The 57,671-nt window shown below is 44.7% G+C and carries 50 protein-coding genes and 1 pseudogene (2 of these 51 only partly in view); 37 read left to right on the top strand and 14 right to left on the bottom strand.

All coding sequences use genetic code 11. The annotated features are described in order from the left end of the window. Both DHBDCA_RS11600 and DHBDCA_RS11595 read left to right on the top strand, forming a co-directional pair. Nucleotides 1–209, top strand: partial view of a cobalamin B12-binding domain-containing protein gene (locus DHBDCA_RS11600; protein WP_015044401.1) — the final stretch only. Its footprint begins 430 nt before the window's first position; the window shows 209 of its 639 coding nt (coding positions 431–639); the start codon falls outside the window, past its left edge; its stop codon occupies nt 207–209. Between the two features lie 3 nt (nt 210–212). After that, nucleotides 213–560: a uroporphyrinogen decarboxylase gene (locus DHBDCA_RS11595; RefSeq protein WP_242824903.1), complete on the top strand. Its 348-nt coding sequence runs from the start codon at nt 213–215 to the stop codon at nt 558–560. Nucleotides 561–569: 9 nt separating this feature from the next. On the opposite strand, the gene DHBDCA_RS11590 is transcribed toward DHBDCA_RS11595, so the two are convergent. Next, nucleotides 570–2,339: an IS1634 family transposase gene (locus tag DHBDCA_RS11590; RefSeq protein WP_015042137.1), complete on the bottom strand. Its 1,770-nt coding sequence runs from the start codon at nt 2,337–2,339 to the stop codon at nt 570–572. 182 nt (nt 2,340–2,521) lie between these two features. Between DHBDCA_RS11590 and DHBDCA_RS11585 the strand changes: the two are divergent. The 12 genes and pseudogenes from DHBDCA_RS11585 to DHBDCA_RS11535 form a co-directional block, all read left to right on the top strand. Beyond that, nucleotides 2,522–2,749, top strand: a pseudogene (locus tag DHBDCA_RS11585) (cobalamin-dependent protein); the annotation flags it as partial. 3 nt (nt 2,750–2,752) lie between these two features. Beyond that, nucleotides 2,753–3,922 (top strand): uroporphyrinogen decarboxylase family protein, encoded by a 1,170-nt coding sequence (locus DHBDCA_RS11580; protein ID WP_034378474.1) that lies wholly within the window; start codon nt 2,753–2,755, stop codon nt 3,920–3,922. An 18-nt stretch (nt 3,923–3,940) separates the two neighbouring features. Then, nucleotides 3,941–4,084 carry a hypothetical protein gene (locus tag DHBDCA_RS15485; protein ID WP_015044397.1) on the top strand — a complete coding sequence of 48 codons (144 nt, stop codon included), beginning with the start codon at nt 3,941–3,943 and terminating at the stop codon, nt 4,082–4,084. A gap of 194 nt (nt 4,085–4,278) precedes the next feature. Next, nucleotides 4,279–4,590 (top strand): hypothetical protein, encoded by a 312-nt coding sequence (locus DHBDCA_RS11575; protein WP_034378472.1) that lies wholly within the window; start codon nt 4,279–4,281, stop codon nt 4,588–4,590. A 17-nt stretch (nt 4,591–4,607) separates the two neighbouring features. Continuing rightward, the gene (locus DHBDCA_RS11570) at nt 4,608–5,975 is read left to right on the top strand and encodes a reductive dehalogenase (RefSeq protein ID WP_015044395.1); all 1,368 of its coding nucleotides are present in this window, start codon (nt 4,608–4,610) and stop codon (nt 5,973–5,975) included. Between the two features lie 423 nt (nt 5,976–6,398). Then, nucleotides 6,399–6,581, top strand: coding sequence for a twin-arginine translocase TatA/TatE family subunit (locus DHBDCA_RS11565; RefSeq protein ID WP_015044394.1), 183 nt, complete (start codon nt 6,399–6,401; stop codon nt 6,579–6,581). 25 nt (nt 6,582–6,606) lie between these two features. Next, nucleotides 6,607–7,656: an FAD:protein FMN transferase gene (locus DHBDCA_RS11560; RefSeq protein WP_242824902.1), complete on the top strand. Its 1,050-nt coding sequence runs from the start codon at nt 6,607–6,609 to the stop codon at nt 7,654–7,656. Nucleotides 7,657–7,712: 56 nt separating this feature from the next. Continuing rightward, entirely contained in the window at nt 7,713–8,486 is a 774-nt protein-coding gene (gene tatC / locus DHBDCA_RS11555) for a twin-arginine translocase subunit TatC (protein ID WP_021315525.1), read from the top strand. Continuing rightward, complete coding sequence (locus DHBDCA_RS11550; protein WP_015044391.1) at nt 8,487–8,831, top strand: Sec-independent protein translocase subunit TatA/TatB; 345 nt, start codon at nt 8,487–8,489, stop codon at nt 8,829–8,831. A gap of 193 nt (nt 8,832–9,024) precedes the next feature. Further along, the gene (gene dinB, locus DHBDCA_RS11545; RefSeq protein ID WP_015044390.1) at nt 9,025–10,188 is read left to right on the top strand and encodes a DNA polymerase IV; all 1,164 of its coding nucleotides are present in this window, start codon (nt 9,025–9,027) and stop codon (nt 10,186–10,188) included. Nucleotides 10,189–10,240: 52 nt separating this feature from the next. Continuing rightward, on the top strand, nt 10,241–11,014 hold the full coding sequence (locus DHBDCA_RS11540) for an ABC transporter ATP-binding protein (RefSeq protein ID WP_015044389.1): 774 nt from the start codon (nt 10,241–10,243) through the stop codon (nt 11,012–11,014). 3 nt (nt 11,015–11,017) lie between these two features. After that, nucleotides 11,018–12,886 carry a putative ABC transporter permease subunit gene (locus tag DHBDCA_RS11535; protein WP_015044388.1) on the top strand — a complete coding sequence of 623 codons (1,869 nt, stop codon included), beginning with the start codon at nt 11,018–11,020 and terminating at the stop codon, nt 12,884–12,886. Nucleotides 12,887–12,919: 33 nt separating this feature from the next. On the opposite strand, the gene DHBDCA_RS11530 is transcribed toward DHBDCA_RS11535, so the two are convergent. The 3 genes from DHBDCA_RS11530 to DHBDCA_RS11520 all read right to left on the bottom strand — a co-directional run bounded on the left by DHBDCA_RS11530 (nt 12,920) and on the right by DHBDCA_RS11520 (nt 15,803). Continuing rightward, entirely contained in the window at nt 12,920–13,606 is a 687-nt protein-coding gene (locus DHBDCA_RS11530) for a glycosyltransferase (RefSeq protein ID WP_015044387.1), read from the bottom strand. Between the two features lie 59 nt (nt 13,607–13,665). Continuing rightward, nucleotides 13,666–14,778 carry a glycosyltransferase gene (locus DHBDCA_RS11525; protein ID WP_242824901.1) on the bottom strand — a complete coding sequence of 371 codons (1,113 nt, stop codon included), beginning with the start codon at nt 14,776–14,778 and terminating at the stop codon, nt 13,666–13,668. A 125-nt stretch (nt 14,779–14,903) separates the two neighbouring features. Beyond that, nucleotides 14,904–15,803 (bottom strand): glycosyltransferase family A protein, encoded by a 900-nt coding sequence (locus tag DHBDCA_RS11520; protein ID WP_015044385.1) that lies wholly within the window; start codon nt 15,801–15,803, stop codon nt 14,904–14,906. 292 nt (nt 15,804–16,095) lie between these two features. Between DHBDCA_RS11520 and DHBDCA_RS11515 the strand changes: the two genes are divergently transcribed. Both DHBDCA_RS11515 and carB (DHBDCA_RS11510) read left to right on the top strand, forming a co-directional pair. Next, complete coding sequence (locus DHBDCA_RS11515; RefSeq protein WP_015044384.1) at nt 16,096–17,259, top strand: carbamoyl phosphate synthase small subunit; 1,164 nt, start codon at nt 16,096–16,098, stop codon at nt 17,257–17,259. Continuing rightward, nucleotides 17,250–21,317, top strand: coding sequence for a carbamoyl-phosphate synthase large subunit (gene carB / locus DHBDCA_RS11510; protein WP_015044383.1), 4,068 nt, complete (start codon nt 17,250–17,252; stop codon nt 21,315–21,317). Before DHBDCA_RS11515 ends, carB (DHBDCA_RS11510) begins: the two co-directional genes overlap by 10 nt. A gap of 18 nt (nt 21,318–21,335) precedes the next feature. Here the strand turns inward: carB (DHBDCA_RS11510) and DHBDCA_RS11505 are convergent, their stop codons facing one another. The 3 genes from DHBDCA_RS11505 to DHBDCA_RS11495 are packed head-to-tail and all read right to left on the bottom strand — an operon-like array spanning nt 21,336 to nt 25,197. Further along, complete coding sequence (locus tag DHBDCA_RS11505; protein ID WP_015044382.1) at nt 21,336–22,496, bottom strand: Ger(x)C family spore germination protein; 1,161 nt, start codon at nt 22,494–22,496, stop codon at nt 21,336–21,338. Beyond that, nucleotides 22,493–23,590 carry a GerAB/ArcD/ProY family transporter gene (locus DHBDCA_RS11500; RefSeq protein WP_081580535.1) on the bottom strand — a complete coding sequence of 366 codons (1,098 nt, stop codon included), beginning with the start codon at nt 23,588–23,590 and terminating at the stop codon, nt 22,493–22,495. The genes DHBDCA_RS11505 and DHBDCA_RS11500 overlap by 4 nt, the downstream gene beginning before the upstream one ends. Beyond that, entirely contained in the window at nt 23,587–25,197 is a 1,611-nt protein-coding gene (locus DHBDCA_RS11495; RefSeq protein ID WP_015044380.1) for a spore germination protein, read from the bottom strand. The genes DHBDCA_RS11500 and DHBDCA_RS11495 overlap by 4 nt, the downstream gene beginning before the upstream one ends. Before the next feature lie 140 nt (nt 25,198–25,337). Here DHBDCA_RS11495 and DHBDCA_RS11490 point away from each other — a divergent pair, with 140 nt between their 5' ends. After that, nucleotides 25,338–25,556, top strand: a complete 219-nt coding sequence (locus tag DHBDCA_RS11490) for a hypothetical protein (protein WP_015044379.1) — start codon at nt 25,338–25,340, stop codon at nt 25,554–25,556. A 493-nt stretch (nt 25,557–26,049) separates the two neighbouring features. Here the strand turns inward: DHBDCA_RS11490 and DHBDCA_RS11485 are convergent, their stop codons facing one another. Next, nucleotides 26,050–28,269: a hypothetical protein gene (locus DHBDCA_RS11485; protein WP_015044377.1), complete on the bottom strand. Its 2,220-nt coding sequence runs from the start codon at nt 28,267–28,269 to the stop codon at nt 26,050–26,052. 156 nt (nt 28,270–28,425) lie between these two features. Between DHBDCA_RS11485 and DHBDCA_RS11480 the strand changes: the two genes are divergently transcribed. After that, a complete protein-coding gene (locus tag DHBDCA_RS11480; RefSeq protein WP_015044376.1) occupies nt 28,426–28,644 on the top strand; it encodes a hypothetical protein in 219 nt (72 codons plus the stop codon). A 1-nt stretch (nt 28,645) separates the two neighbouring features. Here the strand turns inward: DHBDCA_RS11480 and DHBDCA_RS11475 are convergent, their stop codons facing one another. Genes DHBDCA_RS11475 through DHBDCA_RS11465 form a run of 3 tightly spaced genes read right to left on the bottom strand, consistent with a single transcriptional unit; the run spans nt 28,646 to nt 31,162 of the window. After that, nucleotides 28,646–29,524, bottom strand: coding sequence for an ATP-binding cassette domain-containing protein (locus DHBDCA_RS11475; RefSeq protein WP_015044375.1), 879 nt, complete (start codon nt 29,522–29,524; stop codon nt 28,646–28,648). Next, nucleotides 29,509–30,348 carry an energy-coupling factor transporter ATPase gene (locus tag DHBDCA_RS11470; RefSeq protein WP_015044374.1) on the bottom strand — a complete coding sequence of 280 codons (840 nt, stop codon included), beginning with the start codon at nt 30,346–30,348 and terminating at the stop codon, nt 29,509–29,511. The genes DHBDCA_RS11475 and DHBDCA_RS11470 overlap by 16 nt, the downstream gene beginning before the upstream one ends. A gap of 16 nt (nt 30,349–30,364) precedes the next feature. Beyond that, nucleotides 30,365–31,162 carry an energy-coupling factor transporter transmembrane component T family protein gene (locus tag DHBDCA_RS11465; RefSeq protein WP_015044373.1) on the bottom strand — a complete coding sequence of 266 codons (798 nt, stop codon included), beginning with the start codon at nt 31,160–31,162 and terminating at the stop codon, nt 30,365–30,367. A gap of 171 nt (nt 31,163–31,333) precedes the next feature. On the opposite strand from DHBDCA_RS11465, the gene DHBDCA_RS11460 reads away from it, so the two are divergent. The 11 genes from DHBDCA_RS11460 to DHBDCA_RS11405 all read left to right on the top strand — a co-directional run bounded on the left by DHBDCA_RS11460 (nt 31,334) and on the right by DHBDCA_RS11405 (nt 44,255). After that, the gene (locus DHBDCA_RS11460; RefSeq protein WP_015044372.1) at nt 31,334–31,882 is read left to right on the top strand and encodes a Gx transporter family protein; all 549 of its coding nucleotides are present in this window, start codon (nt 31,334–31,336) and stop codon (nt 31,880–31,882) included. A gap of 242 nt (nt 31,883–32,124) precedes the next feature. Beyond that, nucleotides 32,125–32,331, top strand: coding sequence for a hypothetical protein (locus DHBDCA_RS11450; protein WP_015044371.1), 207 nt, complete (start codon nt 32,125–32,127; stop codon nt 32,329–32,331). A gap of 303 nt (nt 32,332–32,634) precedes the next feature. Next, nucleotides 32,635–33,252, top strand: coding sequence for a TetR/AcrR family transcriptional regulator (locus DHBDCA_RS11445; RefSeq protein WP_015044370.1), 618 nt, complete (start codon nt 32,635–32,637; stop codon nt 33,250–33,252). Next, a complete protein-coding gene (locus DHBDCA_RS11440) occupies nt 33,245–33,610 on the top strand; it encodes a response regulator (RefSeq protein WP_015044369.1) in 366 nt (121 codons plus the stop codon). Before DHBDCA_RS11445 ends, DHBDCA_RS11440 begins: the two co-directional genes overlap by 8 nt. A 30-nt stretch (nt 33,611–33,640) precedes the next feature. Further along, nucleotides 33,641–35,788 (top strand): chemotaxis protein CheA, encoded by a 2,148-nt coding sequence (locus DHBDCA_RS11435; protein WP_015044368.1) that lies wholly within the window; start codon nt 33,641–33,643, stop codon nt 35,786–35,788. 19 nt (nt 35,789–35,807) lie between these two features. Continuing rightward, nucleotides 35,808–36,317 carry a chemotaxis protein CheW gene (locus DHBDCA_RS11430; protein WP_015044367.1) on the top strand — a complete coding sequence of 170 codons (510 nt, stop codon included), beginning with the start codon at nt 35,808–35,810 and terminating at the stop codon, nt 36,315–36,317. After that, the gene (locus DHBDCA_RS11425) at nt 36,314–37,984 is read left to right on the top strand and encodes a methyl-accepting chemotaxis protein (protein ID WP_015044366.1); all 1,671 of its coding nucleotides are present in this window, start codon (nt 36,314–36,316) and stop codon (nt 37,982–37,984) included. The genes DHBDCA_RS11430 and DHBDCA_RS11425 overlap by 4 nt, the downstream gene beginning before the upstream one ends. Before the next feature lie 103 nt (nt 37,985–38,087). Next, nucleotides 38,088–38,903: a CheR family methyltransferase gene (locus DHBDCA_RS11420; RefSeq protein ID WP_015044365.1), complete on the top strand. Its 816-nt coding sequence runs from the start codon at nt 38,088–38,090 to the stop codon at nt 38,901–38,903. Between the two features lie 22 nt (nt 38,904–38,925). Further along, nucleotides 38,926–39,945 carry a protein-glutamate methylesterase/protein-glutamine glutaminase gene (locus tag DHBDCA_RS11415; RefSeq protein ID WP_015044364.1) on the top strand — a complete coding sequence of 340 codons (1,020 nt, stop codon included), beginning with the start codon at nt 38,926–38,928 and terminating at the stop codon, nt 39,943–39,945. A 13-nt stretch (nt 39,946–39,958) separates the two neighbouring features. After that, a complete protein-coding gene (locus DHBDCA_RS11410; protein ID WP_015044363.1) occupies nt 39,959–43,780 on the top strand; it encodes a PAS domain-containing hybrid sensor histidine kinase/response regulator in 3,822 nt (1,273 codons plus the stop codon). Nucleotides 43,781–43,844: 64 nt separating this feature from the next. Further along, nucleotides 43,845–44,255 carry a response regulator gene (locus DHBDCA_RS11405; protein WP_015044362.1) on the top strand — a complete coding sequence of 137 codons (411 nt, stop codon included), beginning with the start codon at nt 43,845–43,847 and terminating at the stop codon, nt 44,253–44,255. A 186-nt stretch (nt 44,256–44,441) separates the two neighbouring features. Here DHBDCA_RS11405 and carB (DHBDCA_RS11400) read toward each other — a convergent pair whose 3' ends face one another. Next, nucleotides 44,442–47,666, bottom strand: a complete 3,225-nt coding sequence (gene carB / locus DHBDCA_RS11400; RefSeq protein ID WP_015044361.1) for a carbamoyl-phosphate synthase large subunit — start codon at nt 47,664–47,666, stop codon at nt 44,442–44,444. 356 nt (nt 47,667–48,022) lie between these two features. Between carB (DHBDCA_RS11400) and DHBDCA_RS11395 the strand changes: the two genes are divergently transcribed. Further along, nucleotides 48,023–48,898 carry a methylenetetrahydrofolate reductase gene (locus DHBDCA_RS11395; protein ID WP_015044360.1) on the top strand — a complete coding sequence of 292 codons (876 nt, stop codon included), beginning with the start codon at nt 48,023–48,025 and terminating at the stop codon, nt 48,896–48,898. 320 nt (nt 48,899–49,218) lie between these two features. After that, nucleotides 49,219–49,413: a hypothetical protein gene (locus DHBDCA_RS11390; protein WP_015044358.1), complete on the top strand. Its 195-nt coding sequence runs from the start codon at nt 49,219–49,221 to the stop codon at nt 49,411–49,413. A gap of 85 nt (nt 49,414–49,498) precedes the next feature. Here DHBDCA_RS11390 and lexA read toward each other — a convergent pair whose 3' ends face one another. Next, a complete protein-coding gene (gene lexA / locus DHBDCA_RS11385) occupies nt 49,499–50,125 on the bottom strand; it encodes a transcriptional repressor LexA (RefSeq protein WP_015044357.1) in 627 nt (208 codons plus the stop codon). A gap of 186 nt (nt 50,126–50,311) precedes the next feature. Between lexA and DHBDCA_RS11380 the strand changes: the two genes are divergently transcribed. The 6 genes from DHBDCA_RS11380 (at nt 50,312) to DHBDCA_RS15930 (ending at nt 54,445) form a co-directional block, all read left to right on the top strand. Then, nucleotides 50,312–50,851, top strand: a complete 540-nt coding sequence (locus DHBDCA_RS11380) for a hypothetical protein (protein WP_193352131.1) — start codon at nt 50,312–50,314, stop codon at nt 50,849–50,851. Between the two features lie 232 nt (nt 50,852–51,083). Beyond that, entirely contained in the window at nt 51,084–51,629 is a 546-nt protein-coding gene (locus DHBDCA_RS11375; protein ID WP_015044355.1) for a hypothetical protein, read from the top strand. Between the two features lie 116 nt (nt 51,630–51,745). Beyond that, complete coding sequence (locus DHBDCA_RS11370; RefSeq protein ID WP_015044354.1) at nt 51,746–52,453, top strand: M23 family metallopeptidase; 708 nt, start codon at nt 51,746–51,748, stop codon at nt 52,451–52,453. Between the two features lie 10 nt (nt 52,454–52,463). Further along, nucleotides 52,464–52,877, top strand: a complete 414-nt coding sequence (locus tag DHBDCA_RS11365) for a hypothetical protein (RefSeq protein WP_015044353.1) — start codon at nt 52,464–52,466, stop codon at nt 52,875–52,877. 240 nt (nt 52,878–53,117) lie between these two features. Then, nucleotides 53,118–53,486: a hypothetical protein gene (locus tag DHBDCA_RS11360; protein WP_015044352.1), complete on the top strand. Its 369-nt coding sequence runs from the start codon at nt 53,118–53,120 to the stop codon at nt 53,484–53,486. Between the two features lie 137 nt (nt 53,487–53,623). Beyond that, on the top strand, nt 53,624–54,445 hold the full coding sequence (locus tag DHBDCA_RS15930; protein ID WP_015044351.1) for a methyl-accepting chemotaxis protein: 822 nt from the start codon (nt 53,624–53,626) through the stop codon (nt 54,443–54,445). A 184-nt stretch (nt 54,446–54,629) separates the two neighbouring features. Here the strand turns inward: DHBDCA_RS15930 and DHBDCA_RS11350 are convergent, their stop codons facing one another. Beyond that, on the bottom strand, nt 54,630–57,671 hold the 3' portion of the coding sequence (locus DHBDCA_RS11350; RefSeq protein ID WP_015044350.1) for a pyruvate carboxylase. Its footprint extends 393 nt past the window's final position; 3,042 of the gene's 3,435 nt are visible here — the last part of the coding sequence; the start codon falls outside the window, past its right edge — the gene reads right to left on this strand; its stop codon occupies nt 54,630–54,632.

Below are 57,671 nucleotides of genomic sequence, written 5' to 3'. Positions count from 1 at the left end.
TTGTCGGATTAAGCGGCGTACTCACCTTGGCGCTGGACAGTATGAAAGAAACGGTTGATGCGCTTACTGAAGCAGGCCTTAGAAATTCAGTCAAGGTGATTATCGGCGGCGTACCGGTTAATGAAGTGGTTTGCAAAAGTATAGGCGCTGATGGTTTTTCAACAAACGCTGCCGAAGGCGTAAAAATTTGTCAAAGGTGGGTGGGATAAATCATGAGCAACGTAATGGCGCTGTATCAAGAACGTTTGAACCGTATTTTCAAGACAATAAATTTGGAACAAGCCGACCGCGTTCCTGTGTTAGGCACTTATGGGACATGGAGTGCCTACTATGCAGGTTACACGCCGGCCCAAGTCGATATCGATCTGGATAAATGTGCGAAGGCCAGTGTGAAAGTAGCCAATGATATTCCGGTAGATATGCTTCATATGGTGTCTACCAGGCCTGCCGCTCTGCTTCAATCGCTGGGAAGCAAAAGTTTTAACTATTTCCTGACTTTAGAAGATAAAAGACGAAAAATCGCTGAATCACTTGATGCGCAAGAGATTCAGCGATTTTAAATTGTCCTATTATTTTAGGTTTATTGTTAGATCCAATTTTGTGCATGAACGGAACTTGGTCAGTGTCATGTTTGTCTTTAGAGGAGTCAGTTTGAGTATCGATGCGAGATCGAGATAAGTCTGGGAAACTTGGGTTGGGGTAACGATATTATTTGGGTATTCTCCCTGAACTAATGCAAGGGGGTCCTGTATTGCTTCCATGATTTGCGCGGCCGAAACGCTCTTGCCCATTGATTGTTCGAGTAAGTACTGTGCATAACGGAGTATGCATAACGCGATGAAACACATGGCAAAGTGCCCCTTAATATGTTCGTCATTCCATACGAAAACCGGTCGTGCTCTAAGGTCAGTCTTAAGTATTCTAAAACTCTCTTCGATCTTCCATAGTCCTCCGTATATCTTGGAAACCTCATCTGTGCTCAAGTTCAGGTTGTTGGTAATGACCGCATAATACCCATCATAGCGGGCGGCTTGCTCAATTTTTGCTTCATCCAGCTTCCAATCTTCTGTGTCAAGCTCCATCTGCAAAAACTGATTGCAACCCCGTTTTACTGCAGCCTTAAGCTGATAGGGTTTGTCAAGGCGTTTCTTGAGCTTCTCTAGTACGCGTTCCCTGTCGGATCTGTCTTTGTTAGCCCGTTTGGCCGACCAGGTTAAGTGTATCTTTACGGGAATTTTTTCAATAGTGTACTTCCTGGGCCTTCCTCTTTTTTTCTTTTCAGCACTTTCCTCATCCTGATCTATGGGAACCTTGACCTCCAGTATTTGCTCTACGATCTTGGAACGAGAGGTTATCTCCCCTGTGGCAAGGTCCACACTATCTTGCCATCCTTCGTCGTTCCATACAAGTTCCTTAAAGGAGTCAGGAGAACGCTTTAAAGTATAGCTGATGACGAAGTCGTGCCCACCCTTGCAGAGGTACTCAAGATTGCTGCCGCTGTTGAGTCCTCTGTCGGCAACCACCGTGATCTTTTCCAGCCTGTACAGACTCTTAAGCTTCTCTACCGATCGGGTCAGAGTACACTGATCCATCGTGTTGCCTGGAAAAAGTTCATACGTTATGGGTATGCCGTTGTTGTCCAAAAGCAGCCCCATGACCACCTGAACTTCGTTATTTTTGTGATCCTTCGAGAAGCCAAACATTCGTAATTCGCCCCAGCGGGTGCTCTCAAAAGCGTACGTTGTGACGTCATAGTATGCTTCAGGACCACTGCGGCTGGTTTTCTTTTCAAAGAAGTCAGCAAGGTGGCTTATGATGGCCTCTTTCTGCTGGGAGAGTACATCAAGAACATCGTAAAGGACATCGATCCCAAGAGAAAGGATACCCGCATAGGAATTCTGTTCCAATGCACTCGCATGGATACTGCAAGGATCTGCGCAGCGATGGGCGACAAGGTAGAATAGAGCTTGTCCAACAGCTGTAGCATTGCGCTTTCCGCAATTAGCAAGAAAAAAGGCGTCTAACCCCATAGTGCTCCAAAGCTGTTTGATTAGCGCATGACCGAACCTGAAGGAAGGAACAACATCCTGAGGTGATGTGATGTCCATAACGGTAACGCTTAAAGCGAGAGGAGCGTTCGTTTCCTTCTTTGCCCTTGTCAGTTCAGCTGCTTCAGCCTTAAGCTTGGCAATAATGTCCGGATCCTCAGCGAGCATTCGTTCATAGTTACCAATCGTCTTCACGACATGCGTCTTTTTCTTCGTTGTTCCCGGAATACGGGTATCTTCTCTAAACTGTATGACCCGGGCCTTGCCCGAGCCTGTTATGGCAACGTACATACAGAAGGCTCCTCTGGATAAAAATATCTAAAACTATTATACCATAATCGCAACTAATATAAAAGGACATAATAGGACAAAATATAATATATTTTCTACATAAAAATCAGCCCTGAACTCCGCTATCTAAACGGTTTTCAGGGCTGAGTGCTAGCAGTTTTTCGTCTTATAAGTCCTAAAGTCAGGAGGTTAACCCTGATATTGTCGGATTAAGCGGCGTACTCACCTTGGCGCTGGACAGTATGAAAGAAACGGTTGATGCGCTTACTGAAGCAGGCCTTAGAAATTCAGTCAAGGTGATTATCGGCGGCGTACCGGTTAATGAAGTGGTTTGCAAAAGTATAGGCGCTGATGGTTTTTCAACAAACGCTGCCGAAGGCGTAAAAATTTGTCAAAGGTGGGTGGGATAAATCATGAGCAACGTAATGGCGCTGTATCAAGAACGTTTGAACCGTATTTTCAAGACAATAAATTTGGAACAAGCCGACCGCGTTCCTGTGTTAGGCACTTATGGGACATGGAGTGCCTACTATGCAGGTTACACGCCGGCCCAAGTCGATATCGATCTGGATAAATGTGCGAAGGCCAGTGTGAAAGTAGCCAATGATATTCCGGTAGATATGCTTCATATGGTGTCTACCAGGCCTGCCGCTCTGCTTCAATCGCTGGGAAGCAAAAGTTTTAACTATTTAAGTAAAGATAATATTCCCCAGTATAGTGACGAACAAGCCGGGATAATGAGTGGAGACGAATATCCCGAATTTAATAAAGATCCGTTAAGATTCATTGTTGAAAAGATTTTACCACGAAAATTTGCCGAATTGGCTAAGTCTTCTCCCGCGAAAGACGTCGCTTTGGCCAGAGGTGCCATGCACTTTGCCATTTATGGAGCAAAATCGGGGGGAATAACGGGTGCGCTTGCTCAACAGGGAATGCCTCTCTTAGGGGATGGCTTACTTATTCACCCGATGGATTTAATTGCGGATATGTACCGTGGTATTAAAGGAATGTTCGGGGACATGCGCCGCCGCCCGGAGGAAGTCTTAGAAGCGATTGAAGCCTTACTGCCTGTTATATTGAGGTTTGGTATGGGACAGGTTCATATGGTGCCGCCGAAAGCAACCCCCAAAGTGCTTTTTCTCCCGATGCATTTGCCAACCATGATGAAACTGGCGGATTTTGACAAGTTTTACTGGCCGGCCTTTAAAAAGATGATGGACTTTTTTGCTGCTCAAAACGTCTGTGTTCTTGGATTCTATGAAGGCGACTGGTCACGCTATTATGATCATCTTCAAGAATTGCCGGCGAAGAAATCATTTGGCTGGTTTGAACATGCAAATTTCAAAGAAATTAAGCAAAGTTTGAAAGATACCATGTGCATTGTTGGACTTTTCCCGGCGACTTTACTGCAATATGGAACTGAACAAGAATGTATTGCCAAGGCCAAGGAAATATTGGATATAATGGCCCCCGGCGGCGGATACATTTTTACCACCGATAGGGAACTGATTGCAGCACAGGATGGCAAATCAGAAAACATTATCGCTGTAAATAAATTTGTTATGGAGTATGGTATTTATTAATAGGAGGTGTGCCTTGCAATGGAAGAAAAATTATTGATCTCTTGGAGTGAAATACTTAAACAGCACCCGGAACTTGCAGACCAAGATCCCGCTATTGGAATGAGTTGGGATATGGGGCAGGAAATGGTTTTCAGCTATTTGTTTATGCTGGCAATCTTTTAAAACAAAGAAAATGCGGAAACCTAATAAACTAGTCTTAAGCAGTTATACTTTAAGGTATTGGCTAATATTTTTGATAAAAATTTTTTTCCAGATGTATCGTTTTAGTTATATAACTAAACTTCCAATAAAATCATTTAATACAATGTACCTATAGTCATAAAAATGACTGAATCATCAAAAGGGAGGTGAAAATGATGGGTACATTCTTAATTTTTTTAGCAGGTGTATTATTCTTAGCGGGTATTTTATTTATTAAACCTCGTGCTAAACGTGAACAAATGTGGAAAACAGTAGTAAATTGGGCCCTATTTGTTATTTGGTATGGGATTACCTGGATGGGGATTTCCTTTGTTTACATTAACGCATCGGTTGGGCATGTCAAAGCCACAAGCACAGCGATATTCCTGTTTCTGGGGATATCTGTGGTTCTTGCCGTTGTTCAAGCCCGCCTGCTGGGCTTCATTGGTGTGAAAAAAGCGGGGAATACAGGTGAATTACAAGCTTGATAGGATGTGAAAATACGGTGATTAATGAACAAGAGAAAAAGTATCAGCTAAGTCGCAGGAATTTTCTCAAAGCCGGCGTTGCAGCCTCTGCGATGGGAGTGATTGGAGCGATATCAGCTCCAGCCAAAGTGGCCAACGCAGCCGGAGCAAGTCTGAAGTATACTGCTGCAGCGAAGGGACAATGGTCAAAGCTTCATCCCGAACATGACTACGGCAGTGCGACAGTACGTTTTGTAGAAAGCAATGATCAGTGGTTGGGTACCACAAAAATTGTCGGAAAAGTTAAGAACTTCAGCGAAGCTGATATGGGATTCAATTTGGCTACCAGGGGGCTGCTTCCTAATAAAAAGACACAAGCGGCGTCTTTGAGTTTCTTTTTCAGGCATCCTTTTGGAGCGGCAATAGCCAATGCAGGCATGTTTGTTGCTCCGCCCGCTGCGGTAGAAGGAAAGCCGTCTCCCAAAAAACTGGAGATCCCTGATCCGGAACAAATGTCCCAGCATATTAAAGATGCCGCCTATTTTTTGCGCGCTGATGAAGTCGGTATCGGCAAGATGCCGGAATATGCTTATTATTCCCAGAAGCTTACGGATAAGGCTGGTTTGATGACCAAACCTGTAGAAGAATGTGTCATACCGGTAACAGAACGCTTGCCTTACGTCATCGTCGTGATGGTTGACCAAAATCTTCTAACTATGATGGGATCGACCGGGTATGATGGAATCAGCGGTGCAATGTCTATGAAGAGTTATCATGCAACCGGGAACATCGCAGTTATTTTAGCTACCTATATCCGGAGCCTTGGGTATAATGCCAGGGCGCAGCATGCGTTTAATTATAACGCAGTCATGCCACCCGCGGTTATTTCAGCGGGGTTGGGGGAGCTTTCCCGTACCGGTGACTGTTCAATTCATCCCCGCTTGGGGTTCCGGCACAAGGTTGCTGCGGTTACCACTGATTTGCCGCTGGCACCCGACAAACCGATTGATTTTGGACTCCAGGATTTCTGCAGAGTATGCAAAAAATGCGCTGAAAACTGTCCGAACCAATCCATTACGTATGATTCGGATCTTGTGGAGTATAACGGATACCTGCGTTGGAACAGCGACATGAAAAAATGTGCAGAATTCAGGATACTTAACGAAGACGGAGTGTCCTGCGGACGGTGCATGAAGGTCTGCCCCTGGAACTCCAAGGAGGATTCCTGGTTCCACCAGGCTGGAACTTGGATTGGAAGTAAAAATGAAGCTTCGGCAAAATTGCTGAAAACAATTGACGATATGTTTGGGTACGGCACAGAAAGCATCGATAAATATAGATGGTGGCTGGAGTGGCCGGAGATGTACAAGTATCCGGCGGTTGCTCAAGCGCCACAGACGCATTAATAATTAAAGGTCCTCTGTCAAATGTTGGGGCATCCCCCTAAACAAGAATAATTCTAAATTGATGTAATGCTGGTAATAGCCCTTACAGACTATTATCAGCATTTTTATAAATCTTGCTGCGGATGGCACTATGCCATTAGTATCTAGCCTATTAACCCATCCTATATAGAATGCGAGATCTGAATAACCATTGGTATAAGGAACTCTCTTTCTTAAATCATTTTCTGTGCTTAACATCAGGAACAGCTAGATGGTTTTTACGAGCTTTTGGTGGACGAATATTGACACTAACTCTACAAACAATTATTATTTACTTTAGGATATATTGAATAATACTTTTATATCTAGAGATAATCTATAAGCAGGGGAATTCTTAATGTTTTTGTGAGTCCATACTAATCATATAAAATGGAGGAGATAAAAATGCAATTGATTTTTGGAATGATTACCCCAACTATAGCTGTAATAGGTTTGGTCATCGCTCTAATCGTATTTGGACCAGGAAAGCTGCCCCAATTAGGAAAAGCTTTAGGCGGAGGGATTAAGGAATTCAGGAGTGCTTCTGAGGGCGAAAAAGAAGAGAGTGAGACAATAAAAGAGGCATAGCATAACGCAATAAAATATTATTTAAATGCAAATAGAGGATAAGTTCAGCATGTACCATAAAAAGAGCTTTAAGATACTTTTATTTCTGTTGATCATTATCGGTATATCGTCTTGGCAAGGTTATGAGTATTATCAACGTAATGTTAATTATCAAGAAACCAAATTGTTTTTTGACACAGAAGTATATGTTGAGGCTCATGGCTGGGGAGCAAAGAAGGCAGTAACAGAAGCTCTCGGCATTATGGAAGAAATAGATTCTAAGCTTAATAAGTTCTCGCCTGATAGTGAGGTATACGCTATCAATATTCATGCAGGAGAACAACCTGTCGCGGTATCGGAGTTAACGTTTGATGTTATTGAACAGTCCTTGAAAATTGCGGATTTGAGCAATGGCGCTTTTGATCCGACCATTAGTCCCTTAGTTAAATTGTGGGGATTCGGAGAAAACGGCATTCAGAAATCTGTACCGCCACAGGAACAGATTGCCCAAACCATTCATTTAGTTGATTACAAGAAAGTAATATTGAATAAAGAACAAAGGACCGTTTTTTTAGTTGAGAAGGGGATGAGCTTAGACCTCGGAGCGATTGCCAAGGGCTATGCCGTAAGCAAAGCGCTAGATGCATTTAAGGATCGTAATATCCCATCAGGGATGGTATCAGCAGGCGGAAATATTTATGCCATAGGCAAAAAAGACGGAGGAACGCCTTGGCACATTGGAATTAGAGATCCTTTAAACAAAGGACAGATCATTGGCTATGTTGAATTGGAGAATCTCACAATCGATACATCAGGCAACTATGAGCGGTTTTTCACTGTTGACGGAATACAATACAGTCATATTCTTGATCCTCGTACTGGGTATCCTTCAAAAGAGGTCAGCGGTTGTACTGTCGTCACGGAGAATCCGATAATGGCGGATGCTTTGGCTACAGCAGCTTTCGTATTAGGTCCTGAAAAGGGCTTGCAATTAATCGAAAAGAATAACGCATGGGGCCTGATCATTGATACTGACGGCAAGATGGTATTATCCGCAAAAATGAAAGAAATGTTTAAACCAGAGACTCCCGAGTAGACCGTATTTGGAAAAATTAATTTTAATTAGATCAGGAAAAGGAAGGGGTTTGTACTGTGCAACGTAGGAAGAAGCAAAGTGACGAAATGTCTTTCTTTAGCCACTTTAAAGAAATGCGCAAAGTGCTTTTATTTTCTGTATATGCGATCGCCATCGGAGCAATAGTGGGATGGGCGTTCAGTGATTATGCATTTCGTTTCCTGGCTATACCAATGTCCGGTCTCAGTGAGGTGCATTTCATTACGACAACACCGATGGAACCATTAATGGTTAAATTAAAAGTGTCACTCATTGCGGGTGTAGTTGTGGCTTTGCCCATCATCATATGGCAGTTATGGAGTTTTATCCTGCCGGCTTTAAAATCTAATGAACGAAAATACCTCTATTTCATCTTTCCTTCATCTCTTCTTCTCTTTTTTGCAGGCGCAGCTTTTGTTATTTTATTTGTACTGCCTATCTGCTTAAAGTTTTTACTTTTAGCAGGGATAGGGGCAATTGATACAACACCATTTGTCACCAAGTCTTCCTATATTAATTTTGTTTTCACTTTGGCACTTAGCTTTGGGTTATTTTTCCAACTACCCATTGTATTGATACTGTTAATTCGAATAGGCGTCGTATCTCCTCAGGCTCTCGCAAAATATAGGAAATGGGCCTTTTTTGTGATTGTGATATTGGCTGTTGTTCTTTCTCCAACTCCCGATCTGATGACCCAGGTTTTGATCATCGGTCCGATGTATCTTCTCTATGAAATCAGTATTTGGGTAGGCTATATTGTAGTAAGAAGAAGAACAAAAATGCTGAAGCGAGAAGAGGAAGAGGTGATTTAAATGGGTTTAACAGAAATTGCATTAATCTTATTTGTCGCCTTGATTCTTTTTGGCCCCGATGATTTGCCTGTAATTGCAAGTACAATTGGAAAATTGGTTAGACAAGGTCGCAAGATGATGAACGAATTGACAAGAGAATTTTCAAATACGATTAGTATGCAGAGTGACACGATAATGGACAGCTTAAAGGATACATCTCCCAAAGAAAAGGTTTCCCAAGAAGAGCCTAAACAAAAAGAAGACACGAATGTGTTACAGAGCAATGATGAAGAAACAGAGAAAAAAGCTGAGGATAATGGGGTCGCTGTAAAACATGATGGGACCAATGAAGTCGACCCTATGTGAAGGACAATTTACAAGGCATGATGCACTTAGAAGATGATCTCTGTCTTGCGCGGGGGTCATCTTTTTATGATTTAGCTCAACTTTTATATAGTGCTTCTGCATGCTGAATCGGCAAGACGATTCATTAGACTGAAAATAACCAATCACCACGGATACATGGAAAACGTCGAGCGCATAGTGGTATAATTGATTTATGGAAAAATGGCAAAACCATCGAAAAATACTTCATATCGATATGGATGCTTTCTATGCCGCGGTAGAACAGAGAGATAATCCAGTCTTACTCGGAAAGCCTGTTATCGTGGGCGGCAAGCCAAACAGCCGGGGTGTTGTTTCTGCTGCTTCTTATGAGGCTCGTAAATTTGGCATTCATTCTGCGATGCCCATGACCGAGGCCTTTAGACGCTGTCCGCAGGCCGTATTTCTCCCTGTCAATATGCAAAAATATCAGGAAGCCTCAGACCGGATACACGAAATATTTTTGTCCTACACGCCGCTCGTCGAGCCCTTGTCCCTTGATGAAGCTTTTTTGGACGTTACGCGATCAACAGCTCTTTTTGGATTTGCCCAAGATATCGCCGTACTGATCAAACAACGTATCCGGCAGGAACTTGGCCTGACGGCTTCAGTGGGTTTGGCCCCCAATAAATTCCTCGCTAAGATTGCTTCCGATCTGCAAAAGCCGAACGGTTTTGTCGTTGTCCCTCCGGATAAAGTACAGGAGTTTCTCGATCCTCTGGAAGTGGAAAGAGTGTGGGGGGTCGGCATCAAAACGGCAGAACAGCTGCATGAACTTCGGGTAAGAACAGTGAAAGATCTGCGTTCTTTGGATGAAAGTGCTCTCTCGAAACGATTTGGGGTCATGGGCAAACGACTTTACGAACTCGCCCGGGGTATTGACAACCGCTCCGTAGAAACCGAAAGAATGACGAAATCCGTTGGCAGGGAGACGACATTTCTATCAGATATTGCTGATGTCGATGTACTTGAAAAAGAACTGCTGGAACTTGCGGTAGATGTCGGAAGACGCATGCGCAAACATTCGCTGAAAGCGAAAACAATCACGCTGAAAGCGCGTTATCCGGATTTCAGAACCCTGTCACGTTCCAGCACACTCCCTCAGGCCACAGATCTGGATGATCGGATCTACCACGAAGCCTGTACGCTCTTGCGCGGGATCTCCATGAATCAGCCGCTTAGACTAATTGGAATTACCTTGAATAACTTAACGGATCAAACTGAGCAACTGACGTTGTTTGATGAACCTCAAAATGATATGGGAAATCTGACAAAAGTGATCGATCAAGTCAACTCAAAATATGGAAAGAACAGTATCACAAGGGCACGATTACTATAACCTTCAATTTATGAATAGGTCTTAAGCCAAAAAAGTTAGCAGGAGGTACGCAATGGAAAGGGTCTTGATCAGAACAAATCGTTTAACCAAAAGGTATGGTTCAGTGCCGGTTGTCAACGATCTAAACCTGGAGGTAAGAAGCGGAGAGATTTTCGGTTTCTTGGGACCGAACGGTGCCGGTAAAACAACAACGATTAAAATGCTTACTGGATTGCTGGATCCCAGCGAGGGAGAGATATCCATCTGTGATTACGATATTCGTAGGCAGCCCACTCAGGCCAAAGCCTTAATGGCTTATGTACCGGACCAGCCAAAATTGTATAACAAACTGTCAGCCCGTGAATTTTTGCACCTTATTTCAGCCCTGTACCGAGTCCCAAAAGGCATTGCCAAAGAGCGGGCTGAGCAGCTCTTAGGAATTTTCGGTCTCATGGAGCGTGCAGATGAGCTATTGGAGGGTTACTCTCATGGTATGAGACAAAAGGTTGTTCTGGCGGGGGCCTTAATTCATCAGCCTAAGGTGATTCTTTTGGATGAGCCGACTGTGGGCCTTGACCCGGCCAGCGCACGCCTCCTCAAAGATATTCTTCAGGAAATGGCCCGGCAGGGTGCTGCGGTATTTGTTTCGACCCATATTCTTGAGATTGCCGAGAGAATGTGCCACCGGGTCGGTATTCTGAAAGATGGCATGCTGATCGCGCAGGGCAGCCCTGAAGAACTCCGACAAAAAGTTGGGCACGGTGGGGAAAGCCTGGAAGATATCTTCCTGGAACTTACCGGAGTCCGTGAGAATGCTGAATTAATCAAAAGCCTGGAGGAGGAATAAACGGTGAAAATGATCATACCGCCGCCTCTGGATACCCCGCCTGCGGAAAAGTCGTTTGTTCAGGATTTTGTCCTGCTGCTAAAAAATCAGCTGCGGGTGACACTTAACACGCTGAAACATCAACGGAAGAGAACTTTCATCGGAATGGGTATCCTGATGATTGTGTTTTTGAGTTTTCTGATTTCCATGGGGGCCATATCCTATGGGATGTTGAAATCGATGCAGCCTGAGACCGTCCAGGGTTTTCTCTCCCTGTTCTTTCTGGTGGGACTGGCCAGCCAGATATTCTTTGGTCTTACGGCAGCTTTTGCAGCGCTGTATATGTCTGAAGATTTGGAACTCCTTTTCATGGCACCGGTTCCTCTGCGGGTCGTTTTTGCCGTGAAAACAGTCTCTGTACTTGTGAGCAATCTTTTAGTTGCGTTCTTGTTTGTTTTTTTGCCGGGGGTGTTCTGCGGTCTGCTTTTTGAGGCCAAAGCATCCTATTATCTTCTTGTTTTTCTGTCAGGCTGCGGTTTATGGCTTAGCGGGACAGCGCTGGCCGAACTGCTGAACCTTTTGGTTATGCGTATTGTTCCGCCTCACAGGAGCAAAGAAGCCGTCGGACTGATGGGAGGGCTGGCAGGTGTCTTGATCGCGTTAGTATTTCAGATTCCGGGAATGATGCTGGGAAGCCAAGGTAACTTGGATATTGGGACCATGCTGGCAGGCAAAGAGCAGCTGATCCACGTCATGAATTTTTTTCCGTGGGGATGGGGTTCACTTGCTTTAACCAGCGGAATAACCGATAGCTTTGCCGCTGGGCTGGGATGGAGCCTTCTGATCCTTATTTTCAGTGCGTTTCTTTTCTTGATTGCCTTGATTCTTTTGGAACGGGGATTCCGGCAGGGCTTCATTTCCATCAGCCAAGGAGATGGCGGAAGACGGCGCAAAAGACGTTCAGTTTCCAGCGTTGATACGACGAACCGCCAACAGGAAAAGATTTTCTTCGGGACTGTTGGCCAGGAGCAGGAAACAGTAGTCTTGCCGGCCTCGACGTGGGCAGGCATGTGGGCCGTGGCCAAAAAAGATCTGCTGACCTTGAAAAGGGATACCAGAGAATGGTTTAGCTATTTGATCCCTCTGATCATTATGGCCTTCTTTGTGGTTCAGTTTCTGTTCAATGCTTCGGCATCGAGTGTATCCAGCTTGGTAATGGTTCTTATCATGTACACGATTATGTTCAGCGGCAATTTGGCCTTGCAGGCGTTTGGCAGGGAAGGGGAGTCTGACTGGCTGCTAAATAGTGTGCCCTTGGCAGGGTGGCCTGTCGTCTGGGGAAAATTAACTGCAGCTGTGCTTCCCACGTTACTATTGATGGAGGCTCTTCTGGTTGGCACTTCATTGGCAGTCGGAGTTTCAACGAGCTTAACGCTTATCCTGGCGCTGGCGGCGATTTTCTTAAGCCTGGGTTCCAGTGCCATCGGGCTGTATTATTCCATCAAGAACTGCCGCTATAATCCGGACAAACCACAAATGCGGATATCGCCAAGTGCTTCGTTAATGATGTATCTGATCAATTTTTGTTTCATCCTTATTTTAGGTTTAAGTCTATGCTATTTATTCCCTCCTGCCGAATTGGTCTCAGCGCTTCGGATGCTTCCATCGGTCACCTTCGAATGGAATGTACAGTCAGGACTACTTAGCGGGTTGTATTTCCTCAGCCGTCCGTTATTTTGGCCCGTTCTGTTCAGGATTTTACTCGGAATTCTGTTGACCAGCGGGCTATGGTTACTCATCTTCTTCGGATTTATGACTGCGACAGTCCGGCAAAGCCGCAAAGGTTTCCGGGTGGAGCTCGTGACGACCAGCAGCAAGAACCGGCTCAGGTAATCAACAAGCATGAAAAGTAAATGGCCCTAATACCTAGTGTTTAAAGTCAGAAACCTGTGCGACAACCTGACAATATTGTTCCATTAATTGCTGATTATCTAATTTGTAGGTATGCAGGCTGAGATCATTTCGGCGAATATAAGCAAAATTGTATTTATCAATCGCATAAATTTTGATGCCGTTTTTGGTACAGTCTGCACCAAATTGTTCGTCCGCAATATTGGCATCAATAAACTGTACTTTTTCAAAAATATTTTTTTTCATAAAAAGGGTACAGCCGATAAGATAGTCAACATAGCTGTTTTCTCTGCCAGGATGCAAAAGCGCCAGGATTCTTTGCTCTTCAAAGAAGACAAAGTGCGTTTTCTTTCCGAAAACACCCGCCTCACTGGAAGGCGCTATTTTCATAAAATCATTCAAGTATTCTGGAGCATAATAATCGTCATGATCAAAATTAGCGATGTAAGGATAATGGGTCTGCCCGACAGCATAATTTAAACACGTTCCTGCCGAGCAGCTTTCAGGCAGCTGAATGATTCTTACATGAGGATGCAATTCCGCCCTCTTGTAAAAATCGGAAAGATTAATACCGGGGCCATTCAGGATGATAATAAGTTCCTTGACAGGGTAGGTTTGTCTGGCATAATTCGCGAAGATATTGTCCAGGTAAAAAGGGAAGTGCGTACAGGTAATAATGGATATTCCATCCGGCTTTGTCATTGGCGGCTCCCTAAATAAATGATTCTATTCGATATTTGTCTGATTGTTCAATTATTCGATTACACGTATTGTTCTATGACTGATACTCTGTCTCTCATTTGTTTTTCAAAGTCAAAGATCTCTCTGAATTTTGCCTGCCCGCACGCCGACATACTGTATAACTTTTCGGGGCTTTGGTAATATTCCATAATACTGTCAGCAATCTTGCCGGCATCGGCGGGGATAATAAAAAGGTCCTTTTTGTGTTCAAAATGTTCGTTCATGTTCAGTTCGTCGGTACAGAAAACAGCAACGTTGTGCAAAGCAGCATCGATGCAGCAGCCTGTAGGGAAGCCGTCAAAGTTCTTACCCGGTATCAGGACAAAAGGAAGATTCGGTGAAACGATCATGTCCATTCCGGAAAAGAATTGCGGGAAAAAGCTTTTATCTCTAAGACCATAAAATACGATCCGGCTGCCCAACTCACTGACATCAATTTCATCCCGGTCAAAATTGCCGACGACATGGAACCTGATATCCTCTGTTATTGAAGCGAGCTTTTTGCACATCTCGATAAATATGGGATACCCCTTATCCATTCCCGTTGGCATATATTTGTGAGCCACAAAGCAGATGTCGAGCGTATTTTTATCTTTTCCGTAGAATCGCTTGGGTACGGTCGAGTGGAAATACTCCGGATACGTAACCATCCCATAAATATAGGCAATCTTGTCCGGCGTAACAAAACCGCGGCTGGTAATATAGTCGTACGTCCTATTCTGAGTAACAATGACTTTTCTCAAAAGAGGGGATTGCAGGACTTTGATCAGCCTGGCATCAATTTCGTCATCATTGATCCAAAATCCCCCTCCGGGATAGAGTTCAAATATAAACGGCGTGTTAAACATTTCATAGACAAAATGAAAAGCAGCGGCGTTACTTAAAAATACCATATAATACAGCGCGTAAGACTGGCCGGTCCAGTCAAACTGGGTAAACGGCTTTACTTTATCCTTATACTGCGGATATACGGCAGCATATTCATGATGATGCATGTCATATCTGGTCGCGTACACTTCACAGTTCGGATACTTCTCCAAATAGTAATTAAATTCAGATATCCTAAAACCCGTCGTCAGATTAGGAAAATAGTCATCGAGAATTGCTATTTTTTTTTGATTGATTGTATTCATTAATTTTTGTCCTTTCATTCTTCTTAACATTATTTTTAGCAATGCTTTTTTAATTTCTATTTCTCTAGAGTAACGTTGATTTCATTAGCTCCAGACCAAGTCTCTGTAATGGATAAATTAATCTACTAGTTGGCATTACTTACATAGAAGTTGAAATTCTCCAGGGCCCAATCCATATGGTAAAGGTGATTCTTGTAGGATTCCGAATCATGAATTGATGCGCAGTATACTGTTCGTTTACCTTCACGAATTTCTTTGAAGCATTCAAGGTATTTCCACCCGTGGGTCAAGACAAAGGATTCATTCTTATGCTTGGTATTTCTAAGGTCAAAGCAAGTAAGATTTATTCTATTGCAGATGCACCATCGGCTGCCCTCACAGGTTGCACAAGGTACAGTCTGGAGCATATCGATTGGGATGTCGATTGCATATCCTGCTTTAAACGGCGTATATTTATTAATTCTGAGCGACAGTTCGGCATCCCCGTAGCCGTTTTCCTCGGACCAATAGCCGATAAGGTTAATAAGTTCCGGTCTTAGGATCTGGCATTGCCCGGGTACAAAATCAAGGACATTGCCGACCTCAGTATGCATTAACTGCAGGTAGCTGACACCGCTTCTCTCTTGAACGGAAACCTCCGGATAATAGGATGGATACGGGTGGGCCTTGGACAACCCCAGCAGCCCTACCTCCGGGAAAGTTCTAAATATTTTCATAAACCGGCTTATCCAATCCGGGACATAAAAATACACATCACTTTCGAGGACAATAAAATACTGGTCTGGTTTTCTGCGGGCCAGATTGTAATTAAGCGCGTAAATGGGACCATAATTTACGGGCAGTCTTGTTTTAGATTTGATGCGGCTGTCATTAAGACTTTGAATATAATCCCATGTTCCGTCCTGCGAATTGCTGTCAATGATATGGAGTTCAAAATCATCTGTGGTATTGAAAAGGGAGTTTAAATTTCTGGAATTTAATCCCAGTCTGTGAAATGTCGAATAGGTGATAAAAGGTGGTGTCATAAATTTATTCTACCTCCAATTTTTTCCAATAACATCATATGTTGTTCTGTGGACAAGAGGTTACAAAAATGTCCTCAATTTTATGTTGCTATAAAAAGCTTGGTATTCGATTCCGGCACCAAGAGAATACAGTATTCATGAAAGGGCGTCGTTTTATCTTCAGCGATTCCCGTGATATAATGCTATTTGGAGAACTCTATTCCATTGATTTTACTCTTCAGATCATTTTACTTAGTTACGGCAAACAGGCTGATGATCAGCCTATCGAAATAAGAATAATGGAGGGATCCGCGTGCAGCAGAATGTGTATATTATCCTGGCCAATGGCCAGGTTTTTAAAGGGAAGCCTTTCGGGGCAGCAGGAGAGGCAGTCGGTGAGATTGTCTTTACTACTGCAATGACCGGATATCTAGAAACCCTGACTGACCCGAGCTATTACGGGCAGATTGTGGTTCAGACGTTCCCTTTGATCGGAAATTATGGGATTATTCCGGACGATTTTGAAAATGATTCCCCGAAATTGAAAGCCTATGTTGTCCGGGAGTGGTGTCAAGTTCCTTCCAACTTTCGCTGTGAGGGTGAGCTTGACGCTTTTTTAAGAGCACAGAATATTGTCGGGGTTTATGGGGTTGACACCCGGGAACTCACCAAGATCATCCGCGAGGTCGGCGTAATGAACGCCAAAATCACCGCAACCCTGGACAATCTTGAAAAAGATCTGGCAGAGATTAATCAGTATAAAATTACGGATGCTGTCCAGAAAGTATCGGCCAGGAAAACTATCCCTGTAGGAGACGTAGTCGCAGGGCGGAAAACAGATAAAGCTAAGGACACAACAGTTGCCGGAGATACAACGGGTACCAAAGAAGTTTCAGGCAAATATCGGGTAGTCTTATGGGATTTTGGTGCAAAGGAGAATATCCGCCGCGAGCTCATCAAACGCGGCTGTGAAGTCATTACGGTGTCTGCGGAGGCAATAGCTGAAAGTATCCTTAATCTGAAGCCGGATGGGATCATGCTTTCCAACGGGCCGGGCGATCCGGCCGACAATCCGGTGATTATCGAAGAACTGGCGAAGCTATCGGCATCCGGCCTACCGATCTTTGGGATCTGCCTCGGCCACCAGCTGTTGGCCCTGGCGCAGGGTGCCAAAACTTCCAAACTGAAATACGGACACCGGGGTGCCAATCAGCCCGTGAAGGACCTGAAGACTGGCCGAGTCTATATTACAAGCCAAAACCATGGCTATGCAGTCGTCGCTGACAGTCTTCCAACCCATGCCTGCATGCGTTTTCAGAATGCCAATGACGGGACTTGCGAAGGAATTGAGTATCTGAATATGCCTGCTTTTTCGGCGCAGTTTCATCCGGAAGCTTCGGCAGGACCCTTGGATACCAGCTATTTATTTGATCAATTTATTGATTTGATGAGGAAGGACTGCTCAACATGCCGTTAAATAAAACAATAAAAAAAGTACTGGTCATTGGCTCAGGTCCGATCGTCATCGGGCAGGCTGCTGAATTTGATTACGCGGGGACCCAGGCGTGCAGGGCCTTGAAAGAAGAGGGGCTGGAAGTCGTTCTGATCAACTCCAATCCAGCTACGATCATGACGGATAACGCAATGGCCGATCAAATTTACATCGAGCCGTTAACGTTGGAGACCATCAAAAGAGTCATCATCAAGGAAAGACCGGACAGCATTTTATCTACGTTAGGAGGTCAGACCGGCCTGACACTTTCCATGCAGCTTGCCAAAGAAGGATTTCTAGAAAAGCAAGGTGTCAAGCTGTTAGGCGCAAATCCGGTAACTATCGATAAAGCTGAAGACCGGCAGATGTTTAAGGATACCATGGCAGCGATCAGCGAGCCTGTCATCCCTTCTCTGGTCGTGACGGATGTCCCTGCTGCCCTCGCCTTTGCGGAGGAGATCTCCTATCCGGTCATTGTCCGTCCGGCCTTTACGCTGGGAGGAACAGGCGGGGGGATTGCCTATAATGAAACCGTGCTGCAGGAAATTGCGGCCAACGGTCTGAGGCTTTCACCGATTACCCAGGTCCTAATTGAAAAATGTATTTCCGGGTGGAAAGAGATTGAGTTTGAAGTGATGCGGGACCGGGTGGGGAATGTTATTACCGTCTGCAGTATGGAGAATTTCGATCCGGTCGGGGTTCATACCGGGGATAGCATCGTTATCGCGCCGGCCGTTACGCTTTCGGACAAAGAATATCAAATGCTGCGCTCGGCTGCCTTGAATATCATTACGGCCCTGGAAGTGGAAGGCGGCTGTAACTGCCAGTTTGCGCTGCATCCGGACAGCTTTGACTATGCCGTCATTGAGGTGAATCCGAGGGTATCCCGTTCCTCGGCTCTGGCCTCCAAGGCGACCGGATATCCGATTGCTAAAGTCGCCGCGAAAATTGCGGTCGGCTATACGCTCGATGAGATTAAAAACGCCGTTACTGGGAAGACCTATGCCTGTTTTGAACCGGCACTGGATTATGTCGTGGTGAAACTGCCCAAGTGGCCGTTTGATAAATTTGTTTACGCGAAACGCACACTGGGCACGCAGATGAAAGCAACCGGCGAAGTGATGGCCATCGGTGTGAACTTTGAGCAGGCCATTATGAAAGCGGTCAGGGGAGCGGAGATTTCCCTGGACAGCTTAAACCTGCCCAAACTCAAGAAACTGACGGATGCCGAGATTGAACAGCTGATTGCGGTGTGCAACGATGAACGGCTTTTTGTGATATTTGAAGCGTTGCAGAGGGGCATTTCTTGCGAATTGATTCATGAGATCACCAAGATCGACCTCTGGTTCTTATACAAACTGGCTCACCTTACAGCTTTGGAGAAAGAGCTGGCCGTCGGACCTCTAACGCAGGAGCTGTACGAAGAGGCCAAGAAACTTGGGTATCCTGATAAAGTGATTGAACGGCTTTCGGGCTGCAGGATTGAACAGGGGATCGCGCAGGGGATCTATCAGAAACGCTGGGCTTCTTACAAAATGGTCGATACCTGCGCAGCTGAATTTGAGGCAGAGACTCCGTATTTTTACTCGACGTATGATGAAGCCAATGAGGCTGAGCAGTTTATTAAAGCCAGGAACAGCAGCAAGAAGACAATTATTGTCTTTGGATCCGGACCGATTCGAATCGGTCAGGGGATCGAGTTTGACTATGCTTCCGTACATTGTGTCTGGGCGCTGAAAAAAGCAGGCTATGAGGTCGTGATTGTCAACAATAACCCGGAGACCGTCTCGACCGATTTTGACACGGCTGACCGCCTGTATTTTGAACCGCTGACCAATGAGGACGTTCTGAATGTGATTCATACGGAGCAGCCCTATGGCGTCGTCGTGGCTTTTGGCGGACAGACGGCCATTAAGCTGACGAAGTTCTTGGAAGCCCAGGGGGTACGGATTCTGGGCACACCGGCCGACAGCATTGATGCGGCCGAAGACAGGGAACGGTTTGACGCTTTGTTGGAACGACTCTCCATTAAACGGCCTCAGGGACATACCGTGATGAACACCGATGAAGCGCTGCAGGCGGCGAATAAGCTCGGCTATCCGGTACTGATGCGGCCTTCCTATGTTCTGGGTGGCCAGAATATGATTATTGCGTTTAGTGACCAGGATATCTGTGAATACATGGACATTATCCTGACTTACAACATCGAAAATCCCGTTCTGATCGATAAATACCTGTCAGGTATTGAAATCGAGGTCGATGCGATCTGTGACGGTGAAGAGATTCTGATCCCCGGGATCATGGAGCATATTGAGCGGGCAGGTATCCATTCCGGTGATTCGATTGCAGTCTATCCCGCCTGGAACTTAAGCGGAGAACTGACGGAACGGGTCATTGACTATTCCAGAAAATTGGCCCTGGCCTTAAACACCCAGGGGCTGGTCAATATTCAGTATGTCGTTCATGCCGGAGAAATCTACGTGATTGAAGTGAACCCGCGTTCCTCAAGGACGATCCCGTATATCAGCAAAGTGACCGGCGTGCCGATGGTTGACCTCGCGACCCGGGCGATGCTTGGCGAAAAACTGACCGATATGGGCTATGGCACAGGGCTGTATAAAACCCCACCTTATGTCGCGGTCAAGGTTCCGGTATTTTCGTTTGAAAAACTGATCGACGTCGATGTGCAGCTGGGCCCGGAGATGAAGTCGACGGGCGAGGTGCTGGGTATCGGCAAATCGCTGGCCGAGGCGCTTTATAAGGGACTTGTGGCTGCCGGGTATAAGATGGTGAAGCAGGGTGGCGTTTTAATTACGGTTCGCAACGGCGATAAGCCGGAGATGGTTGATATCGCCAGGAAATACAGCGAGCTGGGCTTTAAACTCTATGCGACCGGCGGAACGGCCAAAGTGCTGGAGCAAGCGGGGCTGCAGGTAATTTCGGTCAAGAAGATTCATGAATCAGAGCATGACAATATCCAAACGCTGCTGGAAAGCGGCAAGATCCATTACATTATTTCGACTTCTGCTAAAGGCAGGCTGCCAGGCCTGGACAGTGTCAAAATCCGCCGCAAGGCAGTTGAGACAGCAATTCCGTGCCTGACCTCGCTGGATACCGCCAATGCGTTAGCCAACAGTCTGAAGAGCCGGTATTCCCAGAACAACACGGAGCTTGTGGACATCAACCATATGCGCAGCGAACGGCGGCAGCTTACCTTTACAAAAATGCAGTCCTGCGGCAACGATTATATCTATTTCAACTGCTTCGATCAACAAATCGTCAGCCCAGAATCCCTGAGTGTTTATTTATCCGATAGGCACTATGGTATCGGCGGGGATGGGATTGTGCTGATCTGTCCGTCCGACAAAGCTGATGCGAGGATGCAGATGTTCAATCTAGATGGCAGCGAGAGCAAAATGAGCGGCAATGCACTGACATGCATTGGGAAATATCTGTACGACAACGAGATCATCGTTAAGGATCGGATTTCGATTGAAACCTTGAGCGGGACTAAAAAACTGAAACTCTATATCCAAAACGGGAAAGTCGATTCGGTCTGCGTGGATATGGGGCCGGCGGAGCTGGAACCTCAGAAGATTCCGGTTAAATTGCCGGGAGAGGTTATCGTGAACCAGTCGGTTACAATTGCTGGTCGCGATTACCGCATCACCTGTGTGTCCATGGGGAATCCGCATAGTGTGATTTTTGTGGAGAACCAGGAAAGCATTCAGATGGATACTGAAGGACCGGCCTTCGAATATTCTCCGTTATTTCCGGAAAGAGTCAATGTGGAATTTGTTACGATGATCGATCAAAACACCTTGAAAATGCGGGTCTGGGAACGCGGCAACGGCGAAACACTTGCGGCCGGTACCAGCGCCTGCGCGGCTGTCGTTGCTGCAGTACTGAACGGTTTCTGCCAAAAAGACCAGCATATTCTGGTGAAGCTAAAAGGCGGCGACCTAGTCGTTAAATATACAGATGAGACAGTCTATATGACAGGAAAACCGGAAAAGGTATTCGAAGGAAGCGTAGAGATTTAATCTGCGAAATAATATAATTTATTCCCCCATCATCCCGGTTTGGACGATCTTAGCATCGACCACGATTTCTACTTCCGCTGTACGAAAAACTTTCCGCCAGTCCGGTCCTAGCGTCTGCCATGCTGAGAGGTTAGTACGATGGAGTTTTTCTGTAAAACCAAGAAAATCTGAATTGTATTCCTTGGCCTTATCAACTGCCTGCGTGGAAAGATCCCGCAGCCTGTCTTCGATAATATTTTCAAGTGCTCTAATATCTTCTGAATTCAGTCTAAGTCCTGAATTTTCAGCAATCCCACCCATAACTTTAATTTGTACGCGGTAAAATATTTTATCACCAGTTACTACCGGCAGAATTTTACTTTTTGCAGTACTAATGTAATATGAGAATAATTTATTATCTTTTATATACGTTAACGGAATATACCCATTTATATTTTGTGTTATTAATAAATATCCTGTGGTTTCGTCTTTATTCAGCCAACCTATGAGTCTACCCCCTTGGAAAACAGCTAATCCCTTCATCAGATTTTGCTGGTTCAATCCGGGCACTTCCGAAGGAATGACATTGACGAGTGTTGCTACCGGATCCCTGTCGGGACTTTTTAACCAATCCGCAAAATCAGTCAAAGTTACACCGTAGGAATAACCGGTAGCTAACGCTTTGTTCATACCCAATTCCTTCAATTCTTTTGAGAGCAGCTTATCGACTGCTGGTCCCGCTTGCAATACCTCAAGAGCTTTTCCCTCTGTTACGATTATTAATGTTCTTGGACGGTTTCCCCAATACCGTATTGCGGCCTCTGTGAATTCGCACATTTTTTCCTTGGCGGTCTTCTCACCAATGATAAAAGCACTAATATGTCCGTAAAACGGTGTACGAGATGAATGGGCAGAAAATGCTGAAATAGTCTCATCTATAGTCCTTCCGGTACCTACCAATAGTGTTTCCTGATTACCTTTTCCGCTTGATTGCTCTCCCACTTTATCCTGGCCGAGTGGATTTAAGATTGTTGCAGATATTGTCCACATGTCGCTGCCATTTTCATTCGTATAGTCCAATCCCATTAGTGTGACAACGGCAAGGCTTTCAACTTCCTTACTGCTCCAACAGCCGGTGCTTATAACAGACTGTAAGATAATCAATATGAATAGGCCTAAAATACGGTAATTTTTTTTCATTGCCTAACTCTCCTATGCTTTTTTCTGATTACGGCTACTAACAAAAGAATCAAAGGCAACACAAGTTCGAAAATAAATCCTAAATACGGCCAGTACAATTCAAGAAAATGACGGAATTCTGCTGTATTACGAAATAGAAAAGTTGCCGCGGGGATATAGACAAGCGCCATTGGATAAACAACTGGGTTATAACTTTTGAGACCAAGGGTTTTGGCTGTTGCAAAACATACCAGATAATATAGAACTGCAATTTTAATGATGATTCCAACCATCCAAAGGAGCGCAATGATGCCCTCTACACGTTGCAGGTAACTGCTAAATTCAATAGATTTGCTGAGGAACCAAAAAGGAAATAACAGCTCCCCAGAAAGGTTCGGCCCAAATATCATCAAGGTGAACATCATACCTGCCGAGAGAAAAATTGCCGCTGCTAATAAGGCAAAAGCTCCTTTGCGCTTCACTTCCTCGGGCTTGTTGACCATGGAAAGCAGAACAGCCAATATAATAACCTCACCATACACGATGATGGAGGGGACAGATCCCCAAATCACAGGTTCAATCCCACCCTCCAGAAAAGGTAGTAGTCTTCCTAATTTCACGACGGGTAATACAGATACAAATAGAATAAGTAAAGAAATCACGAATAGAGGAAAGACAAATTGAGCTGCACGGGCAATTACCTCAATTCCTCTAGATGCCGCATAAGCCCCGATGAGGACAAGAATGACATTAAAAACCATTGCCGGGGTTTGCGGCATAAAGCAGACTGTCAGGAATTTGGAAAACTCACATACGGATAGAATATTAACCAAAAGAAAAAATAATATATAGGCTCCGCCTACAACCTTGCCTAAGGCTTTGCCCAGGATGATTTCTGCATATTCAGGCAAAGTATTGTTTGGAAACCTTTTACCCAATTTCCAAACAATCCATAAGCAAAAAAAACCGGGGAGTGAGGCTAAACCGACCGCGATCCAGGCGGATTGTTTCGCCTTTTCGGCTGTCAGCCCGGGCACCAACAGGAGAGCTGAAATCATGATGATTATGTACAGCAGGACAGCAATCTGCGTACTTGAAAGCTTTTCCGTATTTATGACGTTTGCCCTCCCTTATCCGGTTTTTGCGGACCTTGATCAGGGTCCTGCCTGACCGGCTCATTGCTGACGGACATCCATGGCCGCCTGAGCATAGCCCACCAGGGCGCACGCACCATGGTGTCCTTTAAGTCACCCAGGCTTAGGGGAGCAATAGGTGACAAGTAGGGGATACCGAAAGACCGTAAGCTACAGAGATGAAATAGAATAACCATCAAACCGGAGATGATTCCCACTCCGCCGAGAAAACCTGCAAGAATAATCAAAACAAACCGCAAAATTCTCAGCGCAGTACCTGCAGCATAATTCGGAATTGTGAATGAAGCGATGGCTGTAGTCGCCACAACAATGACCGAGATTGGTGAGACCAGGCCAGCGTTTACTGCCGCCTGCCCAATGACCAAACCACCGACAGTGCTGATGGCTTGACCAATCGTCTTGGGCAGGCGTACTCCGGCTTCGCGCAAGAGTTCAAAGGCGAATTCAATCATCAAAATTTCTAAGACGATTGGCAGAGGTAAACCTTGCCGAGCACCAGCGACAGTATTTATTAACGCTGTTGGCAGCAACTCCTGGTGAAATGAGAAGGCTGCCACAGTTAAGGCCGGCAGCAATAACGCAATGTTCAAGGCAATAAATCGCAAAAGCCGGACTGAAGTGGCGAACACCGCGTTATTGTAATAATCCTCGGCAGCCTGGAGCAGAGAAATAAACGTTACAGGAACAATCAGGGGCATTGGTGAGTTATCCACTAAGATAACAACCCGTCCTTCCAATAAGGAAGCCGCTGCTTTGTCCGGACGCTCGGTATACTGCACAAGGGGGAATAAAGAGAACGCCTCATCCATAATTAATTCTTCAATCTGGTTGCCACTGAGTACACTATCAATATTAATCCGGCCAATCCGCTGCTTCACCTCTTGCACAACTTTATCATTGGCGATCCCTTTGATGTAACATACTGCCAGTTTAGTCTTTGTCAACAGCCCTGTCTCGAAGATTTCCGCTTTGAGACGGCTGGTTTTTATCCGGCGTCGGATTAAACTCATGTTTGTGTCGAGAGCTTCCACAAATCCGTCTTTCGGTCCCCTCACCCCAGGCTCGCTGTCAGGCTCGTTGATTGCCCTACTTTCTACACCCCGTACACCGGCAATAATCGCAGTAGCCGATCCGTCCAGAAGCAGGACGGTATTGCCTTCTAAAACTTTCTTGACTAGTTCAATTAAATCTGTAGTCGTGCTGGTTTCGTCCAAATTGATTAAACGTTCCTGAATGACTTGCTGTGCATTGGCCTTGGACAGATGCACGGATGATGGTAAATTAGCCGTCTCCTGCATGATACTCTTCAATAAGTGATCATTTACCATTTCATGGTTGGTTAATCCGGTTACATAAACAATAAAAGCCCGTAGAGGCATATCGGCATTAATGAAAAATTCGCGGAAGAGAATATCAAAACACTGGTCGAAAACTTGCCGTAAAGTCTGTAAATTATCATCATAGTCTGCAGAGAGGGGCCGCTTTTCTCCCGGTTGTCGGGAAGTTATCTTACCAGAGTCTCTTTTGCCGCTAAAGCCTAGAGCGCTCTTCAACAGTTTTTTAAACATACCGCTCCCAAATATCTTTCAGTCACCCCTAAGTTATAATTAATATTTTTACTAGAATTTCCTTTTCAAATATTTTTATACCGTACCACTTAGATTTTAACTGAATATTGTAGGAATGTAAGGAAGAAGCAGCGAAGAGAATGATCAAGGAGCATATTTTAGACGCTGTGATCGAGATGGAAAAAATCCGGGCGACAGAAGAAATTGCGTATCTCGAGGAACGGATAAAAAAAGACCAGGAAAGGGGAATATCGTCTGAACTTTTTACTGACATCCATGTTGTAGAGCCCCAGTATTTACGCAGGAAAGCAATGAGTTTTTCTCACCCCATATTTAAGGGAATAAACCCATGGAAATGAGGCTTAAACAGCAAGAAGTTCTTAATATCTCATCATAATTATACAATTGTATTGTTATCATGCAAACTAAGGTACAATAAAGCACTTGGCTTCCAACTGGGAGTTGACAAATATATCGTCAAGCCTTTTGACCCCCGAGAGATTGTCTTTAGGGTTTTTTGCAGCATGGGGCTGTATCACAACTTAGTCCCAAACTAAAGACGTCAATCAGAACTGTCTTTTCTTTCTTAGGTGATGCAGCCTTGCACAGATCCACCGTTCCCTCGTTCTCGCAGCTAAAAACAGAAATCTCCCGCTAACATGCCAAAACCCCGCTGTTTCTGTATGCTAACCGTTGGCATGTTTTAATGCTGCGGTTTTCTGGTTTCTTTACGCTGCCGCCACTAACGTCCGCTTGTGAATCTGTGCAAGTCTGGTTTTCTCTGAGGGTCATCACAGCCCCTGTTTAAAAATTCGGTTGTTTTAAGATTAATTACACTAGTGTAGTCAAATCTTAAAAACGAAAATTTTTAATCATATCCTCAGACACGGCCTTAATGACATCCTTCCATAGATTGACCGGTTCCTTCTTAAGCTCCGCCTGCACTGTCTCAGCTAACCGAATTTGGCTGTCGCCGCAGCGTTCTTTAACTTGCCGGACTGCTTGAGTGACCTGATCAGCATAGTGATTTTGTTCCAAGATTTCCGCTGCAAGCTTTTGGCCGAGTTTATCCTGAAGGCTATGGTCCAGGCTCTCCAGCATGGTACTTTCGGGCGGTATCACTTTGCCTTTATCGTAAAGCCTGATTTTCCCTTCCAGCCAGGCAAGAAACTGCGGCGTACTCATGGCGTTCAGTTCCACTCTGTAGTTCTGCAGCCAGCTCTCCCACTCGGGATCAATATAGCTGGCTACGCCCTTCCTGCGGCCTGTTTTTCCTGCCTTTTCGATTTCCAGCCCCATGCTGATGGCTTCTTTCGGGTCCAGCCCCAGATTGATGATCTTCACTTTTCTGCCGGGCCTGGCTTTGGTTTCATTTTGCAGGGTATCATAGATCGTCGTGCCATATGCGTCCGCGTCATGAATGCAGAAAAAAGCTATCTCTTCCTCCGAATTCTCCCCGAGCGTATCCAGCAAATCCTTGACCGCCCGGCTGGCATAACCTTTGCTGGTGAGTAAAGCCATATCATATTTCTCCGGGATTTTCTTTTCTTTGAGCACATTGAAGAAGCCTTCTTTTTCAATATACAGGATTTTATTGAACGTCCAGACGGGCTTCTGATAGTTTTCCACCGCAATCGTGCCGATAGGAATATCCTGGCCTGAGTGGGGATGATACAACGTCCCCCGCTCATCCCGGTACATCAGCGGAATGTCACCGTGCTGTGCTTCATAACTGCTGATCAATTCCGTGCAGAAATAAGCGTAATCCGGTTCTTTGCCGCTTTCCTTGATCACATACGGCCGGACGGCATAATAAAGCTGACGCAGGCTGAAACGGTATTCGCCGTTGCCGCTGGCTTTAGCAATGGCTTGTTCCAAGCATGCCGTAACGACTTCTTTCTGAGATTTCTTTCGCTCCACCACATCGCCCGGCAGGGATTTTTGGGCTCTGCTGACCGCCTTTTGAATGCTTTCTGCGATGGTGTCGCTGATGATCGAGAGATCCGGTTCTTTCCCATCTGTCACAATCGGGATATAGGGCGTTATGATATTGATCAGAATAACGGCAGGTTTGGCTTTTACACATAGGATTAAACCGCAGCCGAAAATACTGAGCAAATTTTTGTTGTAGTCGATATTGACATTGCCGGTCACAGGGGATTTATTGAGTAGTACCGTTATATGGGGCGTATCGGAGGGGATCGCGTACACTTCAAGGACAAACGCTATTTCCGCGTCGTGTTTCCCTTTGACGGTCCTGGCCTTAAAGGTGCCGGCTGATTTACAATAGCAGCTGTACCCATCCAGCTTGCCGATCCGCCCCAGCCTCTCGGGACTCACATTTTTTACCGCTGCTCGGAGCTCAGCCAAAAGCGCTTCCGTCTCGTCAAACTCCAAGGCTGCGGCGGACATCTTGGTATATTCTGCGGCTATCTTCCCGGCTTTCCCACCGGTACAACCGTCGAACTGCGTGATGAGTTCCCGAACCGATCCGCTATAGGACTGAAACAATTCAAAAAAGTTTTCACTGGTATACCAATAGGGCGAGGTCTTTCCCCGGTAGGTTTCACCTTGGGCATATTCCATTGCCAGACTGGCCCAGCTTGAATTAATAGGCATTCCGCCCAAAGTAAATCTGATCTTTGTCCCGGCGTCGTGATAATCGCTTAAGCTCTCCGGGAAGGCTGTACCGTCATTTTGAAAATGGATTTTATAATTTTGGCCTCGGGTTGAAACATAGAGTTCGCCGCCCGACGCCACTACCGCCCCGGCTACCACGCGCAGACCGTTACCCAATGCCCCTCGGGTTGGCAGTCTTAAATACTTGGAGGACCGTAGCGGCCTGTTGATGGAAAACAATTCCGGATCCAGGCCGCTGCCGTGATCCTTAACATAGAAAAAATCGCCCTCATAACCGATTTCACAATCGCCGCCCAGATCCAGCGCATTATCCGTGAGTTCCTTGCAAACCAGCATGGATAATTTACTTCTCGGCACCCCCGCTTTTTGGGGCAAGGTTTCCATATTTCTGAATAATTTCCAGTCTTCCCGTTCAAAAAACATGTTCTGCATTCATTCCTCCTGAAACAAAAAAATATTCCAAACATTTGCTGGAATATGATATGTTCAGGTTTGGAAAATGGACAAAACACAACCACCCCTAAAGGAGTATTCTATCGATTTATTTTACTTTTGCCGCCGGCGCACCTGTAAAAAGGGGCCGAGAGATTGGCCAAGAAATCGGATGAAGAGAGACCGGGTCCAAGAATGCAGAAATATGAACAGCAAGAGCTTATACTGGAAGAAAGAAATAGTTACTTCAAGACGGATCATGATGCCACCTTTATGCGTATGAAGAAAGACCATATGAAAAATGGCCAGTTAAAGAGAAACTTAATATCCAAAATTACATCTTATAACAGAGACAGGGGGCGCAACGAAACTTAAACTAAAGTTTCGTTACGCCCCCATACTTATTTTCTTGAAGAAATCTTAGGATTTCTTCGCCGGCTTCTTCTGTACTGCTAATGTCGGTTTTGATAGCAAACCCTTTCTCAGCCAGCCGATAAACAACTTGCAAGTACTCCGGCAATTCCAGTTGATATCGACTAAGAATTTCAGGTTTCATCAGCAGGTCTTTAACGTCTCCAAAAAAGATCATGGACCCGCTGTCCAGGATAGCAATCTTATCTGTGATAGTCATGATTTCTTTGAGGTTGTGAGAAATCATGACCGTTGTTTCTTTTTTTTCTTGACGTTGTTTAAATATATCAGAAAGCAGTCTCCGGCCGGCAGCATCCAAACCTGCCATGGGTTCATCGAGGATGAGTATTTCCGGCTGGATGGCCAGTATCCCGGCAATGGCAATTCTTCTTCGCATGCCGCCGCTCAGTGTGACCGGGGCCAATTGGTTGATATTCTCCTGGTTTATACCAACTTGCTGTAGGGCATCATGGACTCTTTCTGCTACTTCCGTTTCAGGCAGGCCTAAATTCCTTGGTCCATAGGCCACTTCATCAAAGACTGTAATTTGAAAAATCTGCTGTTCGGGATATTGAAAAACCAGCCCTGCTTTTTTCCAAAGATCCTTACTTCGTTTAGGATCTGAAGTTGGAATTCCGCATACAGTCATTTGACCGGACGTAGGCCGGAGCAATCCGTTGAAATGTTGGGCGAGTGTCGATTTACCGGAGCCGTTGGGTCCCAGTATGCCAAGGAATTCTCCTTTTGCCAGAGAAATACTAATGTCTTTGAGAGCTTGATGTTCATAAACTGAACCGGGTAAGTACGTATAAGAAAGATGATTCGTTTCTACAACTGCAGGCATAGATAATCCACCAACTCCCGGACTGATTTGACGTTTTCGGGAACAGGATATCCGTTTGATCCCAATTGGTTGATCAATTGGTAAACCGCGGGGGTATCCAGTCCCAGTTCTGCCAATTTGGCGTTGGCATAGACTTCCCTTGGGGTCCCCTGTAAAAAGATTGATCCGTGATCCAGAACAATTAGCCTGTCTGCCTGGACCAAATCCTCTGGATTATGGCTGATGATCAGGATGGTCATGTCTTCCTGCTTATTTAAGACCCGCAGCTGTTCAAGCAGTTCCTTCCTGCCTGCCGGATCCAGCATCGAAGTCGGCTCATCAAGAACGAGGTATTCAGGCAGCATCGCCAAGGCCGAAGCCAGAGCCACCCTTTGTTTTTGTCCGCCTGAAAGCAGATGCGGTGCATGATGCCTTTTGTCTTCGAGGCCGCACACCTGAAGTGCCCAATTGATCCGGCGATTGATCTCTGGAACTGGCAGTCCTAAATTTTCAGGGCCAAAAGCAATTTCTTCCTCAATAACAGGACTGATTAATTGATTATCGGGGTTTTGAAAAACCATACCGACGAGTCTGCGGATTTCAGGCAGTTGTTCAATGTTTGCCGTATCAAGCCCATTGATAAAGACCTTTCCATCCGTTGGTTTAAGCAGGCCATTTAATAGTTTGGCCAGGGTAGATTTTCCCGAACCATTCATCCCAAGCAAACCGACATATTCGCCCTTCCTGATCGACAAGGAGATATCTTTCAGCGCAGGTGTTTTCCCTTGAGAGTAATCTATATAATGCTTTGTGACCTTGACGAATTCGATACCTTGAGCAGTCATACTTTCGGCTCCTGACTTATAGAAGAATGCTAATCGTAATACCTGTACCTAAAACGGCGGTCATTTGGATTAAAAACAGGATATCCCGACGTTTCATTTGTAAACGGTTTAACCTTAACTGATTGGGATGGGAAGTAAAGCACCTGCTGTCCATCGCTTCACCCAAGTCAGCGGCCCGAACCAGGGACGCTTCAAATAAGGGAATCAGAATGGCAGTATAGCTCTTTATCCGGACAACAATATTTGATGAATCAAATTGGGCTCCCCTTGATTTTTGAGCATTTTTTATGATGGCCGCTTCTTCAAATAAAGTAGGAAGAAAACGAAAAGAAATGCTGAGGATGGTTGTATAATTATGAATAGGAATATGTAATTTCCTTAATGGTAGCAGCAAGTATTCGATTCCTGCGGACAATTTGAGGGATGATGTTGTCATCAGTAAAATCATAGAGCCTAAAAATAAAATAACCAGCCGCGATATATTGATCAGCCCTAAGATCAGACCTTCTCTGGTCATACTAAGCTTTCCAACCATCAAAACAGTTTCGCCCGGCGTGAGAAATCCCTGGAAGACCAGCGTAAAAAGAAGCAGATATCTTAATTTCAATAAACTGCTCAGAATTAATTGATAGCTTAATCCGGAAGAAATAATGGCAGCAGCCATTAATAGAATCAAGAAAAGCAGAAAATACAAATTATCGGTAATTATGACGGAAAAAATGACCAATAAGCAGCTCAATATTTTCGTTCGGGGATCCAATAAATGGAGCAGGGAATTCCCATAGACGTATTGGCCTAATTTCATACCGATCATTGAAAAGGCTCCTTTGACAATTTCTGTTTCGTATGAATAATAGTACTTATATGGGTTTAATGCAAATAAAATAAATCTATTTGATTAAAATAAGACTTCGATTAAAACAAGACATCAAATAAAAATTGCATGATCTGAAGGGGAATGCATAATTCGGAGGAAGATCCAGTTATGGAACATGTCAAAAATGTGATATCAACAAAGAAACTGGCTGTTATTGCCATTCTCGTGGCGCAAGCCTCCGTTCTTCATTATCTTGAGAGTATGTTCCCTAGTCCGCTGCCTATACCGGGAGTGAAGCTGGGTTTGGCCAATATTATTACCTTGGTGGCTTTGGTTGTCTTTGACTTTAAGACGGCCCTGCAGATTACCGTACTGCGGACAATTCTCGGCTCTCTGCTCAGTGGGACCTTATTCGGCATGGGTTTTTTTATGAGCTTTTTAGGCGCTGTTGCAGCTGCGATCGTCATGGCAGTGCTGTTACATCTATTTACAGGTCTGAGTATGGTTGGTATCAGTGTAGCAGGGGCTGTAGCCCATAATCTCGGGCAATTGGCCATGGCAGCCTTGGTTCTAAGGTTTTCAGGGATCTTTTTTTACTTGCCGGTTATGCTACTGTTTTCAGTGCCTACCGGAATCATAACCGGAATTATGATTAACGAACTGGTGAAATATATCAAGGCAACAAACCGGTTTAATAACCTGCTTGACGATATGTAAAATCTGCTAATTAATTAGACATACTACAACTTTTCAATTTGTTTTTCAATCATTTTGACAAGCATTTCTTATTCATGTAATATGGATAACGATTGTCAGACTAAAAAGGAGGTGCGATTATGTTTGAAGTTACTGAAATCGCGGCCAAGAGAATTATAGACATCATGGTGACTCAGAATATGGATAATTCTTACTTACGGCTCTATGTAGCCGGCATTGGCTGAAGGGGGCCGAATTACGGCATGACTCTGGATGAGTCAAAGACCCCTGACGATATATTTGATGAACAGCATGGACTAAAAATTGTTGCAGACAAGCAATTTACAGAAGTTCTTGAGGGTGTTGTGATCAATTATATTGACACCCCCGATGGGGACCAATTTGAAATTAAATCACCCTTAAAAGGTGAGTGCGGATCGGACTGCAGTTCCGGAAGCTGTGAATCATAAAGCTCAAAAAAGAGATTGAATCAATCAAATTGCATCAATCTCTTTTTTGATTCCTTTAATCCAAATTCAACGAAAAAATATTAAATAGGGAAACAGGCTTATCTGATTTAACAGGAAGCCTTTTTTTATTCCCTAAAATTGTATGTAAGCCAATCCAAATATATATTTAGCCATACGAAGAATATATCAAAATATTTAAAATATTATGTCAAAAATTGTAGACATTCGACAAATTATGCAGTATATTAGGTGTAAAAGATGGTAAGTAAACACTTACTTTCCAAGGGAGGAGTTTATTACCATATGAATTTACTAATACATCGGAAAGAAAGCATCATCTTAACGACAATTGATTTGATCGATAAATACGGAATCCACCAAATTTCGACACGCGAGATTGCCAAAAAGCAGAATATCACCGAGGGAGCCATCTATAAGCATTTTAAAAGCAAAAATGAACTGATGCTCGGCGTCCTGGATTATTTCTCGCAGTATGACAGCGACCTGTTCCTTACGGCCCAGCAGAAAGAAACCACGGAAGAAGCGATTATTTTTCTTGTCGAATCACTTTCTTCGTATTACGAAAATTATCCGTCAATCACCGCAGTACTTCTATCTTTGGAAATTATGCGCTATGACGAAGCGTTAAAATCAAAAGTCGAAGACATTTATTCAACGCGATTTGTCTTTTTAAAGAAAATTATTCAGAGAGGCCAGGAGACAGGGGAAATACCTCCGAAACTATCGAGCGAGATGCTGACTGATATCATTATCGGAACCTGCGTAGCGCTTTGCGCGAGGTGGAGACTACAGCAGTATTCTTTCTCTTTGCGGGGAAAATGCCTGGAGGCAGTTAACACGATCCTGGGTTCTTTCATTCAAGACAAGATTAATCCTCAAAGGAGGGAGTCCATTGATTAGAGTACTGATTGTAGATGATGCGGCATTTATGCGGCTGGCGATCAGAAATATGCTTCAGAACAACGGTTTTGAGGTCGTCGGTGAGGCTGCGAACGGGTTGGAAGGCCTGGAAAGCTATAAACAATTGCAACCTGATGTCGTTACCATGGATATTACGATGCCTGAAATGTCCGGTTTGGAAGCATTACCTGAAATCATGAAATTTGATCCGAAAGCCAAGGTCGTGATGGTTTCCGCGATGGGACAGGAAAGTATGGTAAGGCAGGCTGTTGCGCTTGGTGCAAAGTCCTTTATTATCAAACCGTTCAAAGAGGATGTCGTAGTCAAAACCTTAAATCAGGTGAATGCATTAAAATAGTCAGTTGATATGTTTGGGGGGCAGATAAAAATGGCTGGTAATTATTCCAATGAATCCATGTTAGACCTGTATATTTTCGAAACGTCCAATTTGCTTGAACAGCTAGAGCACTCCATTCTGGCCAGTGAAAAATCCAATCATATTTCCAAAGACGATGTCAATGAGATCTTCCGGATCATGCATACCATTAAGGGTTCATCTGCAATGATGCTTTTTGACAACATCGCCTCTCTCGCCCATTCCATTGAGGACTTGTTTTATTTCATCCGCGAAAACGATCCACGGGAGGTCGACTGCTCCGCGCTTTCGGATATTGTGCTCGAAGGTGTCGATTTTCTCAAAGTCGAACTGGAAAAAGTCAAAGCCAAAGATCCCGTTGACGGAGATGCACAGCGTCTGAAAGAGACGATTGCAGATTTCCTGAACAAACTGAAATTACAAAATTCTTCAGCAGAAAAAGTATTTACATCCAGGAAAGAAACGAAGAAAAATTCAGTAGAAGATCTGAAGGACATACCGGAAGACATAGAAGAAATACCTGAAAAAATACCTGAAGAAAAACCCAGATATTATATTGCCCCGAACATAACAGAGCCCCCGGCGGCCCTGTCTAAAAAGAACTGGTACAAGGCTGTAATCTTCTATCAGGACGGCTGTGAAATGGAAAATATCAGAGCCTACACCGTCATCCATAATTTGAAAGAAATTGCGGACAAGTACATTTTCACCCCGGAAGATATTATTGAAAATGATCTGAGTGCTCAGGTCATTAAAGAACAGGGCTTTACAGTAGTCTTAAGGACAGATAAAAGCTATGAAGAAATGCATGAATTCTTCATGCAGACGATTTTCCTCAGAGAGCTGAAGTTGGAGCAGATCGAAGATCAGGAAGACGAACCGGTGATGAATCAACATGAGAATGCTTTAACCCCACAGATTCCTGTCCTACAGACAGTTGAAAGGGGGGAAAAGGCCGAGAAGGAAGTCTCTCTTTCTTCTGCCCAGCAGAGCATCATCAGTGTCAATGTCGCCAAGCTGGACAGACTGATGGACCTGGTCGGAGAAATGGTGATTGCCGAGGCCATGGTTACCCAAAACCCTGACCTTATAGGGCTGCAGCTAGATAATTTCTATAAGGCAGCCCGGCAGCTCGGGAAAATCACTGGGGAATTGCAGGATATGGTCATGGCGATCCGGATGGTTCCGCTGTCGACGACTTTTCACAAAATGCACAGAATCGTACGCGATATGAGTAAGAAGCTGAACAAAGAAGTGCGTTTAGAGATCATCGGTGAGGAAACGGAAGTTGACAAAAATATTATTGAACATATTTCTGATCCGCTGATGCATCTGATCCGCAACGCGATTGATCATGGGATTGAGGCGGCTGGGGAACGGGTTGCGGCAGAGAAGTCCAAAGCTGGGACAATCACCCTGGAAGCAAAAAATGCTGGAAGCGATGTTCTGATCATTGTCAGGGATGATGGTAAAGGACTGAATAAAGAAAAAATCCTGAGCAGAGCCAGACAGAATGGCCTTCTGACCAAATCGGAACAGGAGATAAGCGACCGCGAAATCTTTAATCTGATCTTTCTGCCCGGATTTTCAACCAAAGAGAACATCACGGAATTTTCCGGAAGAGGCGTCGGCATGGATGTCGTCTCCAAGAATATCCAGACGGTAGGCGGATCCGTTTCGGTAGACAGTACTGAAGGTGCAGGCACTGCCATTACGATGAAGATCCCATTAACATTGGCGATTATCGGCGGAATGAATATTAAAGTCGGAAATTCAAGGTATACCATACCGACAATATCCATCAGAGAATCATTCAGGCCGAAAGAATCCGATATTATCAGAGACCCTGATGAAAATGAAATGATTATGGTAAGGGGTGAGTGTTATCCGGTTATCAGGCTCCATACGCTGTACAAAGTCAAAACTGAAATTACGGAATTAAGCCAGGGCATATTTATCATGGTTGAAAATGAAGAAACATCTTGTTGTATATTTGCTGATGAACTGCTTGGAGAACAACAGGTCGTTGTTAAAGCACTGCCGTATTACATACAAAATCTTAAAAAAGATAATGAGTTAGGAGGGTGTACGCTTTTAGGTGACGGAAGCATTAGTTTAATCCTTGACATCCAGAGTATAACCAGACTTGTGAAGAAATAACAAGAAAGGAGTGATTTTAATGGCAGAAATGATTGCAGAAGATTATTTGGAAGAAGATACTCAGAAAAACAAGTTTTTAACCTTTTCTCTAGGCAACGAAATCTACGGGATTGAAATTAAGTACGTGACAGAAATTATCGGTATCCAGCCGGTTACTGAAGTGCCGGAGCTGCCCAATTATGTTCGTGGAATTGTCAATTTGAGAGGGAAGATCATTCCGGTCATCGATGTGCGCCTGCGTTTCAAAAAGCCATTTATGGAATACAGTGACCGGACCTGTATCATCGTGATCGACATTCAGGAAATATCAATTGGTCTGATCGTGGACAGCGTATGCGAGGTGCTTGTCATCCCTGAAGACGAAATAGTGCCTCCTCCCAGTGTTAACGGAGGTGCCAGTAACAAATACATTAAAGGAATCGGCAAGGTCGATAACAGTATCAAGCTCATTCTTGATTGCGACAAATTATTAAAAGAAGAAGAACTGTCTAATCTGACATCTACACTTAGTGAGGGGGTAATATCATGAATTTCAACAAGCTTCAAACCAAGATTTTAGCTGGCTATATTGTCATTGTCGTCATCCTGGCAGTCATTTCTGTAGTCACTTATACCCAGGTTAATTCTATGGTCAAAGATGTTAATCAGATGACCGAAGTCGAATTTGTGAAATTCCAAATTAATGAAGACCTGGCCTTAAGCTTCACCGATGGAGCAAGTCTTGCCAGAGCTTACATGTTGTATGGAAAACAGTCCTATGTTGACGATTTCAATGCGATTTCCCAGAAGTGCACCAAACTGCAAGAGGAATTGTTAGCCATGGAGAATACGCCTGAGAACAAGGCCATGGTAGAGAGAAGCAACGCCTGGACCGCTGCGGTAAGTGGAGAGCTGTTTGCGGCAGTCAAAGGAGGCAATGCTGCACAAATCACGGCAGTTGGGGCAAAAATTGCACCGGAAACAAAAGCCTTAATCGAATTAAATACGCAAATGGCAGGGCAAAGAGCTCAAAACATTGATGCGGCAAAAGATCGTATTGCATCCAAAGAAACCAGAACTATAATTATACTGGCCGTCTCCACATTGACCGCAATCGTTCTGTCGATCATCCTCGGATTTTTTATGGCTCGCTCGATCACAAACCCTGTCCGCAAACTGGTAGGAGTTTCCGATAAAATTGCTGACGGCGATTTGAATGTCGATATCGATGTCCGCGGCAAAGATGAAATCGGAGCGCTTGCCAAATCGTTCTCGACCATGACGCTGACCCTGAATGAAGTGATCAGTAATATCAACAGTGCTTCCGAGCAGGTCGCTTCAGGCTCGAAGCAACTGTCCGATTCCAGTATGGCCCTTTCCCAGGGCGCAACCGAGCAGGCTAGTTCGATTGAAGAGCTGACGGCCTCTCTGGAAGAAATCAGTTCCCAGACCAAACTCAATGCCCAAAATGCCAATGAAGCAAACCAGCTGGCGGAAGAAGCCAAGAAGAATGCGGCCCAGGGCAACAGCCAGATGAAGGAAATGCTTAGCGCAATGGATGAAATTAATAATTCTTCCAATAATATCTCCAAAATTATCAAAGTCATCGACGATATTGCCTTCCAGACCAATATCTTGGCCCTGAATGCTGCTGTTGAAGCTGCAAGGGCAGGACAGCACGGCAAAGGGTTCGCCGTTGTAGCAGAAGAAGTCAGAAACCTCGCAGCTCGCTCAGCCAACGCTGCTAAGGAAACAACGGATATGATCGAGGGTTCAATCAAGAATGTTGATAATGGCACCCGGATAGCAAGCGACACGGCGAAGGAATTAAACAATATCGTCGAAGGAATTTCGAAGGTAGCCAACCTGGTGAACAACATTGCAGTGGCTTCCAATGAACAGGCCATTGGCATCAACCAAATCAACCAGGGTATTGCTCAGGTCGCGGAAGTCGTTCAGACCAACTCGGCAACTGCTGAAGAGAGTGCCGCTGCAAGTGAGGAACTGGCGAGCCAGTCCGAGCTGCTGAATGTTCAGGTTGCCAAATTCAAACTGCGGAAAAACGGCCAGTACGCTTCCTTAAAAGGAATCGAAAACATGAGCCCGGATATTCTGAAAATGCTCGAGAATATGAACAGTAGTAGTCCGACTCTTGCACCAAAGGAAAAGCCAAAAAAGAAAATTGTCCTGAGTGACGACGAATTCGGCAAGTACTAAGTGAAATGCAAGAGAAGAGAGGGCCTGATTCGAGGCTCTCTCTTCAGAATAACAGAAATTAGAAGTTTCTATAAAAAACGCCTGGAGAAGATGGTGGTCTGTTATGATAACAATAACGGAAAAAGAATTTGTGAAGTTTGCAGCGTATATCGAAGCTAATTATGGGATTCATCTAAAAAAAGAAAAGCAATCGCTGATTAACGGAAGACTGCAGGGTGTCCTTATCGAGAACGGCTTTAAAAGTTTCTCGGAATATTACGATTTCATTACTTCACATAATGGCGGGGAGGCCATGACCACCTTTATTAATAAGATTACCACCAACCATACGTTTTTTATGCGGGAAGCGGAGCATTTTACTTTCTTAAAAGAGAACGTTCTGCCTGTGCTGGCGGCCCATTGCCGGGATAAGGATCTACGGATATGGAGCGCGGCGTGCTCCAGTGGTGAAGAACCGTATACCCTCGCGATGATCATTGATGAGTTTTTTGGCAGGGAAAAAGTCTGGTGGGATACGAAGATTCTTGCAACGGACATTTCCGATAAAGCCTTAACGATTGCCAGAAATGGCGAATACGCCAATGATAAGGTTGCGGCGCTGCCAGCGCTGTGGAGAACAAATTATTTTAAAAAGCTCGACAGGGAAAATTCGATTGTTGTAGAAAAAATTAAGAATGAAGTGATCTTCCGCAACTTTAATCTGATGGAAAAGGTATTTCCTTTTAAAAAGAAGTTCCATGTGATCTTTTGCCGAAATGTGATGATTTACTTTGACGGGCCAACCAAAGAACAGCTTGTTCAGAAATTTTATGACATGACGGAGTATGGCGGCTACCTGTTCATCGGTCATTCGGAATCACTCAACAAAGATACAACCCAATATAAATATGTCATGCCAGCCGTATACAGAAAAGAATAATATTTAGAAGTAGGTTGATATCATGGCCAAAAAAAAGATTAGGGTTTTAATTGTAGATGATTCCATCGTTTTCCGGGAGATTCTGGCCAGAGGAATCGCCAGTGACCCGGAGATCGAAGTTGTGGGTATGGCCGCAGACCCGTTTGAAGCCAGGGATAAAATCCTGGAAGTTGAACCGGACGTGATGACCTGTGATGTCCAGATGCCCAAAATGAACGGGATTGAATTTATCTGCAAGCTGCTGCCGCAATATCCGATTCCGGTGATTGTGATCAGTACGGTGAGCGATGCTGTTTTTGATGCGATGAATGCCGGGGCTGTCGAATTTGTCGGCAAGCCGGATATGAAGGCTGCGCAGAGAGTGGAAACCTTTTTAAATGAGTTGAAGATTAAGATCAAGGTAGCCTCCGTCGCCCGGATTATCCCGTCGATGAAGGATACGACTGAAAAAGTTGAAAGCCAGCATGCCGAGAATTCGGAAAAAATCATTGCGATCGGCGCTTCCACCGGCGGAACGGAAGCCGTCTGCAATATCATGAAGCGACTGCCTGCGAATATGCCCGGGATCGTTATCGTCCAGCATATCCCTCCTGTTTTTTCCCGGATGTTTGCCGAGCGGCTGAATAATCAGACCAAACTGAAGGTCAAGGAAGCTCGGACCGGGGATTACCTGGAACAGGGAATGGCCTTAGTTGCGCCTGGAGACCAGCATGTCAGAATCAAAAAGATAGCCAATCGATACAGGATTGAGTGCTTCGCAGGAGAAAAGGTCAACGGTCATTGTCCTTCCGTCGATGTCTTATTTGAATCTGTGGCCAAGGAAGCAGGCAAAAATGCGCTGGGTGTCATTTTGACCGGTATGGGATATGACGGGGCCAAGGGACTCCTGCAGATGAGAAGAAAAGGGGCCAGAACGATCGGTCAGGATCAGGATTCCTGTGTGGTCTACGGCATGCCGAAAGTTGCTCATGATATCGGGGCCGTTGAAAGACAAACTTCTTTAATGAACATCCCTCAGTTGATTTGTACGATGCTGAAGTAAGGAATGAAGGCCAATGAATAAAGGCGGAAAAAGCTACAATGTCACAACAAATGAAATGGCGTTGGCTTTGGCGTGCATCGGAGATGGTGTGGTGTATACGGATCATCTGGGAACCATTTTATACATCAATGATTCCACTGCCAGGCTTTCGGGCTGGTTGCCGGAAGAGGCTCAGGGTAAAATATTTGAAGAAGTCTTTCCAGTTATCAATAAAGAGACCGAAGAAATAATGGATTCTCCGATAGGGCTGACCATTAAAAAAAAGAAAGCTCTGGGCTTAAAAAACCATTCGGCACTGATCAAAAAAGATGGCCAAATCATCTGCATTTCGGCCAGCAGTTCCCCAGTGATCGAACAAGACGGCCAAGTCAGAGGGGTCATCTTTGTCTTCAGGGACATCACCAGAATCAAAGAAATTGAAAACGACTATAAAAATGAAGCAGAAAATTTTAGGACAATCTTTTATTCGTCTCCAGTTAATATGGTTATTATCGATGAGCTGGCGCACATTAGCTGCGTAAACAACGCAGCGCTCAAACTGATGCATGTGGAAAAACGAGATGTGCTTGGTAAAACATTTGGCGAAGCTTTCAAATGTGCAGCCAGCTTTGAACATCCTAGGGGTTGCGGCTACGCAGCGAAATGTAAGCAGTGTGAGATTACACATGCCGGCTTGCGGGCGCTTAAAAACAATGAATCTATCGAGGGGTTGGAGTTCTCCCAATCATTTATCCTTAACGGCAAGACAAAACAATTATGGTTTCATGTCAGCATCTCCCCGCTGATCGTAGACGGCAAAAAAAATATCGTTATTGCGTTAAATGACATCACCGAAGAAAAGATACTTGAAGTGTCACTGATTAAGTCCCGCGATTTCCAGCTGAAGCTGCTGGATTATTTCCCGGTTTCTATCTGGCGTTCCACAGAAAAAGAAATAACTTACCTGAATAAAAATCTGCTGGATTTTTTGAGTATGAACTTTGAAGAGTGCATGAATATTCACTGGTTATCAGTCATACATCCCGAAGACAGAGCCGCTTATAAAGAAATACTAAAAAATGCAGAAGCGAACCATACATCTTTTGAATATGAGCATCGCTTAAGATATCATGACGGGGAGTATCGATGGTGTCTCAGTTCAGGCGGCCCATATTATGATCTTGAAGGAGAGTATGCCGGCCTAATCGGCATTATACTGGATATCACCGACAGAAAAAATGCTGAAGACGCTTTAAAGCGCTATCAACTGTTGTCGGAAAATGCCAGGGATATGATTATGTTCGTCTCACAGGATGGGAAAATTCTCGAAGCCAACAAAGCAGCTTTGAAAGCTTACGGCTATGATCATCATGAAATTGTGCAAAAAACAGTTTTTGATTTTGCAGATGATGTGGCGTTTGTCAGAGAACAACTGAAGATTGCCGTGGAAAAAGGATTCTTTATCGAAACAAACACGAAACGGAAAGATGAAAGTATAGTTCCTGTGGAAGTGAGTGCACAGACCACGATGATCAATGGCCAACAGGTGTTGTTGTGCGTGCTTAGAGAAATAACCGAACGTAAAAAAATTGAAAAACAGCTGCTGGACAGTGAAACCCGGTATCGAAATTTATATAACAATGTCACGGATGCAATCTACATCGTTGAAATTATCGAGAATGATGACCGGATTGGGAAAATAATTGAAGTCAATGATATTACCTGTCAAAGACTTGGCTATGCGAGAGAGGAACTCCTTCAGCTATATCTGCCGGATATCGCTAAATACGATACGCAAGATCAAATTGAACAATTGAAACAGCTGATGCAGCAGGGATCCGATACAGCGGAACATGTGCATGTCACTAAAGACGGAAAGGAAATCCCGGTTGAAGTCAGTGTGCATCTGATAAATATTAACGGCAAAACGTGCATCTATTCCCTGGCACGGGATATATCAGATCGAATAGCTTCGGAGCGGGCATTGATCGAGAGTGAAGAAAAATTCCGAAGCGTCTTTGAAAATGCCAGAGATGCCATTTTCCTGGAGCAGGTCAATGAAAAAGGTGAAATCACGATTGTCGAAGTGAATGAAGTCGCCTGCAAAGGACTCGAATATACGCGGGATGAGCTGATTGGACATTCGCCAAAGATGATCTCCAGAATAGGCAAAGCGGAACTGGATATATTGATGACTCAAGTTCGAAACTATCAAACCTATGTGTTTGAAGATATTCATGTTTCCAAAAATGGCAGAGAAATTCCCGTTGAGATCAATATACGGCAATTTAAACTTAATCATATAGATTATCTCATTCTCATTGCACGGGATATTACGGAGAGAAAAAAGAATGAGGAAATATTTATCAAGGCCAAAGAAGAAGCTGAAGCCGCGAATCGGGCCAAAAGTGAATTTCTCGCCAACATGAGTCATGAGATCCGGACGCCGGTGAACGGTATCAACGGAATGATTGATTTAACGCTGGCCACTGACTTGAATCCTGAACAACGGGATAACCTCGAAACGGCCAAAATCTGTGCCAATTCCCTGCTGGCGTTAATCAGTGATATCCTTGATTTTTCCAAGATTGAGGCCAGGAAACTCGTTGTTGAAAACATCAATTTTGACATGCATGATCTGCTTGAGAAGAATTCGAAGGTGCATACGCTGCGGGCCAGTAAAAAGGGGCTTCAATTAACGTATGATCTCGATCCCAGCATCCCGAAGTATCTGATCGGTGATCCGAACAGACTTAGGCAGGTCCTGAATAACCTGGTTGATAACGCGATAAAATTCACGGACACCGGTAAAATATCTGTCACTGTAAACAACGTTTTGAAGACAGATCAGGACATTAAACTGAAATTTGCTGTCCAGGATACCGGAATTGGTATTTCCGAAGAAGATCAGACATTCCTGTTCAAAACATTTACCCAAGTCGACAGTTCTATTACCCGAAAATATGGCGGAACAGGTCTGGGGTTGGCAATTTCCAAGCAGCTAGTCGAGCTAATGGGTGGGACCATGCAGGTCAGCAGTCAAAAAGGAAGAGGAAGCACATTTTATTTTTCGATCAAATTTAAAATAGGAATACAAAGCGAAACGGTGCCGTTCCTTAGACCTGACATCAGTCCAATCATCCGGCCTTTGCATATTCTTCTCGCTGAGGATGATAAAGTAAGTCAAGTCTTTCTTCGCCGCATGCTGAAGGAAAGGGGCCATCAGGTCGATACTGCAGACAATGGTTTGGAGGTCCTGGATCTTTTTAAGAAAAAACATTATGACCTGGTCCTTATGGATATCCAGATGCCTGTGATGGACGGGATAGAAGCAACGAAAATTATCAGAGAATCTGAAGGCGGCCGAACCCATACACCAATTATTGCAGTATCTGCCTATGCGTTGCAGGGTGACGAACAAAGATTTCAGGCAATGGGAATGGATAATTATCTGGCAAAACCGATTGACATCAACAATCTGATGAAAAAAATCAGCTTGATGGGTCAAAGCCGGCAAGAGTTTCCGAATAAGGTTGAGCTCGGGGATCATGGCGAAATTATTTTTACAAGTAAATCTGAGAATAAAGACACTGAACATTATACTTCCGTAATGCAGGAAATCGAGCATTGTATCAAAGAACTCGACGATCATTTTGAAAGCATGCAATATGAAGCGATAGAATCGATTGCCAACCAGCTGAAAAACCTGTGCAATCAGATCGAAGCAGATGAATTAAAATTCTGTGCTTTTAAAATCGAATTGGCGAGAAGAAAAAATAATATTGAGGATGAGATTGAGTATTTCAGCTTATTTAAAGAAGCGTATTATGTTTTCAAAAAGTCGCTTAGCAATTAAGCTATTAGGCAATGAAATACAAGTAACGAAGTACAAAGTAACGAAGTAATAGGAGGGGACTGGGATGTTAAAGATACTCATAGCTGAAGACGATTTAGCCAGCAGAAAATATTTGTACAAATTGTTATCAGAATATGGTGAGTGCGATCTGGTTGTTGACGGACTGGAAGCGATCGATGCCTATCTGATGTCGCTCAAGGAAGAGAGCCCTTATGAGCTGATCTGTCTCGATGTCATGATGCCGAAGGTCGATGGAGTCAGGGCGTTAAAGGCTATTCGGGATCTGGAAATACAAAAAGGGGTTCCGTGTGAAAAACAAGCCAAGATCATTATGACGACCGTTCTGGCTGAATCGGATTATGTGCAAAAGGCCTTTGAATATGGGTGTGACGCGTATGCATCCAAACCCATTGATTCCGTCAAATTTCTGGAGGTCATGGAAAAGCTCGAGCTTGTGAAGAATAAAAATTCTTAATATGAACGTTTTCGCAGCTACAAACAATAATCCTCAGCTAATATGCCAAAACCTCCGGGCTTACTGCATGTAAACCGTTGGCATATCTAACGCTGAGGATTTCTGTTTGTTGCATGCTACTGCCACTTAACGCTTGCCCGAAATCATTTAACCAGGTTAAGAACCATGTTTAATAGGACGCCTGCGTTATCCTTTAATTTCGGCATGGTATTCCTGCAGGGACTTTAAGGTTATTCCAGATGCGCCATTCGCGTCATAGGCGGCAATGCCTTTGGCGCTTGCCGCGGCAGCGGTCATCGTGGTGATATATGGAACCTTATACTTGATTGCCGCTTTGCGGATATAGGCATCCTCATGTTTGCTGCGTTTGCCGGATGGCGAATTGATCACCAGATGGATTTCCTTGTTGGTGATGCTATCCACGATGTTCGGACGGCCTTCATACAGCTTCTTGATTTTTTCGGCTTCGATTCCGTTCACCAGTAGGAATTTGTGGGTCCCTTCCGTAGCCATGATCTTAAAGCCGATCTGGGCAAAGTTCCTGGCTATCTCGAGCGCTGCAGGCTTATCGTCGTCATTGACGCTAATCAGCACGGTACCTGATTCCGGCAGCGGGGACTTGGTTGCTTCCTGTGCTTTGTAGTAAGCCAGACCAAACGAATCGGCCAGGCCGAGCACTTCACCGGTCGAACGCATTTCCGGTCCGAGCACAGGGTCAACTTCGGTAAACATATTAAACGGAAAGACTGCTTCCTTGACTCCGAAATAAGGTACTATTTTGGAAGTCAAGTTTTTGACGGATGTTTCCTTACCGTCATTGACAGCCATCAAGATTTCGGTCGCGATCCGGGCCATGGAAATATTACAGACTTTGGATACGAGCGGTACAGTCCTTGAAGCTCTCGGATTTGCTTCCAGAACATAAACCTTGTCATCGGCAATTGCATATTGCATGTTCATAAGCCCGATAACGTTCATCTCTTGGGCAATTTTTTTCGTGTATTCCACAATCGTCGCGAGGTGTTTTTCAGGGATGTTGATCGGCGGGATGACGCAGGCAGAGTCTCCGGAGTGGATACCGGCCAGTTCGATATGTTCCATGACGGTCGGCACAAAAGCATCCTTGCCGTCCGCAATCGCGTCGGCTTCCGCTTCTATCGCATTGCTCAGGAAACGGTCGATTAGAATCGGCCGGTCGGGCGTCACGCCTACCGCAGCTGCCATGTAACGGCTTAGCATCTCTGCGTCGTGAACAACTTCCATGCCGCGTCCACCCAAAACAAACGAAGGACGGACCATCAGAGGATAACCAATCCGGTCAGCGATAACAAGCGCTTCTTCCAGGTTGACGGCCATTCCGGATTCCGGCATCGGAATATCCAGCTTTTCCATCATCTTACGGAACAAATCACGGTCTTCAGCCAGCGCGATGGTCTCCGGGGTTGTACCAAGAATCTTGACACCGGCTTTTTTGAGCTCATCTGCAATGTTCAGTGGTGTCTGGCCCCCAAACTGCACGATTACGCCGAGTGGTTTTTCTTTTTCGTAGATACTCAGAACATCTTCGACGGTAAGCGGTTCAAAATAAAGTTTATCGGAGGTATCGTAGTCCGTGGAGACCGTTTCGGGATTGCAGTTCACGATGACGGTCTCATAGCCAAGATCACGCAGCGCAAAGGCGGTATGCACGCAGCAGTAGTCGAACTCTATGCCCTGACCGATCCGGTTCGGTCCGCCACCGAGGATCATTACCTTTGGCTGGTTGCTGCTTGTGGTCTTGTCGGGCGCATTATAGGTAGAGAAATAATAGTAGGCATCTTCAACGCCGCTTACCGGAACAGCTTCCCATCCTTCCACTACCCCTAGGGCAGCTCTCTGTTTGCGAATCTCCGCTTCACTTAAGTTTAAGAGCATTGCAAGGTAACGGTCTGCAAAGCCGTCCTTTTTGGCCTGAGTCAGCAGTTCATCCGGTAGCTTTTGGCCGCTGTATTTTAAGATCTCTTCTTCCAGCAGTACAAGTTCTTTCATTTGCTGCAGGAAGTAAGGCTTGATATAGGTCAAAGCGTACAGATCATTGATATCCGCGCCTTTGCGCAGCGCTTCGTAAAGAATAAACTGACGCTCGCTGGTCGGTTCAGCTAGCATGGCCATCAGTTCTTCCAGAGACCGCTGGTGGAAATCTTTCGCAAAGCCCAGGCCGTAACGGTTGGTCTCGAGAGAGCGAATGGACTTTTGCACCGCTTCTTTGTAGTTTTTCCCGATACTCATGACTTCGCCGACGGCGCGCATCTGGGTACCAAGCTTGTCCACCGAACCGGGAAATTTTTCGAAGGCCCAGCGTGCAAACTTGATAACAACGTAGTCGCCTGAAGGTGTGTATTTGTCCAAAGAGCCGTCTCTCCAGTACGGAATTTCGTCCAGGGTCAGCCCTGCCGCCAGCATGGAAGAGATCAGCGCAATCGGCAGACCTGTTGCCTTGGAGGCCAGCGCTGAGGATCGGGAAGTTCGCGGGTTGATCTCAATGATGACAACCCGGCCGGTCTTCGGATCATGCGCAAACTGCACATTGGTGCCGCCAATGACTTCAATGGCTTCGACGACAGAATAAGAATATTTTTGCAGGCGCTCCTGAAGCTCAGGACTGATCGTCAGCATTGGGGCCGAACAAAAAGAATCGCCGGTGTGGACACCGATCGCATCGATATTTTCAATAAAACATACGGTGATCATCTGGTTTTTGGCATCACGGATGACTTCGAGCTCGAGTTCTTCCCAGCCAAGTACGGATTCTTCCACCAAAATCTGACCGACCAGGCTTGCGGCAATACCGCGGCTCGCAATTACGTTCAGTTCTTCAGCATTGTAAACCAGACCGCCGCCGGTTCCGCCCATGGTGTAGGCCGGGCGGATAACCACCGGATACCCGAGTTCCTGGGCAATCGCTTCTGCCTCTTCTACGCTGTAGGCCGCTTTGCTGAGGGGCATTTCAATGCCGAGCCTGTTCATGGTTTCTTTGAAAGCAATTCGGTCTTCACCACGTTCAATCGCGTCTAGCTGAACACCGATAACCTTAACGTTATACTTCGTAAGGACGCCTGCCTGGTGCAGCTCGGAGGAAAGGTTCAAGGCCGACTGACCGCCCAAATTCGGCAGCAGGGCATCGGGACGTTCTTTGGCAATGATTTTCGTCAGACTTTCAAGGTTTAATGGTTCAATATAGGTGATATCAGCGATTCCGGGATCTGTCATGATGGTGGCAGGATTGGAATTGACCAGTACAATCTTGTAGCCCAGTTTGCGAAGCGCTTTACAAGCCTGGGTCCCCGAATAGTCGAACTCGCAGGCTTGTCCGATCACGATGGGACCTGACCCAATAATCAGGATCTTATTAATATCGGTTCTTTTTGGCATGTTGTATTTCCTTTCTTTATAAAAAATAAAGCTGAAATAGTGTATTTTTATGTAAGAGCCTCACACCATTTTATCAGAAAAAACAAGACAAGATGATGCTTTTCATAAAGAATTATGTATTCTATATACATAATAATCAAATGCCGTTAATGTCCAAAAGTACTGCTATAAAAGTATATGATAAAAGTATTCGCTATAAAAGTATATGTTATAAAAGTATACGCTTGCAGAAATCATCGTTCTGAATTAATATATCACTAGCAGCTGTCAATCACCATGATTTGGCAACCGGTTAAACCTTAACGCAATATGGTTGACGCAAGTAATAACATAAGAAAATGGATAAGGAGAGAAGTATGAAAATATCTGAATTATTCAAAACCGGCAAGCCAACCTTGTCTTTTGAATATTTTCCCGCACGGACGGAAAAAAATGCGGAAACACTCGAAAAGACGCTTGGTGTCTTAGCGAGCCTTGATCCGAGTTTTGTTTCGGTCACCTTCGGGGCAGGTGGGTCAACAAGGGAAGGATCTTATGAACTGGTCAAGAAATTGAAGCAGGAGAAAAAGCTCGAAGTTGTTGCTTATCTCGCGGCTTATGGTTTAAGGCTGGACGAAGTGGCTGCAGTGCTGGATGCTTACCGGGACCTTGGGATTGAGAACATCTTGGCACTGCGTGGAGACCTGGGCAAAGACGGAGCGAAGGAAATTCCTGCGGATACCATTCACTACGCTTATGAACTCGTAACGTTTGCCAAAAAGAATTATAACTTTTGTATAGGGGTAGCAGGATATCCCGAAGGTCATCTTGAGGCGCCAAGCTTGGAAAAGGATATTGAATACTTAAGGTATAAGGTGGATCAAGGCGCGGATTTTGTCATTGCCAACTTCTTTCATGACAATATTTACTTCTATCATTTGCTGGAGCGCTGCCAAAAGAGCGGCATTACTGTTCCTGTTATTCCTGGCCTGATGCCTGTCTACAGTGTCAAAATGATGGAAATGCTTGCAGCAAACTGCGGGGCCATCATACCGGAACAATTAAAAAAAGGAATTGCTTCATTGCCGGAAGGCGATGCGGATGCCCTAGTGGAATTTGGTATTCAATACGCTGCGGCACAGTGCGAAGAACTCCTCCGAGAAGGAGCCTGCGGCTTGCATTTCTACACTATGGACAGAAGCGAATCAACAGCCGGTATTGTTAAAATCCTGCGAGAGAAGGGCTTGCTGTAATTGTGATTTTTGAATAGATTTTTTTTATTCTATGCCGAAGATTGATCTTAGGACGAAAGTACTATCCTAAGGTCATTTTTTTATGAAAATCAAGTATTTCTACAATTTTCGCAGGAAGTAAATGGTATAATTACTTTTACTCATTAAGATTTTGAGCCAAATACGAAGGGAGAAGATAACAGATAAATTTTTAGTCAATTTCAACATGAAGATCTGTCTTAACAAAATTGATATTAATAAAAAAATTATGGCTTCACGGCAGTAAAACCATTAATATTTCCTTTCATGATCTTCTTTTACATCAGGAGGAGGAAATCATTATGAAGATAAGAGTTTGGATCATTGACTGCATGGGGGAAAAAGCCAGACTCTGCCTGTCTGAGGATGACAATACACCGGAAATATTAGTAGGACCAAAAGTCTTTGAAAATAAAAAAATGCTTGTTGAAGCAATTATCTATACAAAAAAGGAAGCAAGAAAATACTTATCTAGAAATAAGCTGATGGATCAATAGTAACAGCTTATTTCCCAAGCAAAAGACTTCGTTTCAAATTAAATGAAACGGAGTCTTTGCTTTTTTATTCTTCTTTACTTCCTTTTTAGAAGATATCTTTGATGACTTTGAACACAACGCCAACAATTTCGACATGATCAGGTTCCAACGCCCGGTAGGTAGGGTTGGCCGGTTCAAGCGTAATTCTATTATCAACATTGTAAAACCTTTTGCAGGTCACTTCTTCCCCGTTGATCCTGGCTATTACTGTCTGCCCGTTTTGGGCCATTTGCTGTTTTCTTACCAGCACAAGGTCGCCGTTACTGATATCTAAATCAATCATCGAATCACCTTTAATCTTCAAGGCAAAGACCAATTCATCTTCGCGGACAAACGAACGGGGAACCGGCAAATAATCTTCAATATCTTCGAAAGGAATGGCCGGGGTTCCGGCGGGGACTCGGCCGACGATTGGAACCATAGCAAGATCAGGAATGGTATGCCCGTTATTAAAATTCGGCAGTTCGTTCATCGCAGGGTTTTTGCCCAGCAGACTATCCAGAGAGATCCCAAAGAAATCAGAGACTTTCTGCAGAAATTTATAATCCGGTTCTCTTAAACCAAGTTCATACAAAGACAAAGCTGAACGCGATACCTCCAGGTGTAAGGCCAACTGGTTCTGCGTAATTTTCTTCGTCCGGCGCAAATATTTTAAAGTTTCACCAAAACTCACATCATCACCTCTAAGAAAATATTCTACTCTACAATGAGTAGCAATTCAATAGGACAAAATATAAATTACAACATAAAATTCCAAAAATAGAAGTTGACTGCTACGCAATGTAGCAATATAATTAATATACGCTTTGAATTAAAGCGTAAGGACATTTGGTTGCGGGCAAAAAAGGGGTGTGAAGTTTTGCAGAAATCACAGATAACAGACACGGAGAACATGCTGAAAAATTACTATCGAAGCTTGAATGAACTGTGGGTAAAAAAGGCGATTATTGAAAACCTTAGAAAAAATGCTAATGAGATCAGAAATATTTTGCTGGATGTCAATGAACTGGTACCTTCCAGAGGGATTGTTACACAATATATGGCTGTTTCAGGCGGTTGTGTGTACGTTTGCGACAGGTCTGCGCAAAACTATTATGAATTTACTTCATCCGTAGAAAAATTTGAGAAGAGATTAGCCGCGTTGCTGCATCGCGGTGTCAAACTGAAGATTCAGATCATCTATCTTGAATCAACCATTGAAGGGATCACTTATGCCTTAAGTCTACTTGATCCTGTTGACCGAACTATATGTGAGAAGTGTTACGGCCTTAAGGAGCACAGCAATCTTCAAATTGCCAAAGAACTTCGGATGGACGAAAAAACGATTCGGTACAGAAGGAAAAAAATTAATCAGAAACTCAACCTTTACCTGCAGGATTGTTTGTGTGTGAATCAATAACTAGTACCTGTCAGCCCTGAACCTTATATACCCTGGCGGCAGATTTCTCGTAATACCGCGTTGTCGTCATTATATAATCATTTTAGGGTTGACAAGGTGCTAGACATGCAAAGAGATTTCCGAATTTTTTCCTGGCTTTTGCCGAATTAATCCTTGAAAATAACGTATGCTTGTTACAGTGGAAGTATTCTCCATAAAGAACATACAGGAACAACCGGAGAGGAGAGTGAACATGAACGACACCGCTATGAAAGGTATGGAAGCCGCCTTGCGAAGCTATTACCGGAAATTAGATGAACTGCAGGTCAAGAAAAGAGCTTTGGAAGCGGTGGAAAAGAATGCCGAAGATATCAGAAGAATATTATTGGATGTAAATCAGCTTATTCCTTCGAAAGGAACAGTTTCGAGTTATCGTCCCGTCACGGGAGGAGGAAACGGCTTAGTCTGTGATCCAACTGCGCAAGCTTATGCGGAATTTACACGCTCCATGGAAAAATCGCAAAGGGAGCTTGTGATTTTGCTTGAAAAAAAGATTAGGCTAAAAATGGAGATCATGCATCTGGAATCTTCCATTGAGGGAATTGGTTTTGCGCTGAACTTGCTGGATCCTGTGGAACGGATGATTTGTGAACAGTATTATGGTTTAAAAAGAAAAAGTAATTTACAAATCGGACTGGCGTTGAATATGGACGAAAAGACCATAAGATACCGCCGGAAAAATATTAATCAGAAACTCAGCGATTATTTGAAGGTAAAACACCTCGTTAAATCCGGCTAATAGCACAAGAATAAGACAAGCCACATATTATGCATAAGACCTGAGACTTTATGAATATTTATCTAATAAAGGACAGGTCTTATTTTCTTTGGTCTATCTGAAAGGTGGGAAAGCGGATGATGCCTTTAAAGTCAGCAAGCGTATCTTACCCCTATGGTGTCAGAAACAGTGTATATGGTAAAGGTTATCACGAGGGAATTGATTTGGTTTCAGGAAACAGAGTCATATATGCTGCTGTTGCGGGCGCTGTCATTAAGACAGCCTATGCCGGCGGTCAGGGTGCAGATCCGGCAGGGTGGGGAAATTACGTTATCCTGAGAACCAGGAATAGCAATTACGATCTGATCCATGCCCATCTTGCCTCCGTGAAGGTGACCCGCGGACAGACAGTCAATGAAGGTGCCATTCTCGGTATGATGGGCAGAACAGGGAACACCACCGGCCCTCATCTTCATTTTGAGGTCAGAAGGGCACCCTGGACAAACAATAACGAAATTAATCCAGCTGTGTTTCTGGGGATAGAGAACAAAGAAGGACCCGTAAAAAATGTTTCTGCGAATTCAAGTGAGGAGGGGAAAAAGGTGGTTCAAAACATTATTTTATGCAATCCAGGCCCGGATGAAAGAGCAGCAGCTTATCTGGCAGATCATTTAAAGGCACCGGTATGTTACCTCGCAAATGTGACGAAAGAATTCATTGACTGTGCAGAAAAAGTCTATGTGATCGGCAACGATTATCAGGCAGCAGAAAAATCAATCAATATCATCGGTGCGGACCGTTACGATACCTGCCAAAAAGTGCTTGATCTCTGTAAAGCCAAGTAAGGAGGAAGTTATGGATACTATTACGCTGCCCCAGTCTTTTTTTACCCTGCAGGATCTTTCATCACTCGGTGGTACAGTAATCGCTGTCTACGTCATTGTATCTTTTCTGAAAGATTACCTGAAAATATTAGGAAAGAGAATTTCCAAAGACGGGACAGGGGACTGGATCGTGCGTCCGTCCTCTGTCCTGATTTCCTTCCTGATTATCATTTGGACACTGGTCATTCGAGGAGAAGTTAGTGGCGAAAACATTGGTTTGGCCGTCATCAATGCTTTTCTTGTCGCGTTGATCGCAGGAGCGGCGCATGACTATATTGTGGCTCCAACGAAGGAGAAAGCTGTTTTGCAGGCCATGGACAAAGAAAATTTGAAAAATAATCTTGAAAATCAAGGATCATCTGAGGCGAATAACATATCTGGATAACTGGTTTCATCAACAGATATTGTTTTCCGAATTTTTTCCGGTAATTTGCCGATTTTAAAGCAAAATCTCGGGTATGATAAGTACAGTGAGAATCACATCAAACATAGTTTGGCAACTTAATTGGAACGTCCTTGTAAGGGCGTTTTTATTTTAAGTCTCAACGCAGGCAATCATTGATGCGGTCAGCAGTCTTATCCGGACCGCTTATTCGGATTATGAAAACGAAGGGAGGAAAAGGCCATGGCAGCGGAAGAGAATGAGAAGAGAAAGAAGGAACTTGAAGAAAGATTGAAAGATCATGAAAAGGCTTTGAAGAAGCACGATGAACGGCTGGCGATCCTGGAATCTTCCTCGGTGCTAGAATCCAAACGGCTAGATAGTTTGTGCGAGCAGTTGATGGAGTTCAGCTTTGATATCAAGGAGATGCTCAGCAGCCACGACGAAAGAATGAAAGAGCAGGAGATGGAGTGCGTCAAAAAAGAAAAAGATATTGAAAGCCTGGCAGCTTCGGTTAAAGGAATCCTGTCAATTCTCAGATGGACTGCTACGACAGTATTCCTGCTGCTTGCAGGCTTTTTTATCTGGTACATTCAAATACTGCCTGTTTAGCCTGAAAAGATCAGAGTAGGCTACCTTAAAAATTACTTGAATATACAAGTTATTTTTTTAACAAAAAGGAATTGCCTTAATTGCGTCGAATATTCAGATAAAGTGTAAATAATTGTTTTAGTAAAGGATGGAATAGAATGGTCTTACTTAAGGGACAAGATGCACTTGAGGCACTCTGCGGCATATTGCCTTATGTTGTTAAGGCTCTTCCTCCTGACGTGGCCTTATACGTGACGGATGGGAAAAATTATCTTCAGGTAGCCGAGGGAGAAGAGCTTAATATTGGTATTGAAGTCGGCAGTGAGATTATGGGAACAGCTACCGAAAAATGCATGAAAGAGAACAGGAAGACCGTGTTTAATGTCCGGACCGGGACGTTGTTTCGCGGAGTTAATATACCGATACCTGATGAAAACGGAAGTCCTGTCGGGACGGTGGTATGTGCGACCGGAAGGAAGAAACAGCAGGATGTTAATGAGGTAGCTGTACAGTTGTCCAATTATCTGGATCAGATTGCCTCGGCGGTCGAGGAGATCGCCATGGGTGCCGGGAGACTTGCCGAAGTCGGTCAAGCCCTCTCCGTAAAGGCGCAGGAATCTAACCAGAAAATTAATGAAACTGAAGTCATTATCAACACCATTACAAACATCTCGAATCAGACGAATATGCTTGGCCTAAATGCCGCGATTGAATCAGCCCGGGCCGGGGAACACGGCCGCGGATTCGGTGTAGTTGCCCAGGAAATCAGAAAGTTAGCCGAAAACAGTAAAAAAGCAGCGGAAGAAGTCCGGCAGATTATTGAATCGATTTCTTCGGCGGTCACCGACATGACCAATGCAGCTGAAGAATCGGGACAGATCGCCCAGCAGCAGGCTGCGGCCACTCAGGAGAATGCAGCCACGATCGATCACTTGCGGAAACTGGCAGAGACGGTTAAAGATACGGCTGCCAAACTGTAAATAACCATGATTGAAAAAACACCCGGTATTACAGATGTCGAGGCGGGCACATTGTGTCGCTCTTCGGACTCTGTTATGCCGGGTTTTCTTTTTTTCGGATGAAGAAAAGGCAGACAAAAATAGGTTTGTCTGCGCAATTCTTACGGAATCTTATTACTTAAGGTTTATTTATTAATGATGGCTTTTACTTGAGTTTAATAATCAGTTGACCGGATTTAACCTGTTGGCCTTCGCTGATCAGGATGCTTTCAATTTCTCCGTCCGTTGGGGCCATAATGTTCGTCTCCATTTTCATGGCCTCAATGATCAGCATGCTTTGTTTATTGATAATTTTTTCGTTTTCTTTGACAAATACTTTGGAGATAATTCCGGTGATCGATGAGGCGATTTCCTTTGGATTATTCGGGTCTGCCATCAGTGTGACGGAGACCTTTTCTTTTTCTTCAAAGTTCCGGTCAAAGATCCGTACTTCTCTTCTGTTACCGTTGATCTCAAAAAGCAGCGTCTTATAGCCTTCTTCATCAACATCGCGGACTTCAACCAACTTCAAGATCATGGTCTTGCCTTCGTCAAGTTCGATTTCGCTGGTCTCGCCTTCTTTCAATCCGTAGAAAAAGACGTGGCTTTCCAGGTTATAGAGATGCCCGAATTCATCCAGGGATTTGAGGTAATCGCTGTACACTTTCGGATAAAGTGCATAGCTCAGGGCGTTCCGGATATTGGGCTCTATATGGTATTCTTCCTGGAGCTTCTTATTGATTTTTTCAAAATCGACTGCTTCAAGAATTTCACCGGGCCGGCAGGTAATCGGATCCTGCCCTTTCAGAACAATTTTTTGCAGTTCTTCTGGGAAACCGCCCTCCGGCTGACCCATCATTCCTTTGAAATAGTCGACGACCGAATCGGGAAACGCGAGCGTTTTGCCCTTTTTGAACAGATTTTCTCCGGTCAGCCCGTTTTGAACCATAAAGATGGCCATATCTCCGACGACTTTAGAGGTAGGGGTCACCTTGACGATGTCACCGAGGATCTGGTTGACCTCTATATACATCGCTTTGACTTCATCAAATTTGTGGCCAAGACCGAAACTTTCCACCTGCGGCTTCAGATTGGAATACTGGCCTCCAGGGATCTCATATTTGTATATTTCAGCAGTTCCAGATTTCAGTCCGGATTCAAACTGCTCATAGAACGTTCTGGCTTCACTCCAATAATTGCAGAGCTTTTGAATATCGTCGAGGTCCATTCCCGGATCCATCTTGGTATTGCGGAGCGCAGCAATGATTGAATCCATGGAAGGCTGGCTCGTGGTTCCTGCCATTGGACTGAGCGCCGCATCGACGATATCCACCCCTGCTTCAGCCGCCATCAGAATCGTGGCGACAGCGTTTCCGCTGGTATCATGCGTATGCAGGTGGATTGGAATGGATATTTCCTGCTTCAGGGCTTTGATCAGTTTAGCCGCGGCATAGGGTTTCAGCAGGCCGGACATATCTTTGATGCCAAGTATATGGGCGCCCATCTTCTCGATTTCTTTCGCCATCTTCAGGTAATAGTTCAGCGAGTATTTTTCTTTGCTTTCATCGAGGATATCCCCGGTATAGCATAAACATACTTCTGCTATTTTCCCGGTCTTCATCACTTCGTCAAAAGCCACTTCCATACCTTTCAGCCAGTTCAGGCTGTCAAAGATCCTGAAGATATCAATGCCTTGTACTGCGGCTTCCTGGATAAAGGCTCGGATCAGGTTGTCGGGATAGTTCGTATATCCTACGGCATTGGCGCCACGGATCAGCATCTGGAACGGGATATTCGGGATGAGTTGTCTGAGTTTCTGCAGCCTGCGCCAGGGTGATTCCCGTAAAAAGCGGTAGGCAACATCAAAAGTAGCTCCACCCCACATTTCCATGGAAAACATATCACTGGCCAGGACGGAAGTCGCTTCGGCAATCGACACAAGATCCTTGGTCCGAACCCGCGTTGCCAGCAGGGACTGATGCGCGTCCCGGAAAGTCGTGTCGGTCAGCAGTAGTTTGTTCTGGTCTTTGACCCAGGATACGAAGCCGTCAGCGCCGCGCTGCTGCAGGATGTCTCTGATTCCTGTACGTTCGGAAGGCAGTTCAATTTTTGGGACTGGGGCGATGTTATAGTCTTTCTTGGTGCTCTTGACTTCGTTGACAATTTTTTCGCCGATATATTTTAGAAGCTTTGTTTCGTAATCCTTTTTGGGTTTGATGTCAAAAAGCTCCGGCGTGTCATCGATAAAATGGGTATCACATTCTCCGCTTAAGAATTTCTCGTGGTTCATGACGTTAATAAGGAAGGCTTCGTTGGTCTTGACCCCTTTGACATTCATTTCTTTAACGGAACGGATTGCTTTTTGCGTGGTTCCTTCAAACGTTCTGGCCCAAGAAATGATTTTAACGAGCAGGCTGTCATAGTAAGGTGAGATGTTCGCGCCGGTGTAGCCATTACCGCCGTCGAGCCGGATGCCAAAACCGGAACTGGTCCGGTATACGTCAATTTTTCCTGTGTCCGGCATAAAGTTTGAGAGCGGATCTTCCGTGGTAATTCTGCACTGGATCGAGTATCCGCGTGGAACCACCGACTCCTGGGACGAAACCCCAATTTCTTTCGAATTTAGCGGGTAGCCCTGAGCGATCAAAATCTGGCTCTGAACAATATCGATCCCTGTCGTCATCTCAGTGATTGTGTGCTCGACTTGGATCCGGGGATTCATTTCAATAAAATAGTGGTTGCCGTGCTTGTCAACCAGAAACTCCGCAGTGCCTGCATTAACATAATTGACAGCTCTGGAAAGCTTAAGCGCATCCTGGTACAGCCGATCTCTGACTTCCTGCGGAATCGAGAAAGCCGGCGTGAATTCGAGGATCTTCTGATGGCGGCGCTGCACGGAGCAGTCCCGCTCATACAGATGAACGATATTACCGTACTTGTCGGCCAGGATTTGAACTTCAATGTGTTTGGGTCTTTCCAGATATTTCTCAATAAAAATATCTTCAATGCCAAAAGCCTTCTTAGCCTCTGTTCTGGCATTATTAAATTCACGCTCCAGGTCCTTTTCACTGTAGACGACGCGCATTCCTCTTCCGCCGCCGCCTGCTGCCGCTTTCAGAATCACGGGATATCCATATTTCTCGGCAAAGACCACAGCTTCGTCCACGGAAGTCATCGGTTTGTCCACGCCGGGAATGACAGGAACTCC

The organism is Dehalobacter sp. DCA, from assembly GCF_000305775.1.
In the GTDB taxonomy this organism is placed as follows: Bacteria; Bacillota; Desulfitobacteriia; order Desulfitobacteriales; family Syntrophobotulaceae; genus Dehalobacter; species Dehalobacter alkaniphilus.
This window is presented reverse-complemented; position numbering and strand designations above follow the sequence as displayed.

Coding starts and splice junctions, on each gene's coding strand:
- DHBDCA_RS11485 (WP_015044377.1), bottom strand. CDS start 28,269: ATGCAGAACATGTTTTTTGAACGGGAAGACTGGAAATTATTCAGAAAT.
- DHBDCA_RS11540 (WP_015044389.1), top strand. CDS start 10,241: ATGGAAAGGGTCTTGATCAGAACAAATCGTTTAACCAAAAGGTATGGT.
- DHBDCA_RS11445 (WP_015044370.1), top strand. CDS start 32,635: ATGAATTTACTAATACATCGGAAAGAAAGCATCATCTTAACGACAATT.
- DHBDCA_RS11450 (WP_015044371.1), top strand. CDS start 32,125: ATGACTCTGGATGAGTCAAAGACCCCTGACGATATATTTGATGAACAG.
- dinB (WP_015044390.1), top strand. CDS start 9,025: ATGGAAAAATGGCAAAACCATCGAAAAATACTTCATATCGATATGGAT.
- DHBDCA_RS11360 (WP_015044352.1), top strand. CDS start 53,118: ATGGCAGCGGAAGAGAATGAGAAGAGAAAGAAGGAACTTGAAGAAAGA.
- DHBDCA_RS11525 (WP_242824901.1), bottom strand. CDS start 14,778: ATGAATACAATCAATCAAAAAAAAATAGCAATTCTCGATGACTATTTT.
- DHBDCA_RS11565 (WP_015044394.1), top strand. CDS start 6,399: ATGCAATTGATTTTTGGAATGATTACCCCAACTATAGCTGTAATAGGT.
- DHBDCA_RS11405 (WP_015044362.1), top strand. CDS start 43,845: ATGTTAAAGATACTCATAGCTGAAGACGATTTAGCCAGCAGAAAATAT.
- DHBDCA_RS11595 (WP_242824903.1), top strand. CDS start 213: ATGAGCAACGTAATGGCGCTGTATCAAGAACGTTTGAACCGTATTTTC.
- DHBDCA_RS11490 (WP_015044379.1), top strand. CDS start 25,338: ATGATCAAGGAGCATATTTTAGACGCTGTGATCGAGATGGAAAAAATC.
- DHBDCA_RS11430 (WP_015044367.1), top strand. CDS start 35,808: ATGGCAGAAATGATTGCAGAAGATTATTTGGAAGAAGATACTCAGAAA.
- DHBDCA_RS11520 (WP_015044385.1), bottom strand. CDS start 15,803: ATGACACCACCTTTTATCACCTATTCGACATTTCACAGACTGGGATTA.
- DHBDCA_RS11460 (WP_015044372.1), top strand. CDS start 31,334: ATGGAACATGTCAAAAATGTGATATCAACAAAGAAACTGGCTGTTATT.
- DHBDCA_RS15930 (WP_015044351.1), top strand. CDS start 53,624: ATGGTCTTACTTAAGGGACAAGATGCACTTGAGGCACTCTGCGGCATA.
- DHBDCA_RS15485 (WP_015044397.1), top strand. CDS start 3,941: ATGGAAGAAAAATTATTGATCTCTTGGAGTGAAATACTTAAACAGCAC.
- DHBDCA_RS11435 (WP_015044368.1), top strand. CDS start 33,641: ATGGCTGGTAATTATTCCAATGAATCCATGTTAGACCTGTATATTTTC.
- DHBDCA_RS11505 (WP_015044382.1), bottom strand. CDS start 22,496: ATGAAAAAAAATTACCGTATTTTAGGCCTATTCATATTGATTATCTTA.
- DHBDCA_RS11410 (WP_015044363.1), top strand. CDS start 39,959: ATGAATAAAGGCGGAAAAAGCTACAATGTCACAACAAATGAAATGGCG.
- DHBDCA_RS11550 (WP_015044391.1), top strand. CDS start 8,487: ATGGGTTTAACAGAAATTGCATTAATCTTATTTGTCGCCTTGATTCTT.
- DHBDCA_RS11395 (WP_015044360.1), top strand. CDS start 48,023: ATGAAAATATCTGAATTATTCAAAACCGGCAAGCCAACCTTGTCTTTT.
- DHBDCA_RS11575 (WP_034378472.1), top strand. CDS start 4,279: ATGGGTACATTCTTAATTTTTTTAGCAGGTGTATTATTCTTAGCGGGT.
- DHBDCA_RS11475 (WP_015044375.1), bottom strand. CDS start 29,524: ATGCCTGCAGTTGTAGAAACGAATCATCTTTCTTATACGTACTTACCC.
- carB (WP_015044383.1), top strand. CDS start 17,250: ATGCCGTTAAATAAAACAATAAAAAAAGTACTGGTCATTGGCTCAGGT.
- DHBDCA_RS11390 (WP_015044358.1), top strand. CDS start 49,219: ATGAAGATAAGAGTTTGGATCATTGACTGCATGGGGGAAAAAGCCAGA.
- DHBDCA_RS11375 (WP_015044355.1), top strand. CDS start 51,084: ATGAACGACACCGCTATGAAAGGTATGGAAGCCGCCTTGCGAAGCTAT.
- DHBDCA_RS11580 (WP_034378474.1), top strand. CDS start 2,753: ATGAGCAACGTAATGGCGCTGTATCAAGAACGTTTGAACCGTATTTTC.
- DHBDCA_RS11365 (WP_015044353.1), top strand. CDS start 52,464: ATGGATACTATTACGCTGCCCCAGTCTTTTTTTACCCTGCAGGATCTT.
- DHBDCA_RS11560 (WP_242824902.1), top strand. CDS start 6,607: ATGCAAATAGAGGATAAGTTCAGCATGTACCATAAAAAGAGCTTTAAG.
- DHBDCA_RS11415 (WP_015044364.1), top strand. CDS start 38,926: ATGGCCAAAAAAAAGATTAGGGTTTTAATTGTAGATGATTCCATCGTT.
- DHBDCA_RS11470 (WP_015044374.1), bottom strand. CDS start 30,348: ATGACTGCTCAAGGTATCGAATTCGTCAAGGTCACAAAGCATTATATA.
- DHBDCA_RS11425 (WP_015044366.1), top strand. CDS start 36,314: ATGAATTTCAACAAGCTTCAAACCAAGATTTTAGCTGGCTATATTGTC.
- DHBDCA_RS11465 (WP_015044373.1), bottom strand. CDS start 31,162: ATGATCGGTATGAAATTAGGCCAATACGTCTATGGGAATTCCCTGCTC.
- DHBDCA_RS11420 (WP_015044365.1), top strand. CDS start 38,088: ATGATAACAATAACGGAAAAAGAATTTGTGAAGTTTGCAGCGTATATC.
- carB (WP_015044361.1), bottom strand. CDS start 47,666: ATGCCAAAAAGAACCGATATTAATAAGATCCTGATTATTGGGTCAGGT.
- DHBDCA_RS11530 (WP_015044387.1), bottom strand. CDS start 13,606: ATGACAAAGCCGGATGGAATATCCATTATTACCTGTACGCACTTCCCT.
- DHBDCA_RS11370 (WP_015044354.1), top strand. CDS start 51,746: ATGATGCCTTTAAAGTCAGCAAGCGTATCTTACCCCTATGGTGTCAGA.
- DHBDCA_RS11495 (WP_015044380.1), bottom strand. CDS start 25,197: ATGTTTAAAAAACTGTTGAAGAGCGCTCTAGGCTTTAGCGGCAAAAGA.
- DHBDCA_RS11590 (WP_015042137.1), bottom strand. CDS start 2,339: ATGTACGTTGCCATAACAGGCTCGGGCAAGGCCCGGGTCATACAGTTT.